This window comes from Paraburkholderia piptadeniae (genome assembly GCF_900007165.1).
Classification (GTDB): domain Bacteria; phylum Pseudomonadota; class Gammaproteobacteria; order Burkholderiales; family Burkholderiaceae; genus Paraburkholderia; species Paraburkholderia piptadeniae.
On record NZ_CYGY02000068.1, the window covers coordinates 1 to 57,671 of the forward strand.

The window sequence follows — 57,671 nt, forward strand, 5'->3', positions numbered from 1 at the left end:
GCGCCCGATATCGCGGGCAGGGGCATCGCCAATCCCATCGCGATGATCTGGTCGGCTGCAATGATGCTCGACTTTCTCGGCAACGGCCAGGGCAAGGAACGCGAGGCGCACGATGCGATTCTCGCAGCCATCGAAGGCGTGCTGAAGGACGGCCCGCGTACGGGCGATCTCGGCGGCAAAGCCAACACGGCGGAAGTGGGTGCCGCGATTGCACACCGGCTTGCGTGATTGCACCCGATTGAACTACATCCGCGCGCGAGTGCTCTTATGACAGAGGACGCGCGCCGGGAAAATCGATTCGCGGCGGCAAATTCATCGAAGCGCGCGATCGCTCGCCGCAGCAGCCAGCGGGCGCATCGCGACAGCGATTTCCAACTCGGTGGATCAGGCATTACATCAGCTCATGCCAAGCCTTCGCAAGAAACTGCCGAGTGCCAATGCGCTGTTCGTGTTCGAAGCGGCCGCCCGCTGCCGCAACTTCACGCACGCCGCGCAGGAACTAGATGTGAGTCAGCCGGCCGTGAGCCGCATGCTCGCGCGCATGGAGGACCATATCGGCGTGCGCCTGTTCGAACGCGTGCGCGGCGGCATCGAGTTGACGGAGAGCGGCAAGATTCTGTATCGCGCGATTTCGGAAGGCTTCGATGGCATCGAAAACGCAATACGCGAAATCGAGGCCCGCGCGATGGGTGTCGAGCCCGTCATGCTCTCCGTATCGACGGACTTCGCGACGCACTGGCTGATGCCGCGCATGGGCCGCGTTAAGCAGGCTTTCCCTCACATCGATTTGCGGTTTCAACTGATTGGCGGGCATAGCGACGCGCCGCTCAATGACGTGGATCTGGGCATGCGCTTTCTGCACGACAGCGAGATCGACGAGAACGCGGTGTTCGTGATGCCGGAAACGTTGCTGCCCGTCTGCAATCAGCGCTATCTCGACACGGTTCGTACGGACGCCGGCCGCGCACAAGGCGACACGCTGATCGTAACGGACAACGAACAGCACGGCTGGCACGAACACTTTAGCGCGTTCATCGGAAACGGACGACGTGTCGTGGGTATGCTGAGCTTCGCCGACTACGCGAGCGCCGTGCAAGCCGCGCTGCTTGGCCAGGGCATCGCGCTCGGCAGGCTCGATGTCGTGTCGCATTGGCTCGCGCAAGGCGCACTACTGCCCGCCGAGCACGAAGTGATCGTGACGGATTGGCGTTGCTGTCTTCTCACGCCGGCCAACAAACCGTTGCGGCAGATCGTTGCCAACCTGCGCGACTGGCTCGTTGAAGAGACACGCAACGATATGCGCATCGTCGCGAAGAAGTACCCGAAGCTCGGCTTGCAGGAAGCGATGAAGCAGACGGGGCTGAAGTTTGGCTAGGTGATGGCGCCTATGGCGCGGATGCGAGCTAGCGCGTGTTTGAGCCAAACCCGAAATGCCCGCAAGTGGTCCAATCGAAAATCGCGCGCTTGCGGACATTCAGAAGATCACTTCAACTGCACTCGCTTGATTTCACCCACGATCAGCAGATAACTCACGATCGCAACCAGCGCATTGCAAGCAACGAACACGAGTGCGCCACTAAACGACCCCGTCAGCTTGACGATGTAGCCAATGATGATCGGCGTGGTGATCGCGGCGATGTTGCCGAACGTATTGAACATGCCGCCGCTCAGACCGGCGATCTGCTTCGGCGACGTATCCGCGACAACGGCCCATCCGAGCGCGCCCAGCCCCTTGCCGAAGAATGCGAACGCCATGATAGCCACGACGACAGCCGACGAATCGACGTAGTTGCACGCGATCATGCTCGTCGACAGCAACATGCCCACCACGATCGGCACCTTGCGCGCGACGGTCAGCGAACATCCCTTGCGAATCAGGAAATCGGAGAAGATTCCGCCAAGCACGCCGCCGATGAATCCGCACACGGCAGGCAAAGCGGCGACGAAACCCGCATTGAGAATCGACATGCCGCGCTCTTTGACGAGATACACGGGGAACCAGGTCAGGAAGAAATACGTGAGCGTCGTAATGCAGTACTGGCCGATATAAACGCCGAGCAGCATCCGGTTGCGCAGCAACTGCTTGACGTACGACCACTTCGGCGCTTCGTCCGTGGATTGGGCAGCGACGTTCGATTCGCGCGTCGCCGCTTCGTCGGCGACATTGCGCTTCTTCGGTCCATCCATGTCGACGAGCGCGCCGCCCTCCTTGATGTGGTCGAGTTCGGCGCGGCTGATGCGCGGATGATCTTTGGGACCGTAAACCGTCTTCATCCACGCGATGCTCACGACAATGCCCACTGCGCCCATGAAATAGAAGACATACGGCCAGCCGAAGCGATGCGTAACCCAGCCCATGATCGGCGCGAACATCACTGTCGCAAAGTACTGCGCGGAATTGAAGATCGCAGAAGCCGTGCCGCGCTCGGCAGCGGGAAACCATGCGGCCACGATGCGGCCATTGGCGGGAAACGACGGCGCTTCACTCAAGCCGACAAGAAAGCGCAGCGCAAACAGCGTGCTGATCGCGAGCGAAATGCTCAGGTAAGTGACCGTGCCCTGCAATACAGTGAACAGCGACCAGATGAAAATGCTCGCCGCGTAAACGCGTTTCGATCCGAAGCGGTCGAGCAGCCAGCCGCCCGGCAATTGACCGATCACATACGACCAGCCGAATGCGGAAAAGATGAAGCCCATGGCCACCGCGTCGAGACCGAGATCTTTGGACATCGCAGTGCCCGCCATCGAAAGCGTCGCGCGGTCCGCATAGTTGACGGCCGTGACAAGGAACAGCATCGCAACGATCCCGTAGCGGATTCGCGTCTTCTGTCCCACGGATACGCCTTGCACAACGTTGGCCATGAATCGTCTCCTCCTGACGCGCCGACGTTCTGCCGGCAAGATTCGCAAACGCAGCATGAAGGCTCGCGCTCATAGGTTGTCTGATAACAGAATGAAACGGCACAATGATTTTTGCAACGACGCGTTTACCCTGAGCATCTTTCCCTAAAGCGCTCGCCATGGACAAGTCACACATGTTTAGCATGCCATCAAGTGCGTGATCAAGGGATTTGAGAAGTGGTTGCAGACATGTGTTATACGATGACGTATATCGCCAAATTTCGGCGTGCATTCGCGGCTGATCAGCAGGTCCATGCCTTAAAATCGCGCGATGAACCGAGTTCGCCCTCACATTCGCCCCCTGTGTGCGAGCGATGCAGTCGCTTACGCGTCGCTGCGGCTGTGCGCCATTGACGAAGCGCCTCACGCGTTCGCGTCCACGCGCGAAGATGAGGGAAAACGCTCTCTCGATGAAATCGAGGCGCGTATCTGTTCGACGGCGAACCAGATTGTGTTCGGCGCCTTCGACGGCGACGCGCTCATCGCCGTGGCGGGACTCAAGCGCTATCCGTTGCGTCCCGTGCAGCAAAAGGGCTTTCTGTGGGGCTTGTTCGTCGTGCAGGCGCATCGCAGGAGCGGCATCGCGCGGCAACTGATTGCCGTCGCCGTCGATCACGCGCGCGCAATGGGCCTGACCCATATCGCGCTGAATACGGACGCCGAAAACGCCGGTGCACTCGCGCTCTACAGATCGACGGGATTCGAAGCCGTCGACAACGAGCCTTGCGTCGACGGAATCGACGACGATACGGATCGCGAAGTCGAGATGATGCTGCGGCTCAAATGAGCGAGCCTCGTGCGGCTATCAATAGCCGATAAATGAACTGAGCATCCGGTTGAACGCAGCCGGACTGGCGACGTTCATGCCATGCGATGCGCCCGCAATCGTTCCTCGGTCCGCGAGATAGATCCACTCTTGAAGACTGTCGACGTTATTGCGGAACATGCGCGGGCTCTTTTGCCCATCGACGAGCAGCGTCCGACACTTCACTTGCGCCGCCGCGTCGCGTGAATAGGCAGGCAGCGGATCGCGAAACTGCTTGGGCAGCGTGCTCGCGTTGTCGAGCGCCATCGTGCGAAAAGTGGTCGTGCTCTTTCTCCATGCGCCGGGTGTGCTGACGGAATCGACGAATAGTTCGAGTCCCGGCTCGACGATACCCTCTTCGATCATGCCCGCGACTTTCGCGCGCAAAGCGTTCGTGGTGGCGGGCAGCGACGCTTCGCGCACGCCGTCCTTTTGCAGCGGCCCACCGGGATCGGCGAGCGTCAGTGTTTTGACGAGACGCGGATATTCGCACGCCAGGTGAAACGCGATGCACCCGCCTCGCGAATGGCCCACCACATGCACGGGCGCGAGATCCAGCGCGTCGATGAACTCCGCCAGTTCGGCGACATGAGCGTGCCAGCTAAAGTCGTCCTGAATGCACGCGTCGGCAGCCGGCCAATAGTGGCTGAGGCTCGGAGCGATGCAGCGAAAACGCGCGGAGAGCGGCGCGATCTGCGCGTCCCAGTAACGGTAGTCGCACAGCGATCCGTGGACGAATACCACGGGCTCACCCACACCGCGTTCGATGTACGGAATGCAGATGCCCGATGCGACGTTCGCGAAGGTCAGTTGAGGATTGGCCAGTAACGCGTGGTCGGTTCGCATGTTCATGGCAGTCACAATCTCGGGTAGGTCGTCGTGTGACTACTATGCCGCAATCGCGGGCGTAAGAAAAACGCGTAATCCGCATCGGATTGTTCAGCTTTTCTGATACCTGCTGAACGCACTGTTATGGCGCGCTGGACGGATCGTAGGGCACCACTTGCTCATGCTCTTCAGGATGATTGCGCGCCACGATCGCGCGAGCCGGCGTCGTCGTACTGAGATTGAAAGGCTGATGCGGCACGCCGGGCGGTATGAAGAGAAAGTCCCCCGCTTCCGTCACAACTGACTGACGCAAGCCCGGCCCATAACGGGTCTCTACACGCCCTTCCAGAACATAGATTCCCGTTTCGTAGCCGCTGTGAATGTGCGGTTCGGCGTGTCCGCCGGGCGGGACCACGACGAGGTACATCGACAACGCCTGCGCGCCCGTCGTCGTGGCCGAAATGCCCACGAAATACGGCAGGCGCTGACTCGTTGCGATCTCCCTGTCGGGATGCACCACGACGAGCGGCGCCAGTTCGCCTTGCGATTCGTCTTTCATGCGCGATCCTCCCCGGTTCCGTGGAATGGGCGCGGATTGAATGAAAAGCCGCATTCAATGTAATTTGATTCTACGCTGACGCGTTGCTGCTTCAGCATCGGTGAAAGGTTTAGTGACTGCAGGTTTAACGTTGCGCGTGTAAAAACCGCAGAGCATCATGAAACGCGCACACGCGAGCGCAGACCTTCGCGTCGACTGGCAATCGCCTGAAAACAGGCTCATCAGCGGAGCAAATGAACATGAACAAACGTCAGTTCCTGACCAGCGCCGCTGCATTCGGCGCAGCCGTGACGCCTGCGTTCGCCGCAACGAACACCAAGCATCCCGCTTGCGCGGCGGCGTCCGCGATCCTGACCGTCTCGGGTGCGATCAAGCGCACGAATCGCGGCGCACTCGATCCGGCATTCGATCAGTTGATGGCGAAGCAACTGGTCAAATTCCCGGAGGCTTATACGTTCGATTACCCGTCCGTCGCCGGCCTGCCCGCCGTGACGATCAAGCCGACAATCGAATACGACGCGAAGCAGCACACTCTGAGCGGCCCGTTGCTGACGAACGTGCTCGAACAGGCCGGTGCGCCCAATTCCGGCGACACCAAGATTGCATTGCGCGCAGTCGATGGCTATACGGTGCTGACGACGCTCGACAACGTGCGCGCCTGGAAATTCGTCGTCGCGACTCACATGGACGGCAAGCCGATGCCATTGGGCGGACTCGGTCCTTTATGGGCGATCTACGACGCCGACAACATTCCGCAACTCGCGGCAAAGCCATTGAAAGACCGCTTCGTACTATGTCCGTGGGGGCTTTATCACATACAGGTGAGCGAGGCGTAGAGAAATCACGCCCCTTGCATAAGTTGCGCTTCGCAACTATAGTAGTTGCGAAGCGCAACTCCAGGAGCCGTGATGGACATCATCGATAAACCTTCCCAATCACGCGACAAGACCATCCTCGAATTGCGCGAGTTCTCGCGCAAGCTCGTTCGCGAACTCGGTTTCATGCGATCCACGCTCGCGGAAAGCGATCTTGCACCATCGGCCGTCCACGCGATCCTCGAAATCGGCGCGACGCCCGGCATGCAGGCGCGCGATCTCGCCCATCTACTGCGCCTCGACAAGTCGAACGCCAGCAGGCAGATCGCAAAGCTGGAATCGGCGGGGCTCGTCGAGCGCACGGCATCGAACCAGGATGCGCGTTCGTCGGAGCTTTATCTGACGAGAGCAGGCCAGCAGCTGCGCAAGAAAATCGACAAGTTCGCAACCGATCAGGTGTCGAGCGCTTTGCGCAAGCTCGCGCCGTCCGATCAACAGGCGTTGGTGCGTGCGTTGTCGCTGTATGCGAGCGCGCTCGCGCAGGACAACGATGCCAAGGAGAATCAGACGCCATCGGCGCCGCACGTGCAAATCGTCGAGGGCTACTACCCCGGCTGCATCGGCGACGTCGCGAGCCTTCACGGTCGCTATTACTCGCAGCACTCGGGCTTCGGCGTGTTCTTCGAAAAGCGCGTCGCGACAGAGCTCGCGGCGTTCGCAGAATCGTTGCCGGACCCTGGCAAGGGGCTGTGGCTCGTCGTCGACAACGCGCGCACGCTTGCGTCGGTCGCCATCGACTCGGACGCATCGACGCGCATCGCACACCTGCGCTGGTTCATCGTCGACGATTCGCTGCGCGGCTCGGGTCTGGGCCGGCAATTGATGGCACGCGCGATGGCCTTCGTCGACGAACGTTTCGACGAGACCTACCTGTGGACGTTCAAGGGCCTCGACGCCGCGCGTCATCTGTATGAGGCGTTCGGCTTCACGCTGGCCGAAGAAGCGGACGGCACGCAGTGGGGAAAGACGGTCGTCGAACAGCGTTTCATCCGGCGCACGAAGCCGCCTCGATAGAAGCGCTACAGCAGATCGAATCGTGCAAGCTCTCGCGAGAGCGCATCCGCATCGACGAACTGATACGCGTGCAAACCGGCATCGATTGCGCCTGTGACGTTGGCCTCCGAGTCGTCGATGAAAAGCGTTTCGCGCGCATCGACGCCGAGATGGCCGACACAGCCGAGATACGCTTGGGCCGCGGGCTTCGCCGCGCCGAATGCAGCCGACGGATAGACATGCGAGCCGAAAAGTTGCGCAACGGGCGGGTTGAGATAACCGATGTGATCCGTGACGAGGCGGCAGTTGTTGGTCAGCACGGCAATCTTGCGACGCATGGCAATCCGCGCTGCGACGGCGAGCGATTCGGCGTTAGGCGTGATCGACGCGTGGCGCGCAACGAGCCAGTCGTCGCGGCTGACGCGACAGCCCAGCAAATTGCCGAGTTCGAGCAGATACTCGTCATCGGTGATCTCTCCGGCATCGGCGCGCGCTTCGAGCCCTGAGTCCCAGATCGCGTGGCGCACGGCCTCGGGCGGCTTGCCCGTGATCGACGACATGCGATCGGTCCGCGCGGCGCGGTCGTAATGTGACAACACGCCCTCCATGTCGAAGAGCACGAGTTTGATCGATGACGTCATGGTGCCGCCTCCGCATCGAACGCATCCACGCGACGCTAGTACCCGCCCTTTGCCGTCGTATCCGCGCGCCTCTGATCTGCGATATACGAAGCCGCAAGATCGGCGGCCGCGCGGCTGAGCAGCCCCGCATCGGTGCCTACGGCGACGAAGGTCGCGCCTGCCTCCAGATATTCGGCCGCGAACGCGCGATCGGGCGCGAGCACGCCCGCCGCCTTGCCCGCCGCGCGCACCGTTCGAATGCCCTCGCGAATCGCCTCGCGCACGACGGGTTCACCAGGCTTGCCGAGAAAGCCCATCGACGCGCTCAGATCCGCCGGCCCGAAGAACACGCCGTCCACGCCATCGACTTTCGCAATCGCATCCAGATTCGATAACCCTTGCACCGTCTCCACCTGCACCAGCACGCACAACTCGTCGGAAGCAGTGGCCAGATAATCGGGCACACGGTTCCAGCGCGACGCCCTCGCAAGCGCGCTGCCGACACCGCGCACGCCTAGCGGCGGATAGCGCGTCGCCGCGACGGCCGCTTGCGCCTGTTCCTCGGTATCGATCATCGGCAGCAGCAAGGTCTGCGCACCAATATCGAGCAACTGCTTGGTCAGCGCCGCATCGCTCTTGACCGGCCGCACGACGGGATGCGAGCGATACGCCGACACTGCCTGCAATTGCGCGAGCGTGCTGCGCACATCGTTTGGCGCGTGCTCGTTGTCGATGAGCAGCCAGTCGAATCCCGCCGTCGCAAGCAGCTCGACGACGTAAGCATCGGCAAGCGCCGTCCACAATCCGAATTGCGGCTCGCCTTGCGCCAATCCGCGCTTGAAGCGATTCTGGACACATTCCATAGCAAGCCCTCAGACAAAGTTGAGCGCAATACCGCCTAACGGGCCGTAATCGACATGAAACGTATCGCCGGCGCGCGCGGAAATCGGACTCGTGAACGAGCCGCTGAGTATTACGTCGTTTGCATTGAGGCGCTCGTCATACGGCGCGATCTTGTTCGCGAGCCACGCAACGCCTGTCGCCGGGTGATTGAGCACCGCCGCGGCGAGTCCGCTCTCTTCGACGGCACCGTTCTTGTACAGCAACGCGCCGACCCAGCGCAGATCGACATCCATCGGGCGCACGGGTCGGCCGCCCATCACGATGCCCGCGTTCGCGGCGAAGTCGGAGATCGTATCGAAGACCTTGCGCGGCGCGCGCGTGTCGCGGTCGAACTGCTCGATGCGCGCATCGATGATCTCGACAGCGGGCGTCACGTATGCCGTCGCGTCGAGCACATCGAACAGCGTCACGCCGGGGCCCTTGAGCGGTTTCGCGAGAATGAACGCCAGTTCCACTTCGACACGTGGCGCAATGAAGCGGTCCGCGCGAATGTCCTGTCCGCTTTCGATAAACATGCTGTCGAGGAGCGGCGCATAGTCCGGCTCGTCGATCTGCGACGAACGTTGCATTGCGCGCGACGTCAGGCCGATCTTGCGCCCTTTGATCACGTGGCCCTCGGCCAGTTTCATCTTCACCCATTCGCGCTGGATCGCATAACCATCTTCGATCGTCATCTCCGGATAGGCAGAGGAAAAATGCCGCAATTGCGTGCGCGTTTTCTCGGCGTGGTCTAGCTTCGCGGCGAGTTCGCGAATAGTCGTCTGGTCTAGCATGATGAACTCCGGTCCCATGCAAAGCGGTCGATAGCAGTTGGCGCTTTAGCGCATTACTGATCCCATGCAAGGCTGTCGCGTTCAGCTCTTCAGGCGCGCATGCAGATTGTTGTGCTTCCACGTGCCCGATTCGCTGAATTCGCTGATTTGAAGCGATAGCGCAAGGCCCTGCTTGTCGAAAACTTCGGCGAAGTGCTGCTTGATGACATCGAATAGCGCATCGCCTGTCGCTTTCTTTACGGCTTCCGAGCGGCCCGCGCCGATCTTCAGGTTCGCATGCAGAAAGGCGGCATCTTGTCTGCCGTCTGCAATGCAATACTGCTCGCAACGCAACGCGCGCACGCGTATGCCGCCGATCGGATAAACGCGCTGGTCGTTCTCGCGTTGCGCGTCCAGGCTTTGCGCGAGCTTCCCGCACAGCGCGCCGATGCTGTCGTCGTTCGCCAGATTGGCGCTGTATTCGAGCGTGAGATGTGGCACGTTGAACTCCTTCGAGCAATCAAGCCGGCAATGGCGTCACGGGAAAAATCGCGTTGATCTGCCCGGTGCCCGAACTGCCGAAATAAGGCGTCACCACTTCGGCCTTGCCTTCGTAGCGGTCCCAACCGAGTGCGCCGAGCAGCATCGCCGTGTCGTGCATGCCGCCCTCGCCCCAGCATTTCTCGTTGTAGAGCGGCAGCATGCCGCAAAAGGTCTTCCAGTCGCCCTTCTCCCAAAGCGACACCACGTGCCGGTCCGTCTGTTCGAGAAACGGGTCCCACACCTTATGCATGAATTGCTCGGCTGTGCCGTTGTTCGCGAAGTGATGGCTGAGCGAGCCGCTCGCAAGAATCGCAACCGTACCGTCGTAGCGTTCCTCGATGGCCTTGCGCACCGCGAGTCCGAAGCGCGCGCTCGTCGGCAGGTCGTGCCACATGCACCATCCCGCGATCGATACCGTCTTGAAGCGCTGATCCGAATTCATATAACGCATCGGCACGAGCGTGCCGTATTCGAGGTCGAGCGACGTCTCGCTATGCGCGCGCGTTTTCACGCCCATTTCATTCGCGACTTCCGCGATTAGCTGGCCGAGCCTCACATTGCCCGGATACGCATACGCCATGTTGTTGATGAAATGCGGCAGTTCGTTGCTCGTATAGATGCCTTCGAATTTCGGCGCGCAATTGATGTGGTACTCGCTATTCACGAGCCAGTGCACATCGAACACGACAATCGTATCGACACCCAGTTCGCGACAGCGCCGGCCGATCTCATGATGCCCGTCGATGGCCGCCTGACGGCAGCCTTTGTGCGGTCCATCGAGTTCGGATAGATACAACGAAGGCACATGTGTGACTTTGGCGGCCAGTGCAAGCTTGCCCATCGCGGTCTCCTTTGTTTAGTGCTTACTCCAGTCCCATGCAAAGCCGAATCGCTACCTGCAAAAACACTGGCGCGCAAAAATTCAAACGCCCCAGCGCGGAATATGATGCGATCCGAGCGACACGCACACGTTCTTCGGTTCGAGGAACACTTCATAGCTCCACGTGCCGCCTTCGCGCCCAACACCCGAAGCCTTCGTGCCGCCAAACGGCTGGCGAAGATCGCGCACGTTCTGGCTGTTCACGAAGCACATGCCCGCTTCGATCGCTGCGGCCACGCGATGCGCGCGCCCCGTGTTCCCGGTCCATACATAGCTCGACAGACCGTACGAGATATCGTTGGCGAGGCGAATGGCATGCGCTTCGTCGTCGAACGGAATCAGGCACGCGACCGGCCCGAAGATCTCTTCCTGCGCGATACGCATGCGGTTATCGACATCGACGAATACCGTCGGCGCGACGAAGTTGCCTTTCTTCAGCGCGTCGGGCAACGATGGCGCATCGAGACCACCGCACGCGAGCGTCGCGCCTTCCTTCGGCCCCAGTTCGATATAGCTGCGCACTTTCGCGAGATGCCCCTGGCTGATCATCGGGCCGATGATCGTGTTCTCGCTGAGCGGATCGCCAACCGAGAGACGCTTTGCGCGCTCGACAAAGCGCTCCGCGAACTTCGCGTAAATCGATTTCTGCACGAGAATCCGCGAGCCTGCCGTGCAGCGCTCGCCATTGTTCGAGAAGATCATGAACACGGCGGCATCGAGCGCGCGCTCGAAATCGGCATCGTCGAAGATCACGAACGGCGACTTGCCGCCCAGCTCCATCGAGAACTTCTTCAGGCCCGCCGTCTGCACGATGCGATTGCCCGTCGCGGTCGAACCCGTGAACGAAATGGCGTGCACATCGGGATGAGCGACGAGCGATTCACCCGCTTCCTTGCCATAGCCGTGCACGACGTTCAGCACGCCCGCGGGAATGCCCGCTTCGAGCGCGAGCGCGCCGAGCATCGAGGCCGTGAGCGGAGACAACTCGCTCATCTTCAGCACAGCCGTATTGCCGAACGCGAGACACGGCGCGACCTTCCACGTGGCCGTCATGAACGGCACATTCCACGGCGAAATCAGCGCGCACACGCCGACGGGATGAAACAGCGTGTAGTTCAGATGCGAATCGGTCGGGTACGTATGGCCGTCGACGCGCGTGCACATCTCCGCGAAATACGAAAAGTTGTCGGCGGCACGCGGCACCAGTTGCTTGCGCGTTTGCGAAATCGTTTGGCCCGTGTCGCGCGTTTCCGTGTCGGAGATTTCGGGCACGTGTTTCGAGATCAGTTCGCCGAGCTTGCGCGCGAGTTTCGCGCGCTCGGCTGCGGGCGTGGCGGCCCATGCGGGAAACGCGTCTTTCGCTGCGCGCACAGCCGCGTCGATATCTTCGCCGGTGCCGCGCGCGACTTCGGCCAGTACTTCTTGCGTCGCCGGATTCACGGTCTCGAAGTAGTCACGAGCGGCCGTCGATTGGCCGTTGATCAGATGTTCGATTCGCATTGGCATGTCCCAGACAGTCAGTCGCGGTTGAAGTCCGCGTCGGAAGCGATCACGTTGACGAGACGGCCGAGGCCATCGATCTCGCAGACGACCTCGTCGCCCGCATTCACATTGACGACGCCCTCGGGCGTGCCCGTCAGAATCACGTCGCCGGGCGCGAGCGTCATGAAGCTGCTCAGATATTCGATCAGCGAGGGAATGTCGGTGACGAGATCGCGCGTATTGCCCTTTTGTTGCAGTGTGCCGTTCACGTAGGTGCGCAACTCGAGCTGCGCAACATCGGCAATATCGGCGGCATCGACGAACCACGGTCCGAGTACCGTTCCGCCATCGCGATTCTTCACGCGCAGATTGGGCCGGTAGTAGTTCTCCAGATAGTCGCGGATCGCATAGTCGTTCGCGATCGTGTAGCCCGCGACGTACTGCATTGCCTCGTCGCGTTTCACTTCTTTCGCGGGCCGGCCGATCACCACGGCGAGTTCGCACTCGTAGTGCATGAACGCCGCATCGTTGGGACGGCGCGTCACCCCTCGATGACCGATCACGCTGCCTGGCCCCTTCAGAAACACGAGCGGCTCTTCCTGCTTCGAGAATTGCAGCTCCTTCGCGTGCTCCGCGTAATTCAGACCGAGCGCGAAGATCGTGCCGGGTTCGATGGGCGCTAGCCATACGACTTCTTCTTCGCGACAGACGCGGCCATCGGCAAGCCTCACGCCGCGCTCGTGCGGATACGCCTCGTGAATGGCGCCTGCATACGCAACACGGCCGCGCATCATCGTTCGCCTCCTTCTTTCGACGTCGTCGAGAAGCGCAACGGCGTCCATGCGCCGATCGCGATGCTCACCTTGTCGCCCGCGTGCGCGATGGGCGCGCCATGCGGGACACCCAGCGTCAGCACATCGCCGGGGGAAAGCGTCATGAAGTCCGTCACATCGGCGATCAATTGGGCGACGTTGCGAATCGAAGTAGAAGTGCTCGCATCGAATGCGCGCTTTCCTTCGATGCTGATCGCAATACAGAGCGCATCCGCATCGGCCACGTGCCGTCGCGCGACCACGGCAGGACCGATCACACAGAAGCCATCGCGCGCGCGAAACCGCACCGACGGCCGATAAACGCTTGCATGCGGCACGCAAAGATCGGCAACGATGGTGTATCCCGCGACGAACTCCAGCGCCTGCTCGACGCTCACGCGACACGCCGTGCGTCCGATCACGATGCCGAGCGATCCGCCGACTTGCACGCCATGCTCATCGTCAGGCACGACGACTTGCGCGCCGTGCCCTGCCAGCGTGTTACGCGGCTTCACGTACACAACGGGCGCTTTCGGCGGCGCCTTGTACGGCGGAGCATGGACGGCGTCGCCCAACGCATCGAGCGCGGCACGATCGTTCAACAACGTGCCATAGACCGTGCCGCATACGGGCGGACGACAGGTCTTTCCATGCGCGAGCAGCGCGCTCACGGCGGGCGCATCGACATCGCGTGCGAGCGGCTCGCCTTCGAGATGAATCCGGTGATCGTGGATTACGAACATGGCCTGGCTACATCCGTCAATTCACTAATATCTTAGTAGTATTCGCGCAGCTCAACCGATGGTCAAGCGCATCGGTGGTCAGCGCGGGTTTTCCCTGGCGCGGCACTTGCATGCCATTGCTCTGTGATGACGAGACCTTACATGGGGACAGAAAAAACTGGTACGACCAGTGTTCCACCGGGTCGACAAGCAGCGCAGAACACGGAACAATGGACCCCAAGTCATATATAAGACTGGACCTCGCTCGCGCGTAAATCGTGCGTGTGTGCGCCGCCTGTCATGTCGATCCGCGACTCGCGACCGGTCTGTAGATGGAAGTCACCTCAATCGTTTCAGGAAACGCAACATGCAGACAAAATCCGTTCTGACGGTCGCCGAGTCGACGACCATCATCGAAGCGGCGCGCGCCGAAGCCGAACGCAACCAGTGGGCCGTCGCCATTGCCGTCGTCGACGACGGCGGCCATCAACTGGCGCTGCTGCGCCTCGACAACTGCGCGCCCATCGGCGCCTACATCGCGACCGAAAAGGCCCGCACGGCCGCGCTGGGCCGCCGCGAATCGAAGCAGTATGAAGACATGATCAACGGCGGCCGCACCGCATTCCTGAGCGCGCCGCTCTCGGGTACGCTGGAAGGCGGCGTGCCCGTTGTGGTAAATGGTCAGGTGGTCGGCGCCGTCGGTGTTTCCGGCGTGAAGGCCGATCAGGATGCGCAAGTGGCAAAGGCCGGTGCCGCGGCCGTTGCCACCCGTGCGAATGGTTGAACGCCGCCCCGAAGCTAGTCGAAATCTCGCCCCTCTTGGAACAGCCCATGACCCAAATGACTCAACGCGGCGGATTGCAGGTCGCCGCGAACCTCGAACAGTTCATCGAAAAGGAAACCCTGCCTGGAACCGGTGTCGATAGCGCCGCATTCTGGGCCGGTTTCGATGCCATCGTGCACGACCTCGCGCCGAAGAACCGCGCGCTGCTCGCCGAACGCGACCGCCTGCAGGTCGAACTCGACAAATGGTATCGCGCCAACCCCGGCCCGGTGCGCGACCTGCGCGCGTATCGCAGCTTCCTCGAAAGCATCGGCTATATCGTGCCCGCGCCTGCGAGCGTGAAGGCCACCACGGAGAACGTCGACCGCGAAATCGCCGAACAGGCGGGCCCGCAGCTCGTCGTGCCGCTGTCGAACCAGCGTTACGCGCTGAACGCAGCGAATGCGCGCTGGGGCAGCCTGTACGACGCGCTCTACGGCACCGATGCGATCGACGAAACCGACGGCGCCGAGCGCACCGCGAAGTACAACCCGGTGCGCGGCGCGCGCGTGATCGCGTACGCGCGCAAGTTCCTCGACAATGCCGCCCCGCTCGCGAACGGTTCGCACGCGGATGCGACCGGCTACCGCGTCGAGAACGGCAAGCTCAGCGTCGCACTGACGAACGGCGCGACCACGCTGGAAGACCCGGCGCAGTTCGTCGGCTATCAGGGCGACGCGAATGCGCCGTCGGCCGTGCTGCTCAAGCACAACGGTCTGCACTTCGAAATCCAGATCGACGCAAACGATTCGATTGGCAAGACCGACCCCGCGCACATCAAGGACGTGCTGATGGAAGCGGCTGTCAGCACGATCATCGACTGCGAGGACTCGGTTGCCGCCGTCGATGCCGACGACAAGGTGCAGCTGTATCGCAACTGGCTCGGCCTGATGGTCGGCACGCTGACGGAAGAAGTCACGAAGAACGGCAAGACGTTCACGCGCCGCCTGAACGCGGACCGCGAGTACACGGGCGCAAATGGGCAAGCCCAGGCCGTCAGGCTGCATGGACGCTCGCTGCTGTTCATCCGCAACGTCGGCCATCTGATGACGAACCCGGCCGTGCTCGATCGCGACGGTCATGAGATCCCCGAAGGGATTCTCGATGCCGTCGTCACGACGCTGTGCGCGCTGCACGACCGCACGCACAAGTTCAATTCGCGCACGGGCTCCATCTACATCGTCAAGCCGAAGATGCACGGCCCCGCCGAAGTTGCGTTCGCGAGCGAGGTGTTCGCGCGCGTCGAAGATCTGCTCGGGCTCGCGCGCAACACGATCAAGATGGGCATCATGGATGAAGAGCGCCGCACGAGCGTGAACCTTTCCGCGTGTATCGGCGAGGCATCGGCGCGTGTCGCGTTCATCAACACGGGCTTCCTCGATCGCACGGGCGATGAGATGCACAGCTCGATGGAAGCCGGCCCGATGATGCGCAAGGGCGATATGAAGTCGAGCAAGTGGATTGCCGCGTACGAGCGCAGCAACGTGCTGGTCGGTCTCGCTGCGGGCCTGCGCGGCCGCGCGCAGATCGGCAAGGGCATGTGGGCGATGCCCGACCTGATGAAGGCGATGCTCGAACAGAAGATCGGTCATCCGAAAGCGGGCGCGAACACGGCATGGGTGCCCTCGCCCACGGCCGCGACGCTGCATGCGCTGCACTATCATCAGGTCGACGTGCAGGCCGTGCAGAAGGAACTGGAGCGCACGGACTTCGCGAGCGCGCGCGACGAACTGCTCGACGGGCTGCTGACCATCCCCGTCGTCGAACGCGCGCGGTGGAGCGACGACGAGATCCGCCAGGAAGTCGAGAACAACGCACAGGGCATCCTCGGCTATGTGGTGCGCTGGATCGATCAGGGCGTCGGCTGCTCGAAGGTGCCCGACATCCACAACGTCGGCCTGATGGAAGACCGCGCGACGCTGCGCATTTCGAGCCAGCACATCGCGAACTGGCTGCGTCACGGCGTCGTCAAGCCGGAGTTCGTGAAGGAAACCTTGCAGCGCATGGCGAAGGTCGTCGATCAGCAAAACGCAGGCGACCCGAACTACAAGCCGATGGCACCGAACTTCGATGCTTCGATTGCGTTCAAGGCGGCGTGCGCGCTGGTGTTCGAAGGCTGCGCGCAGCCGAGCGGCTATACGGAACCGTTGCTGCACAAGTTCCGTTTGCAACTGAAGGCAGGCAAAGCGTAATTTCCTGCGCTTAGCCGTTGCATGACGACAAAAACGCCGGCCGGATCGCCAAAGACCCGGCCGGCGTTCCTGTTTTTAGCGATTAGCGCGATCTCAATGGCAAAGCTCTTCGAGCCGGACGCCATTCGTTTTCGGCCCGAATCCGCCGATCGAAATCATCACGACGATCATACACGCGGTGATGCCGACGAACACCCCCGCAACGCCGAACTCACGCAACAGGTGAGCGATGACGAAGCCCGACATCATTGCGCCGATGCGACTCGCCGAATAGACGATCCCGTTTGCGCGGCAACGGATGCGCGTCGGGAATAGCTCGGCCTGATACGCGTGATAGCAAACGGAGATGGTCTGTCCCGCGAGACTGATGAGCACGCCGAGCACGATCAGCGGCACGACGGCTTTCATCTGCCCGAACATGAGCCCGAACACGACCACTGCAAACGCGGAGCCTACGATCAGCCATTTGCGCTGAAGCCTGTCGGCGAACAGCATCGCGAGCAACGGACCCGAAGGCAATGCAATGGCGATGATGAACGAGTAAAGCAGGCTCTTCGTCACCGTGATGCCTTGACCGATCAGCAACGTCGGCACCCAGTTCGCGAATCCGTAATAGCCGATCGCCTGGCAGAAGTTGAAGACGATCAACATGATGAGCCTCGAGCGATACGGCGGCTGCCACAATTCCGCGAGCGACGCGCGTCGATGCGCGGGCACTTCGACGGCAGGCAGCGGCTCCGGCAACGCTCGACCCGTTTGACGCGCGGCCATCGCTTCCATCTTTCTGACCACGCGGTCGCCCTTTTCGACATGCCCGTGGCTCGCGAGCCAGCGCGGGCTTTCCGGCACGACGAGACGAATGAACCATACGATCACCGCGCCCGCCGAGCCGATCAGCACGACCCAACGCCAGCCGTCGATGCCGGCGAACGTGGTCGGCACGAGCCAGTACGAAAGGATCGCCGCGGCAGGCGCGGCCGCGAACATCACCGCCTGGTTGAACGCCATCGCGCGGCCCCGCATGTGCTGCGGCACAAGCTCGGTGACGTAGCTGTCGATCGTCACGATTTCGATGCCCACACCGATGCCCGTGATGAAGCGCCACAAGATCAGCCCTTCAGGCGTGTGCTGAAAGGCCAGTATCGCGGAGCCGACCGAATACCACAGCAGCGACACCGTGAACACCTTGCGGCGCCCGAAACGGTCCGGCAGCCAGCCGAAGCAGAACGTGCCGACGAACAGCCCCGCGAACGTCGACGCAATAAAGCCCGCGATGCCCTGAAGTACGAAGAACGAGTCCGTCGTCGTCTTGAGCAGACCGCTCTTCGCCATCCCCGGCGCGATGTAGCCGGTGAAGATCAGATCGTAGACCTCGAAGAATCCGCCGAGCGAAATCAGCAGGACGAGCATCCACAGATAACGCGTGACGGGCAAGCGGTCCATTCGCGCCGACAATGCCGCCGCCGCGCGCAAATTGGTCTGCGCTTCGGAGGGCGCAAACGGGGGATTGTCCGCTGTCGCGGGTATCGTGCGCTGCATAGTTGTCTGTCTCCTGAAATGCGCCATCAGTTGTCGGGTTGGTCTGGATGCCTGATGGTCGGTGCTTCGTTGGTGTCAGTCGGTATCGGTCGGTCTCCGTTTCGCGGCCATCGACGCGGTCACGCAGTGGCGCGCCCCGTCAGCCGCGAAAGAATCTCCTGCGTGTGCTCGCCGACTTTCGCCAGCGCCTGACGCACGCCCGGCCGCCGCCCGCCCATCGTCAGCGGCAGCAGGACCACTTCTGTCGTGCCGCCGTCGTCGGTTTGCATCGGCACGAGTCCGCCGCTTTGCTTCAGATGCGGATCGTCGAACAGTTGATCGGGGCGCACGATGTGCGCGTAAGGAATGCCCGCTGCTTCGAGCTTTGCCGCGAGGTCGTCGGCGCGATGGTGCTTCACTATGTCGCCCAGACGCGCGAGCAGTTCGGGACGCACGGCCACGCGCATCGCGTTGTCCGCGAATTGCGGCTCGCTCGCGAGATCCGGCCGGCCAATCACATCGCACAGCGTGACGAACTGCCTGTCGCTGACGGCGCCGATGAACAGTTGCTCATCATTCGCGAGCGTAAACACGTCGTACACGCTCCATGCGGAGACACGCGACGGCATCGGCGGCGGCGCTTCATGCGTCATCGCGTACTGCTGCATGTGCTGGGCGGCGAGGAACACGCAGTTCTCGAACAGCGCGCTTTGCACTTCCTGTCCTTGCCCCGTGAAGTCGCGTTCGCGCAGCGCGGCGAGCACGCCGATCGCGCCGAACATGCCGCCCATGATGTCGTTGACCGACGTGCCCGCGCGCAGCGGACGCCCTGCCGGCCCCGTCATATACGACAGACCGCCCATCATCTGCACGACTTCGTCGAGCGCGAGCCGCTTTTCATAGGGCCCCGGCAAAAAACCCTTGTGCGATACGTAGATCAGGCGCGGAAACTTCTTCGATAGCGTGTCGTAGTCGAGGCCCAGCTTCTGCATCAACCCCGGCCGGAAGTTTTCGAGCATCACGTCGCACTGGCCGATCAGCTCTTCAGCGGCGGCGTGACCGTCGGGCGTGTTGATATCGAGCACGACGCTCTTCTTGTTGCGGTTGAACGTGCGAAAGAAGCCGATGCCGAGGCCCGGCAGCTTGCGCGTCTTGTCGCCGCCGGGCGGCTCGATCTTGATGACTTCGGCGCCGAGATCCGCGAGGATCATCCCGCATGTCGGCCCCATGACCATGTGAGTGAATTCGATGACGCGCACGCCTTCGAGAGGCAGCCGGCTGGATGTGCTCATGTTGAACCTCAGGCGGTAACGATGGGATTCGCGGTGCGCTTCGCACCGCCGTTGAATGTCTTCGGCAAGCCCGCGCGCCATAGCGTGCCGTGCAGCGTTTCGTTCGACAGCCACTGCGCGACCTTCGCGCGCAGCGCCAGCAGCCGTTCGATGTCGATGCCCGTTTCGATGCCCATGTCCGCGAGCATGTACGCGAGGTCTTCGCTCGACGCGTTGCCGCTCGCGCCCGGCGCATGCGGACAGCCGCCGATGCCGGCGAGCGTCGCATCGAAGCGCGTGACGCCCGTTTCGAGCGCGGCATACACGTTCGCGAGCGCGAGGCCGCGCGTGTCGTGGAAGTGTCCGCACCAGAAACGCTCGCCCGCCATGCGCCGCGCTTTCTCGAACAGATCGCGCACGTCGGCGGGATTCGCATAGCCAACGGTATCCGCGATGCTCACGCGGTCCGCGCCCGCATCGAGCAACGCCTGCATGCAGCGCAGTACTTCGTCCTGGTCGACGGCGCCTTGAATCGTGCAGCCAAACGCAGTGCCGATGCCGCCTTCGATCAGCGTCTTCGAGCCCGCTGCGTCGCGTGCGGCACGGATGCGCGCGACTTCGGCGACCACTTCGTCGGGCGTCTTGCGCAGATTCGCAAGGCTATGCTCGCGACTCGCGGACAACGGCACGAGCATCAGATCCGCTTGCGTGTCGATCGCGCGCTCGGCGCCTTTCAGGTTCGGCACGAGCACCGAGACGAACAGACCGGGCAGCGTCTTCGCATACGCGACGAGTTCCGCCGTGTCCGCGAGTTGTGGCAACAGGCGCGCGGGCACGAACGAGCCGGCTTCGATTTCGCGCTGACCGGCCGCATACGCGCCGGCGATCCATTGGATCTTCTTTTCCGTGGGAAGAACGGTCTGAATGCTTTGCAGCCCGTCGCGCAAGCCGACTTCGCGGATCACGACGCGGGAGGGGAATGAGGGCATCGAGGGTGTCTCCAATGTTGCATGCCGGTCGTTGCACACGCCGGCATTGTGCTAACTTTAGAGATTCCATTCGATACATAAAGCGGTATTTTGGAAGCGCCAGATTTCCGAAACGGAAACGCAGCGCGACCATCTGGCATGGACCGGAGCAAGTGCTCTACATGGGGCTGGGGTAAGTGCTGAAGCACTAACTCCAGCCACAGCTAAAGCACCAATTCAGCGCAGACAGGAGACAACCGTTGCGCGACATCGACCTGAAAACATTGCGGCTCGTGGTGGCCGTCTGCGAGCACAAGAACATGGCGCGCGCCGCGCACGAACAACATATCGAGCCTTCCGCCGTCAGCAAGCGGATCGCGCAGCTCGAAAGCGATCTGGGCGTGCCGCTCTTCACGCGCTCGCGACGCGGCGTGCTGCCGACGCCCGCCGGCGTCGCGCTGCTCGAACACGCGCGCAACGTACTGTTCACGATGGACCGGATCGCAAGCGATATCGCCGCATTCGGCAGCGGCCTGCGCGGCAGTGTGAGCGTGTGCGCGTCGGCGTCGGCGATTGCCGAAAGCCTGCTCGACGATGTCGCGTCGTTCATGAGCATGCCCGCGCACGAGAACATCCGCGTGCATGTCGAGGAGTGGCTATCGCACGATCTCGTGCGGCGGCTGCGCGAAGGCGCGGCGTCCGTCGGCGTGTGCTGGGACAACGTGGATCTCGAAGGGCTCGAGCATCGGCCGTATCGCGAGGACCGGCTCGCGCTCGCCGTGCATCCTGACCATCCGCTCGCGAAGCGCTCGACGCTGCGCTTCGCGGAGACGCTCGGCTACGAGCACGTGGGCCTGCCGCCATCGACGGCCGTGCACATGATGATGCAACGCGCCGCCGCGCGCGCAGGCGGCACCGTGTCGTACAGAGCGGTCGTGTCGAACTTCGATGCGGCGTTTCGCGTGGTCGCCGCGAAGCTCGGCATCAGCGTGATTCCGCAGGTGGTCGGCGATACGTATGCGCGCATTCTCGATGTGCGCGTGATTCCGTTGACGGACGAATGGGCGAAGCGGAGGTTCGTCGTGTGCTTTCGCGATTTCGAATCGCTACAGCCCGCGGCGCAGCGGATGGTCGATCATCTCGTCGAGCGGGCGCGGCATACGCACAACGCCCATTGATGCCCAGCGGCGCACGATCAGCGCGCCGTGCGTGCCGGCGCCGCGACGGCAGGCTGCGCGGGCGGCACGTCGAGCCGACGGAACACGAGCGCCGACAGCAGCGTGATCAGGCCGACGCACACGAAGCTGAGCATGAAGCCCGTCGACGCCGAGCCCCATTGCGCGGAAAACAAGTTGACGAGCCCGCCGCCGATCGACACGCCAAGTCCGATCGCCAGCATCTGCACCATCGAGAAGAGGCTGTTGCCGCTGCCCGCATCCGCGTGCGACAAGCCTTTGAGCGTCACGCTGTTCATTGCGGCGAACTGCATCGAGTTCGCCGCGCCGAACACGGCAAGCAGCACGATTTCCAGCAACGGCGCCGAGTGCTTCGACACCAGCGCGAACGCCACGATCGTCGAGCCGACGATCACCGTGTTGACGGCGAGAAACGCCGAGTAGCCGAAGCGCTTGATCAGCGGCGCGATCCATCGCTTCGAGACGGTGCCCGCGATCGCGGCGGGCAGCATCATCAGACCCGAACGCAACGGCGAATAGCCGAGCTGCACCTGCATCAACAGCGGCAGCATGAACGGCACTGCGCTCGATCCGATCCGGCACAGCAGATTGCCGACGAGACCGACGCTGAAGTTGGGTTCGCTGAACAGCGCGAGCCTGAAGAGCGGCCGCTTGAACGAGCGGGCGTGAGGAATGTACGCGAGCGCCGCAACGACTCCGGCCGCCGCGAGACCCGCCGACCATTCGATGCGATGCGCGCTCATCGGCGGATCGATCGCGAGCGACAGCAGGATCATCGCGAGCGAGAGCAGTCCGCAGCCGATGAAATCGAATGGCGGCGGATGCGTCGCGTGATCGTGCGGCAGATAGCGTTGTACGGTGAAGAGCCCGATCACGCCGACGGGAACGTTGACGAGGAAAATCCAGTGCCACGAAATGGACTGCGTGAGCCAGCCGCCCAGCGTCGGCCCGACGATCGGCCCGACCTGTCCCGCGACCGACACGAACGCCAGCGCCGACACGTATTGCTCGCCGGGCACGCGGCGCAGCACGGCAAGCCGTCCGATGGGCAGCAGCATCGAGCCGCCGATGCCTTGCAGCACGCGCGCAATGACAAGTTGATCGAGGGTATGCGCGCCGGCGCAGCACAGCGAGCCGAGCACGAAAACGAGAATCGCGGCGAAATAGACGCGCCGCGTGCCGAAGCGATCCGCGAACCAGCCGGATGCGGGCGTCAGCAGCGCCATTGTCAGCGTGTACGCGACGACGACGGGCTGCATCGCGAGCGGCGATGCGTGCAGGCTTTGCGCGATCGAAGGCAGCGCGGTGTTGACGATCGTCGTATCCAGCGTCTGCATGAAGAATGCGGCGGCGACGATCCAGAGTAGCGCGGTGTGTGAGGAATCCCGGGTCATGATGGAGTTCGGAGAGGCACGACCGTATTTTCGGCGTCGCGATGGTTGCACCTCGGAAACAGGCGTCTCGCCGAATCAGGCCCGCTGTATTTCTAGTGGCCGATTCGTCCACATCAGCCGTCATGGTATCGATTTCAATGGCAATCGGGAAGCCGCCTGAAGGCGTTGACTGTCATCGCAAAAGCCGATGACAATGCGTCATGCTCAATCCACTCTGGCTCAAGACATTCGCGACCGTCAAGTCCGTGGAACTAAATCTCATCCGTTTTGGGCCTTCCCAGGCCGAATTTAACATTCGGCAACAGGGGATGACTTTCGTCGCTCATTCGCATTCCGCGAATAGCCGGCGGCGGTCGTCGGCGCGAGCGCCTTATGTACAGGGCCATGGACGCGTCCACTAACCTCTGGCCGGCCGCTGGCGTTGCGCGCGCATCTGGATAGAGATTTGCGGATTGGAACTAAAGTTTACCCACACTTGCGGGTGAGCACCTGAAGTTTACACACTCTTGCCGCTGAGCACCGGAAGTATACCCAGGTCTGCCTGGGCGCGATTCAACGCTACGCGGCTAGCCTCTTTGGCCGCAGAGCGCGCCTTTCGCGACGGCCCTCGCATAAGGCCTTCTGGGCTCCAGTACCGGAATTTGGTGCACTCTCGGCAATACTGAACGGCGGACTACGCAATGTACGTCGAGTGCATGCGCCTGGCTGCATTAAGCACAGTTTCATGCCGGTCGAGAGCATCCATCGGAGCGACGGGCTGATCCTCACAGTCCCCGGTACCCCGGATCCATCCATTCTTGAAATGGAACCAGGCCGCGATCTTCCACGAGTCGGCTTTAGGGCCGAGCGCGTCCAGGATTTCCTTGATGACCGGCAGCGGCTGGCACATGGTGTCGAACTGGTAGCCGGCAAAATACTCCTTGCCGCCAATGGACACACTGAAGATGCGGCCACGGCGTTTCCAGTCTGCGGCCGGCTGTGCGTTGTTGGGTGGCGGCGCTATCTGGAGCGCATTGATCTGCTCGACTGTTAACCATTCACCTCGTGCAAGGACTGAGCGGATCGTCTCCTGACGCCTGATGCGCTCCTCGATTAGCGGCGCGACGGGAGCCGACAGCTTCGTGATCGCGTCGGCAAGCTCGTCTGCCCGCTCGATAACAACCTCTCCGAACGGCGTCTTCGTCAGCACAACCGCCACCAGATCCTCCAGCTCACGCTTGAGAGACGACACGACGGCTGGATCGGTACCAGCCGGCAGCCGCAAGCTGAGCACGGGTCCCCCAGGCGGGTCATCCGTGACCTGCTCTTCATTGACTCGGGTCATGGTTGCCTCATTGGATTACATACACCGCAGGCGTTGAGGGAATACCGTCATGTAGCCGTTCTTTCTGCCATCAGCTTGCGAACCTGCGTCATGATCCAGGCCATCTCGGCCGATGAAATGTGCCATTGTCCCGACGACACCTTCCTGGTTACCTCGGCTTCGATCCGGGAAAGCGTATCGGATAGCGACTGCCGTGGGTTTTCCGCAAGCTTCCGGCGAGCGTACGTGGCGAGCTGTCGGACAAGGTCTTCGCATGCATCGTATCTCGCAAGAAGTTCTTCATCGGTCGGCCCCGAGACAAGCTGCTCGCCGGTTCGCCGGAGCAGAATTTTCGGACGGTACCCGCCGATGGCGCCCTGAGGGTGCTCTCGAGGAAAGTCATCCGGAACGGGTCCAGCCCCTTCGCAGGCGCGGGTGTTCATGACGGTCATGCCTCTCCTTCTGGATGCGACACGTACCCGACGCACCGGTCAAAGACCAGTTCGCTAACAAGTTCGAATCGACTTTCAGGTGGAAACTGCAGACGGGAACAGGGCTTCAGTTCGCCCGTGTCAGTTGCATACCAGAATCCGACTGCACCATCCTTCTGCCCGCGTTCGCGCCAGATCGCTGTGACCCGACGCAGGCCCGCCGCCCTGTCATCGTCACTGTAGTCAAGTACGTAGACCGCAAAGGTGCCGATCTGAAGCTCGCCCGCGGCTTCCAGCAACGCCTCAGGTCCCCCGACCAGCCAGCCATCGGGCTTGTTGCTATCGTCACGCACTGCACGCGACCCAATGACCCAGAAGTTGAGCGTTTCCCCTGTCCAGGCCACGTATCGCCACGCGCGATAATCGTCCGCCAGATCGTGCATGACCGGATCCGGATCTGCCCAACCCGTGTTCGTCACTAACATCATGCCCCTTCCGCGCATTCCGGTTCGCTCGCGTACCTCGCGCCGCTCCGGCAGTCGCGCCCGCCATATCTCGTTCGATATCTCCCTGATCATCCATCGACCGGTCACGCGCCGGCCTTGCCACGTCTTTCGCGGGCGTCCTCGACATTGTCGGAGGGAAAACTGACGGGGGGAAAATTCTTCATACCCAGGCCAGACAGCGCTTTGCGCCCAACGCACCGCATCTAATTCCCAGTGTACTGGGAAGACAAATTATAGCGGGAAATAGAGAGTGCTCCCATTTCACTGGGAGCGGGATTTGGAAGCGGTGCAGGCAGTCTTTGGTGTCATGCTTCGCGAGCGGCGACTTGCGGCCGGATTAACGCAGGAGCAGTTGGCCTTCGAGGCGTCCATCCGCCGCAACTACGTGAGCATGCTGGAACTTGGACAGCACCAACCGACGCTGACCATGCTGTTCGCGCTCGCCACAGCCCTGGACTGCACGCCGAGCGATCTGCTCGCCGACCTGGAAACGCGGCTTGCCCAGTCCGGAGGCCGAAAACACCGGCTGAAACGGCAACGTGCCACTACAACCGTTGCCGAACTCCCACCGAAAACGCCGGCGCGCGGCCGGACGCGTTGACGGCGGGGGGCACATCTGGTACCCGAAACACGGCCTGCCCCGTTGCCCCGCGTTATCGAGAGACCGTACGTAAAACGGAGGCTTCGATTGCAGGTTCATTGTCGGCGGCGTAACACGGCCATGTGAACTAACTCGGCCATGTGAGCGCAATATGGCAGTCGCGGGAACGGGCGGCACGCAAGCAGTTTAACGGGCGATAAACCGGTCACGGATCAACCTTGCTGTTTCCACGTTACAAGAGTCGCCGCTCGCGATAAGGTCCGAATATTCCTGAACCGGTGGGCAGCTGCCCGGCCGTCGCGTTAGAAGATGCCGAATCTGAACGCGTAATCGACCTCTTCACGAAGTGCCACGCATCCCTTGATTACGGTCAACGCTGAAGTAACCAGCAACACATCCCTGTCGCGATCGCCGCCACGTTCGGGCGACCAGACCTTCGCCCCGTGAAAAAGGTTGTTCCTGACACGCCGGACCATCAGCAAGACCTGCTGGGCCTTTTTCAGGTTCCCGTCGGGAACCGATTCCTGCCAATGGATACGTCCTTCCCTGAGTACCTGCTTGCGAGGTGGATGCCTCAGCAAATAGTCGACGCTTTGCTCAAACTGTTCGTCCTTCACACGCCTGAAATGCCAGTCGATATCGATCGCAAACCCGTCCCAATCGGCTTCGACAGATTTCTGGCTACCCTTTGAAGCCAGAACACTTCAAGGCGTATTCACAACGCGCAAACGTGCCCAAAAACTCATACGTCAATTGCTCCGGAAGTGGCACCTGAGGAAACAGGATTTCATCGGCTTTTCCGGTGTGCGATCCGTTAGCCGCCTCGCGCGTAGCTGAGTGTCTGATTGACATATTCTGATCGCCTCCCGTTCACTTTCAGTAATTCACCAATACGGAACGCCGATGACCTGATTCATCACGTTAGCAAATGTGCCCGTTCCGATTCCCACCAGGATCGCCCCTGCGACCGCCCCCGTCGCCCATGCCTCCCCGGGGCCCCATTTGCCGCTCCAGCGTCGCATAACGTGGCCTGTGCCATGAGCCCACCAGCATTTTCTGGAGCCGCCATGCGATGAAAATTGCAATGAGGATCGCGACTGGCGCAGCCCAACGCCGGTAGTCCTAGCGAATCTTCGTCGCGGGCCCGTCGAACGACGAGCCCCAAGGCGAGGGCAATGGACGCCGCAAAAACCAGCGAAAAGACACCATAGGAACTGCGACCCGCTGTTGGCACAAGACTCTCCGTTTTCATCGAAGCCGGATCGTCGCTGGCGTTTCGCGATGTGTCGCGCACCACGGCATACAGCGCAACCTCAAGCCGGGTAGAAACACTCAGGAGCCGATGAAATCATTCGAGCCCAACTTCCTTGAACCATGCCTGACTTCGTATGCGCTTCCAAGTTCGCGCTGCACGCCCTCGGCTTCGTCCCTGGTCAAGAACATCCCGGCGAGATCCCAGGGGCTATTGCGAATAACGGCCCATCCAACGATCCATCCTTCGTTGTCGCTGTCCAATGCATAAGACTTCTTTTGCTCTTCGGTCACCTCTGTTTTCCTCCGTTCCTCAGCATCCCCATGTGGGATAGTTCTCCGACTAGGTCAATCTAGCCAGCAACATGACGGGCTTTCAGCAACGAGCATGCGACGCCCAGAACGACCTGTTCGTCCGGCTCTCTCGAGAAAGAGACCGCGACTTTCGGGGCTTCGGATTGCGACGCGACCTGCTTGCCCGCCTTATCGTACAGACGTGAAGCCAGAATCCATGTTGAATCGCCACCGCACGTGCCGACGCGCTGGTATTCGACTGCAGCAACACTGCTCCCCGGCGCTGTTTCGGTGCGCCGCTCCCAGTATGTCACACGCCCATCGTTTCGAAGCGCAATAGAACTCGCATCGACATAGAGCCCATTCACCTGGTTGGGGTGCCACTGGACTGCCTTCCAGGCGGACCCGGAATCCAGGGGAAGTTCCGCTTTGGCCACCATTGCGACGGTGACCAGGCCAGCAGCAAAAATCAGTTTTTTCATCAGTTTCATTCCGGTTTGACGATATGTCCCGCCCGTATCGAATACGTTAAACGACCTTCATCCTGTTCCGCCCGTCTGCGCTAAAGTCTTGACACAAGTCGAGCGTTCCCGCTGCAAGATTTCGGGCAGGTGAGTGCCGATAAAAGTCAAAAGCGAGAAAGCCTTCAGACTGTTTATCTCCGTCCCGTAGTCCGAGACCTCCCCGTGCATGACCTGATGCCGGTTCAACACGGTAAAGCGCCCTCCCTCCTTCTGAGCGGCTTGCTTCCTGGCGTTGGCGCTTTTCATGAAGTCGAGATCGTGCAAGGTCAGCAGCGGGTGTATCAAATCCAGCAGCGCCGGGTCTGCCGCAAGTTGCTCGCGCAGGGCGACGGAGGCTTGCAACTCTGGCTGTCCGCGCATGTCCTTCACGCGCGTGTCCTTCATGAACGCAGATTTAACATCCGCGATCTCTGTCAACAGGCCGTCTGCCTGAGCAATGAAAACCGGAATCGCCAGGCAGTAACCGTCGGTTCCGAGCGCCTTGTGCGCGTTCACCGCCGCCTGGATGACGGGTGCTCGGGCCGGGTGTTTTTTAAAAAGCTCATCAGCAAAAAAATCAAGATTGTCGCGATAGTACTGCGTAAGCACCTGATCAATTTCGTCGGGCAGCGCCCCGTTGAGCTTATCGATCAGTTCAATCACACCCTGCAGCGAATCGCTCCAGCCAAAAAACCAACCGTTACCCGCAGCGAGTGTCATCGCAGCTTTGGACTGCGCTGGCAACGCTTGCATCCTGCGAATTGCTTCGGACCAGTCGATCCGTTCCAATGCGTGCAGGTGCAGCGCGATCCGGGGAAAGATTTCCTGGGCGACAGCCTGAATGCCGAGGCTCATTGAATTGAACATCGCAAGGCCGCGCGCAATGACTGGCGCGTATTGCTCGAGTTCGCTCTGCCACTTCTGCGCGACTGCGAGGATGTGCAAGTCTGCCGGAGTTTCTTGCGCCATTCTTATTCCGCTTTTTGAGGTGAATTCTCGTGATGACGTCCGGGCAATGCGGCGTCGCCGAGCATGTGACGCCGGCCCGCGATCGCATCAGTTTGACACGCGCGAAGCGTCTGGACGGCTGCCTGAACTGTCGTGCACGGCCACCACTCGCTGACGTCGGGCGGCAGAAGAACTCATATGCGAACCCTTGGGTGAATAACGGCATCTGCCACGCTTCCTTTAGTCCCGTCCATCGTCGTCCCGACTACGGCGAAGGCTGCCCGCAGGGAGCTATCCAAACAGGGCGTCGGGATAAGAACCGCGTTGAGTCGACCCAAGGGCTGAGGTGGCCATCGAGGTCGGGCTTATTGCCGTTGCGCGAAATTACGGAAGGCGATGGACCCACCGCGTTTCCGCGCAGCGCCGCCCGAGTGTTAAGCTCTGACGGTCGCGATAATCATTCTTGTCCGTGTCCAGTCTAAAGCCTTCGGCAGTTAAATTTATCAAGCTTGGCTATGGTGGCGAATGGGAGGCCCAGTGCCTGTCATCGGGAACGCTGAGGTTTGGATATCACGAAACACCGGACGATCTCTGCGTCCGGGGCGACTGGGAGGCAGTGCGTGAGCTATGGATCGGCTTGCGCAATGGCAATGGCGGGACTGCCACCCGTGACACAGATCAGATCAGGGCGTTTTATACAACCGGTCCCGACTCAGTCTTCATTACCTTCTCCGGTGGCTACCTCTACTGGTGTCAGCCGGTTGGGCAGGTCGAAGTCCTGGATGATGGCAGCCGCCTGCGAAGGACGCTGTGCGGCTGGCACAACCGCAGCCTCGCGGGCGTGCCGCTAACGATGGATCGGCTTAGCGGCCACCTGCTGAAAGTCCAGGGGTTCCGGGGCACGATTTGCAATGTCGATGCGCGTGACTACCTGGTCCGCAAGATCAACGACGAACCGTTACCCGAAGTCTCGGCTGCGATCGCCGCGGAGGCAGCTCACAAGCTTGCAATTGTCGACTTGTGCCGGTTACTGACGTGGCAGGACTTTGAGCTGCTTGTGGATCTTCTGTTTTCGACAAGCGGTTGGCGCCGCACAGGCGCGGTGGGTCGTACGCAGAAAACCGTCGATCTTGAACTGGAGTTGCCGACCACAGGAGAGAAGGCATTCGTACAGGTCAAGTCAGACGCGACCGTCGCGTCGCTGTCGGAGTATGTCGAACAGTTCGGATCGAGTGCTGCGTACGCCAGAATGTTCTTTGTATGGCACACAGGGGCCCTGCCGGAACACACCGCGATCGAGGGTGTCACGCTGCTGGGACCCACACGGCTGGCTCAGCTCATTCTCGACAGTGGGCTGTCAAGGTGGCTTCGTGAAAAGGTTTCATAGCATGGAACACAATAAGTAGAACGAACCGAACCGCATTTCGTCGAACCTCCGATGTTTCTCCGCGTTGCGCCATGGTGCCCTGTCATCCGGTGTCACATGGCACAGCGCCGTAAGGGTCCGGTGAAGTCAGGTTGAGGTTCGTGGTCTGCGCATAGGAGCATCGTGTCCATCAAAAGCTTGATGGAGACGTGTACACCATGGCGGACGACGATCGGATTGATGAGGGAGTGGTACCGGCAATAGAGCGTCGCAAACACAGCCGGGAATTCAAGGAGATGGCGGTGCGCGCGGCGATGCAACCGCACGTGTCGATCGCGGCGGTGGCGCTGCATTACCGCCTGAACGCAAACCTGCTGCGCCGATGGGTGGTGGCAGCGCGACAGCGTGCGGGCGACCATCCGGCGCCGGATGAAGCGCAGCCGCCACCGACGGCGACATTCGTGCCACTACAACTACAAGCACCGGTTGCTGCAACTGATCGGGGCGAGATCCGCATCGAGATTCGCCGCGGTGCTGCCACGATTACGCTCTACTGGCCGGTGTCGGCGGCCGATGATTGCGCGGCCTGGCTACAGGGGTGGTTGCGATGATCCGCATCGACGCGATCTGGCTGGCAACTGAGCCCGTGGACATGCGGGCGGGCGCCGATACGCTGCTCGCACGCGTGGTCAAGGTATTCGGCGCGGCGCGCCCGCACCATGCTTACCTGTTTGCCAACCGGCATTCGACGCGAATGAAGGTGTTGGTCTACGACGGCCTGGGGATCTGGCTGGCCACGCGGCGCCTGAATCGCGGGCGGTTCGTCTGGAGCAACGGCGAGCAGTCCGTTGCACTGCCGCTGAATCAGGAACAGTTACGGGCACTGGTGACGGGACTGCCGTGGCGCACACTGGCAAGCGATCACGCCATTACTGTGGTGTGAGGCCAACGCGCACGTAAACAGTTTCGCTTCCTGATGCGTGGCGTGTCTGTCAGACTCGCTGTCATGGACCAGCCCGTCGATCTCGCCACGCTCAGCGCTGACCAGTTGCGAACACTGGCTACGGAGCTGGTCGCCCAGCTCGCAGACAGGCAACGCGAAGTTGGTGAGAAGGAACGGGAGCTGCAGTATCGGCAAACCCGCATCGACCAGCTCACGCATGAGCTCTCGGTCATCAAACGGCAACAGTTTGGCAAGCGCAGCGAGCAGTTCAATACGGAACAGATGAGCCTGCTCGACGAGGCGATCGATACGGATCTGGCCGCGATTGAAGCCGAGCTCGAACAGCTTCAGCCGGATACGCCGGAGCGCAGATCACGGCAGCTGCAACGTCCGCGACGCGCGCCGTTGCCTGCGCATCTGCCGCGAAGCGACATTCATCACGATCCGGATACCACGACGTGCCACTGCGGCTGCGAGCTTGAGCGCATTGGCGAAGACATTAGCGAGAAGCTTGACTACACGCCAGGCGCGTTCACAGTCGAGCGACATATCCGCGGCAAGTGGGTGTGCCGTCAATGCGAGACGCTGACGCAGACACCCGTGCCCGCGCACATCATCGACAAGGGCATCCCTACTGCCGCGCTGTTGGCCTGGGTGCTGGTATCGAAGTTCGCCGATCATCTGCCGCTGTACCGGCTTGAGCGCGTCTGCGTCCGCGCAGGGCTGGCGATCCCTCAGTCGACGCTGGGCGACTGGGTGGGTGTATGCGGCGTGCGATTGCGGCCGCTGGTCGATGCATTGCGCGAACAGATCCTGCGTCAGGGTGTGTTGCATGCTGATGAAACGCCTGTGCAGATGCTCAGTCCGGGCAAAGGCAAGACACATCGTGCGTATCTTTGGGCGTATGCCACGACGCAATACGCGTCGATCAAGGCAGTCGTGTATGACTTCGCCGACAGCCGCGCTGGCGAGCATGCGCGCGCCTTCCTGGGCGACTGGCATGGCAAGCTGGTGTGCGACGACTATAGCGGCTACAAGAACAGTTTTACCCGGGGCATCACGGAGATCGGCTGTGCCGCGCATGCGCGACGCAAGTTCTTCGAGCTGCATGCAAACCATCAGAGTGAGATCGCCGGGCAGGCATTGAAATACTTCGGCACGCTATACGAAATCGAACGGGAAGCCGCGGTGCTTGATCCCGATGCACGGCGTGCGCTGCGGCATAGCCGTTCGCGACCGGTGATGGATGCGTTGCATGCGTGGATGAGCGCGCAGCGGTGCCTGGTTCCAGAAGCCTCAGGAATTGCGAAAGCCCTGGACTACAACCTCAATCGCTGGGCGGCGCTCACGCGCTATCTCGACGATGGGCACGTGCCCATTGATAACAACTGGATTGAGAACCAGATCCGTCCCTGGGCGACTGGGAGGAAAAACTGGTTGTTCGCGGGCTCACTTCGCGCCGGCGAACGTGCCGCTGCCATCATGAGCCTGATTCGCTCGGCACAATTGAACGGGCACGATCCGCTCTCCTATCTGAAGGACGTGCTCACGCGTCTGCCAACACATCGCGCTTCTGACATCGAACAGTTGCTTCCTCACTGCTGGGCTCCCGCGTTGCCCGATCTCAGCTAGCCAGCTCGCTCCCGTGCCTTCGCCGGGCGCTTACACAGCGCCACGCCTCCTCGGACCTTGCAATGCAATTACAACCTCGCGCTTCGCGAACCTTGCGAAAACCATACCGTGGCCTCCGGATGTATGTGGCTCGGGGCCCGGAGCCCCTGCTGAAAACGGTACGTACCCGGTTAATTTCTGTAACGGAGACGACGGATTAGGTAATAACCATGATGAGGGTAACCCCTTATACTGGGACCTGATGGAACTCACCAAAAGGTTCGACCATGAAACCGCTAACGCTCGCTGTTGTTCTCACCGCCCTCTGCGCTCCCGCGCTCTCCCACGCCCAGTCGTTTTCGGCGGATCAATCCAGTGCCCCGCTCACCCGCGCTCAGGTGCGCGAAGAATTTATCGCGCTCGAAAAGGCGGGATACGATCCTCAGGACAAGACAGACTATCCGTCTAACCTCGCTCAGGCGGAGTCGATCGTGGCGCAGCAGAACCACGCCAATACCGGTTATGCAGCGAATACCAACGGTGCAATCCAGGCTCCGAGGTGAAGCCGCGCGTGATCTGCACGCGCTTCGAAACGTGCCACCCCGCCAGGCGCGGGCAGACCTGTTTTGACTTGAGACATTCGGAACAACGACGTGGATTGCAGGTGCTAACAGTGCGATTTCCGAATGGCGCGAACCTGATCGCACGTTGACTAGTTCGCGACGCCCCGCGTCCGTGATCGCAGACTTGCAGCAATGCACGTCCTGTCAGCCGATGTGTCAGCGACATCGCAGGGCCGGTCGATTGGTAACCGGTCTTACAGACCGTCCCTGTCACTTTTCGCTGAACTCCTGCACCAGCTCGATAAAGCAGGAGCGCTGGAACGTGTTGCCCTCATCCGCCCTGAATACGAGATACAGGACACCCACCGCGTTGCTGTCCGTGACCAGTTCACGCCAGGCGACGCCAGCGATCGCAATCCCTTGTAGCGCTGCCGGCACGATCGTCACGCCGAGTCCTGCAGCGACAAGGCCGAGGATGGTTGCAGCTTCGTTCGCCTCCTGCTCTACGTGCGGAGTAAAGCCGGCGTCGTTGCAGATAGCGTAGACCTGCTCATAAAATCCGGCACCCACTCCGTCAGGCCGCAGGACAAATGACTCGTCGGCGAGATCCTGGATCGCCACAGGCTTGCCCGATTGCGCAAGCGGGTGGTCCACGTTCAGGGCGACCATCAGCCGGTCTCGCCGTACGGGGACGGCGGTTATGTTCTCGGGTAACGTCGTGTTTGCTGCGGGCCTGATCAGGCCGACATCAAGTTCAGACATCCGGAGCGCCTCAAGGATCGGCCCGGTCATCGAGGACTTCAGCGAGAGACGCACATTCGGCAGTTGACGCCGGTACGCATGGACGACGCTGGAGAACACGCGCGTAAATGGCACTGTCGCGGTGAAACCCACACGCAGCACCCCCACTTCCCCCCGCCCCGCCCGCTTGGCCACGTCAACGGCATGTGCGGCCTGGCTAAGCACCACCTTCGCTTCCGATAGAAAGAGACTGCCGGCTTCCGTCAGTGATACATGGCCGCGGTTGCGATCGAACAGCACGGCGCCGAGTTCGCGCTCCAGATCCTGTACATGCTGGCTGAGCGGGGGTTGGCTGATATGCAGTCGACGGGCGGCTTTCGTGAAGCTCAACTCTTCAGCGACTGCGACGAAATAGCGGAAGTGACGCAACTCCATGGTAGCTCCGGACAAGGGGCCTGTTTCAAGAGCCAGGACTGTGACGATGGATACGCTGCTGGCGCGCAGGATACACCCAACAAAAATTATCGGGGACACCGTTTGTTGTGCGACAGAACCCGCGCGACGGTCGGCAGTCACCGCGGCGTGTCTTATAGGAATTTCAGATAAGAGATGCATCGAATCGGTATTAGACGAAACTTTTTTTCCCGACGAAAGTTTCTCATTGCAATGGAATCTTAATCGCTGACAGGCCGTCTGAAAGCGAGGGCAAACACAATGAGTTCAGCAGACGCGAGCGGGGAACATGTTACGGACTACGGCTCACACCGGGGTGGAGCAATGGCGGCTGGCAGACATGAAAATAGGTATCAGATTGACGCTGGGCTTCGCGGTCGTCCTGCTGCTGATTGCGGTGATGACGGGGTTGGGCGTTGTCATGCTGGGGCTGCTGAAAGCGCAAGCCGACACTATTGCCGATACGAACCTCCCCCGGCTGTTGCACGCCGGGGCAGCCCGGGAAAACCTGGCTTCGATCGCCATCTCCGCCCGAAACATTCTCCTGAATGACGACCCTCAGGTACAGGACAGTGCCCTGGCGAAAATCAGGGTTTCGCAGAAGAAACTCCGCGAAGATCTTGCCTACCTGACGGGCACCATTGCACGGCCCGAGGTCCGCGACCGGCTCATGCAGCAGGCTAACGGTTACGAGCAGGGCGTGAATCAGGTGCTCGACCTCCATGCAAGTGGTAAGCAGGCCGAAGCGGTCAAGCTGTTACGCAGCGACCTGCTCCCCATCTTCATCGGTTACAAGGCGGCGCTTGATGACATTAACCAGTTTCAGATGGCACAAACCGGAAAGGCGACGCAGGACATCTACAGCATTTACGAAACCAGTCGTCAGATCCTCATAGGGCTCGCTCTTCTCACGATGATGTGCGGCGTTGTCCTGGGTCGACTGATCACGCGTAGCATTACCCGTCCCATATCCGAAGCCGTGCGCATAGCGCGTACTGTCGCAGCCGGCGACCTGACGCAACATATCGCATCGACCAGCAGGGATGAAACCGGACAGCTGTTAGCCGCGCTGAGCGATATGAACGGCAGCCTCAGACAGATTGTCGGCGACGTACGTCATGGCTCCGACACCATCGTGCTAGCATCAAGCGAAATTGCCGCTGGCAACAGCGACCTGAGCTCCCGCACCGAGGAGCAGGCAGCATCGCTCGAACAGACAGCCGCCAGCATGGAGCAATTGACGGCGACAGTCCGCCAGAACGCGGAGAGCGCAACGCAAGGTAGCGCGCTTGCCGCAGAAGCATCGAACGTGGCTGAGCGTAGCGGCGATATGGTGGGACGCGTCGTGAACACAATGCGGGAGATATCCGAGAGCTCCACCAAGGTTGCCGAGATCATCGGCGCCATCGAAGGCATTGCTTTCCAGACGAACATTCTTGCACTCAACGCGGCGGTAGAAGCGGCCCGCGCCGGTGAGCAGGGGCGTGGCTTCGCGGTGGTTGCGGGAGAAGTGCGGGCGCTTGCGCAGCGCTCGGCCATTTCAGCAAAAGAGATCAAGGATCTGATCGGGGATTCGGTGGATCGCGTGAAGGCAGGCGTTGCACAGGTTGACGAGGCGGGAACGACCATGGATGAAGTGGTGCAGGCTGTGCGGCGGGTGTCAAGCCTGATGACGGAGATTGCGGCGGCTTCGATTGAACAGCATCAGGGCATTGAGCAGGTGAACAAAGCTGCCTCGCAAATGGACGAGGTCACGCAGCAGAATGCTGCACTCGTCGAACAGGCTGCCGCCGCCGCGGCCTCACTTCACGATCAGGCATCGCAGATGGTGCAGCGGGTCGCCACCTTTCGCCTGTCGAACGACAACGCAGGCATCTGAGGATCTGCGCGCTATTGCAAAACGCTGCGCGAAAAGTTGCGGCGCTCCGGCTTCGGCCGGAGCGCCGCTCTCTATGCCGGATCTCTGCAGTCGAGACTCACGAGCGCACCTGCTGTCTGCAACTATTTATACATTCTCTTCGGCAAATGCATCCTGTGTGTTGACGTTGTGCGACAGGCGGTCTCGCGTTTGATCCAATCTAAAGCCTGGTATGAGACATGGAGCGTAGATTTGACTGCTACGTGTCCAGCTCAATTGGTTCGGCCGTTATGATTTTCGCTCGCAAGTGTTGTCGTTGAGCCTGACTGTACCTGTCGGAGAATCTCGCTTCTTTTTTCAGGGCTGCTAGCCGAAGCGCGTCGCGGGTTGGATCGCGCCTCCCCCCGCGCCGTCATCGGCATGCAGCCAACGGTTTCCGCGGCAGGCGACCGGGCTGCTTCATTACTTGCCGAAGCGCTCCATCTTTACGTTCAGAAGGTCGTTTGCGAAGCTCCGGACGAGCAAAGCCTCCAACTCGTTAATCAGCGCGTCGTCTACCTTATAAGCGGAAAAATACGTAGCGAGGTGACTCAAATGGCGTGTTGTCAGCCTGACCTGGCGGGCGTATTCATCCGAGGTCTTGAACTCGCCGCGTTCCGGATGCTGAACGCGGTACACGCGTTGCGTCGTGTCGCGGTCCCTATTGAAGGCAAGATTCATCTCCTTCCACAGACTCTGGCGTTGCGCCTTGCCTACATACAGGCCCCGCCCCCGGGAGTCGTAAAAGACATAGATTCCGTGACTTTCCTCCAGTGCGCTCTTGAGGCCCAGCAGCGCTTTGGTGGTGTCCGGCGCACGCGTCGGAAACAGTTCCGCAGTCCCGTTAGCTGATCTTCGAAAAGGCGAAAGCTGGAAATACTCGACGACCGGTGCAATCGCGCATTCATGCGCCGACTTGACTGCACGTTGCCTCGCCTTCAGCAGCCCGTCAGACAGCTTTCTGCCTGTCAGGCCGTACTTCAACCAGTTGTTTACCGTCCCGGCGGAGATACCGAGTTGATGACTGAATCGCCCGTTCGTCCCGACGTCGAACTTGTCGCGAAGGCTGGCAATCGCTTCTTTCGCTATCTTGACGCGCTCCTTCTGCTCGCTGGAGCGCATCGTTTTTACGATTGCGCGCGCTAGCTTTTCTTCGGTCAGTCCATTTGATTCCCAGTCGCGGAAATTTGCCTGACTAAGACCTAATAGATTCCCGAGTTCCTGAGTACTTTGAACGTCGAGTTTTCGCTTGAGCGCGCTAATAAGACGGTGGGCGTCTATCGAATTCCTGGTCACTTTCTGGATTCTCGTCCGGTCTGGGTTTTCTGGTGGATTCATCGTGCGTCAAGCCTTGTCATCGGCAAAATCACGAGAAAATTTAGATTCCCGCGTGTCCGGGCGCGGCTGTTCGGTCGGTTCTGAACTGGAACGAGATGGTCGCTCACAACCCGATCTGGCTGTGCCCGTCAGATGGTGTCCCCGCACGACATGCTTCCTCATTTCCGGGATCCGAACGCCCCCGACAACTGTCGCGCCCGGCGCACATCATCCCCGTGGAGATAGATTGATGTCGTCGCGACCGATGCGTGTCGCAGATTGTCGCGCACGGTGGTCAGCTCCGCGCCGTTCGCGAGCGCGTGCGTTGCATGCGAGTGCCGCATCCAGTGCGGACTCGCGCGGCGCAGCTTGCCGGCGAGCGCGGGATGGTCACCATCCACCTGCTCCGCCACCTGCCGGAAAAACCGTCTCGTCACCGCCCACAGGCGCATGCTGCTGATGGCGCCGACGTCCTCGGCGTCAAGACTGCCGACCAGCGGTGTGTCCGGGCGCCATCGGGCCGGAGAGACGGGCAATTGCCGCTCCACCAGGTAGCGTGTCAGTGCATCCCATGCGAGTGGGGGTAGCGCGACCCGGCCGGCCTTATGGCCCTTCCCGGTCACGCGCAGCCAGTGCTCGCCGCGGGCATCCGTGTCGATGTGGCCCAGCGCTGCACCTGAAAGTTCGCTGATGCGCAGGCCCGTTGCGAAGCCAAAGTCGAGCAGAAAGCGCAGTCGCCCGGCGGCTGCCGTCGACCAGCCATACGACCATTCAAGCCCATCGGCGATGGTGCGTACCAGCAGCCATTCGCCTTCCGTGAAGGCGCGGGACGCGTCCAGATCCGCGGCTTTTGCGCCACCCCTGACCTTGACGCCCGAGAACGGGTTCGCGAGCACGTAGCGTTGCTCGATCAGCCAGCGGAACAGCGCACTGAGAATCGACAGCGCGTGCGCCGCAGAGCGCGCTGACAGGCCCCCGGCAAACGGGCGCCAGTCCGGCGAGCTGCGCGGCCGCAACGGCCCGACCCAGCGTTCACGCGGGCTCGGGCGACGCAGGAACGAACGGTAGGCGACGGCGTCTTCGGTGGTGAGCGATGACAGTGCGCGCCCGCGTTCAACAATGGCCCACAGGATCAGGCGCTCGGCTTCCTTGCGGTACGTGCGCTGCGTCGCCGCCGATTCGTGCAGCGCCAGCCAGGCCTGCACGGCCTCGTAATCGTTGCCGGCGTCGAGCGTGCACGTCGCACGCGGCGCCCGGAACGCACCGGACGACCCGTCGACCTGCTCCGGCATGCGCAGACTCTCCCACGGGACGATGCTGCTACGTCTTTCCTCGGGGATGAGCGCGCGCGCCCGCTCGGTCAGCGCCGGCCAGGCGGCAAACAACGCCTCGATCCGCCTGGCGCTTGCCGCGCCGAGGTCGGGGACGGCCTTCCACCACTGCCGCCGGCGCGGGATGCGCACGGTCAGGTCAGCGAGGGTGACGATGCCCTGCGCGTGGAGCGCGCGCACGGCCCGCGACGAAAACCATTGCTCAACGGGATCCGCGATCTCCGGTTCGGGCGGGCGTGCATGCCGCAGCTGTTCGATCGCGTGGGCGACGGCCTGCGCATGTCGCGTACGTTCGGCGGCCGGATGGCCGAGCACCCCCACCAGATCGTCGCGATGCGCGCGCCGCGCCGCTGCGGTCAACGTGCGCCGGATCTGGCCGAGCACGCCGCGCGCCGAGCGCCCTTCCCCGACCCTGCCTGGCAGGTAACGTGCGACTGCTTCGCGCGACGGGAGCCCGGCGTACCACGCACGCAGCGCGGCGAGCGCATCGGCGTCGGGAAAGTCCGCTGGCCCGACGGTCACGGGTTTAGGGGAAGTGAGGTGCGTTTTCATGAGTGCCAGTTTCGCACAAAAATGCATCTAGCGAGATAACAAGGGTTATCTCAACAGACGCGTTTTCGTGCAACGTCCGCCGCAGCCGTCGCGACGCCAAACGGCCGATCGGGAGCGGCGGGGAAGCGCCCGGTACGGCCTGTTGTCGCCATCAAGCCCTCAAATGGCTGGGATCGGTAGAGTCGAGTTGTGGCGCGGTAGCATTAGGTTCGGTTTGTCTGTTTCCGCCCCTTTCGTTTGGCGGTGCCCGAGTATCCTTGCCTTAACCCCGTTTCCACAACCCGCTCATCGAACCGGACAGGCAGATCTCCCGCATCCGGCTCTCGGACAAGACATCACGCCTTCGTACACGGCTAGTCACTGCCAAGGCCCCTGTAGACGAACGAGACCAAAGTACCCGTAGAGGTGCGAGGGTGGATAGCTCCCGCCCGTGCGACGTCTTACTTTGTGCTTGGTACGTAACCACCGACGCAACCGCGCGCCGGTGTAGCTATCGAGCGCCCGATATGCGCGACTGACCGTCCCTTCTATGAGCAGCGGCTTGTCAAAGGAAAGGGGCCTCAGTTCAAGACCAACGCAATACGTGAAGTTGCTGCTCGGTTACCTGAAGGCATATGAGTCGGTCAGCCACGCACGACGCTCAATCGGCGATTACATCAATCTGTACAACCAGAGACGACCTCATTCGAGTCTGGAAGACCGCACGCCAGATGAGGCATACTTCGCGACGCTGCCAGCGATTAAATCGGCAGCATGAACGCCCCGGTGGTTCCACTTAAAAATCTCGCGACCCTGTCCGAACAAGCGGTGCCACCTCTCAGATCACTGAAGATATACCGGCCGGCGTGCGTGTGCGTGGCGAAGATCCAGTGTGTCTTCGCCACTGTCGCACTATCGTTCTATGCCGCGGTTTGTCTCGCCGAGCAATCCACTGTTCTCCCTGTCGAACAGGCGGACTTACCGGTCTATCACGTCGGCGACACCTGGTCCTTCGGGAGTCCCGAGAGCGCCTACCCGGCTAGCGTGACGCGACACACGGTTGTCGAAGTCACGCCGCAACAGACTCGCATGTCCGTACAGCACCCACACGGCGAGCCGCATGAACACAACTTCGACAGCACTGGTAATGTCACTGTAGACGGTTCGTACTCTTACCAACCGAATAGCGGTTTGATGCGGTTCCCGCTGAAGGTTGGGGAAAGTTGGAGTACGGACTATACCGTCACGCGCCGCGAGCGGAGCTCTCTGTGGATGACAAGTCACGTCTCTGTTGAGGGCTCAGAAGTTGTGCACGTGAAGGCGGGAGACTTCAGCCTTGAACCTGTGATCGGGCAATGCACATGTTTCGCATAACCTTGCGGTTTCGGCTCTCTCGTGCTGGATTTTGTCCGCTGTTGGCGCGAAAGCTGGCATCGGCTACTAGCTCACTGATCGGCCAAAGTGGGTCGAGTGCTGCCCGATGTGGGTCGATCAACGGCGGACCACGGCGCCGTGTTCGACGGTCGGACCGGGTCCGGCCATGAAGTGCCGTTCGCTTGCACCGTTGCGCGGCCATTGGAACGCCGGCTTGGACTCAAATAGCGGCCGTTAGCTGAAATATGCTTACCCGCCTACCGGAGCGACGGTTATCTGGGGGGCTAGCCTTCAGCGGTCGCGTTCGGGTCCGGTGCCATGATAGGCCAAGGCTTACCGGAAGCGAGATCGGGATGGCGTGGCTCGGACATGGGCATGCCACGCTCGTCCCTTATCGTGTCGATGGTGTTCAGGCAGCGCGCGGCAGCATCCGTTGGCCCGCCGTCCCTCGTCTCTGCAAGCAGTTTCTTTCTAAGTTCGGGGACAGGAATAGAGACGACGTTGTAAGCGCCGCTCCAATTCTCAACGGGAACGTGTTCGGTGACGACGTTCTCTATCGAGCGCCACCCTAACAAGGACTGGTTCCGTTTGTTCTCAATGTCGGTCAGGAGCAGAATTCCCTCAACATCGGGACTTTCCGCGACTGCCCGCGCCAGCAGCACAAGCGGCTGCGACATTGCCTCGTCTTTCAATAGTCCGTATACGTGCCTGCGGACTTCAGGGAATTTGGCAATCAACGCGGCGAGTTCACTGGACTGGCGCCAGTCGTCAAACGACTTGCCGTGAAGAGTGCCATTCGCCGTCAAGTCGATGAGACGGAGTGCGGCAGATGTGGTGCCGAACTTCAGGGCAGTTTCGCGCCATCGATAATTTTGATAAAAGCGCGGGTCTTCCTCGGCGAGCTTGAACAAGATTTCCTCCCCCTCCTCTGAGGCGGTTTCGGCGAGACAGCCAATCATTTCTTCAAAGAATCCGGGATGCCGTAGGGCCGCGGGCATTTCACGTACGACCTCAAGCGTGTCTGCTGGGCGATTCGTGAATGGCAATAACCGCAGCCATTCGCGCAGCTCGTAGCCGTCACCTTGCGTGAGTATCCACGGTTCCTTCTTCGCAGCCTCGAATGTTTCTGCGATGCCGTCAACGACAAGCTTGCTGTCGATCTCCTCGCCCGACAGGATACGGTTCAGGAGCAGTTTGCAGCGTTCGCGCCGGGAAGACAGGGTGAGAAGCGTTTCGATCGTTGTTTTGTGCTGGCCGTGTGGCAGGCGCGCTGCGACGATGCCGAGTGAAGCCGCAAGTTTCTTCTGCTCGTCGGTTGTGCCGTCCGCGATCAGCGACCCAATCGCAGTGAAAATAGCTTCCGATTCCACCGACGTCGCGGTGGGGTCGGCGGTGCGTGCCGCGCGCTTTTCCTTCACACAGCTGAAATCCACGCCGCCGAAGAATCCTTTGTCGCGCGGTGGCTCGTTTGCTGTTTCCCATTGCGAGGCAAGAACGCTAGCCGCGAGTTCTCCGAAGTGCGGGTCGGCGAGATATTCGCGCATGAGCGCGGCGGTCTCCGGCGCGTCGATCGCGAGAAACGCGCGCTGATACTCGTGCGTCATCGGCTGGCGTGCCTCATTGACAGCATTGCCCTGTCGCCAGCCTGCGGCTTCGGCCTCTTCTATGAAGGCGCCGTAGCGTCGAAGATTTTCATCCAGCAGCCGCTTCAGCAGCGGCAGCAGGCTCGCGTCGGGAGCGCAGCTGGCGAGCGTTGCGATCGCCGCCATTTGCCATCGTTCTGCGATGCCAGAGACCAACATACGGTCGCCCCAGTCTGCAATAAGCCCGCGGATCGCTACGAGGCCTTCCGCATTAAAGGGCCTGGAGCTATCGGTTTCGCCATTGGAATGACGTGACAGCCGCTCGGCCAACCGCGCCATCTGCTCGCTGTTTGCCTGCGCTGAGCGAGCTTGCACTGCGGCGACGAGGCTCGCACCCGGCACGTGGGCAATGCGGGCTTGAATTTGGTGATAACGGTCGGCCGCCCTTTTGTCGTACGTGCCGTCTGAGTGGCGTAACCGCGTCGCGACATCCAATAGTGCGTCAACCAGGCGGCCTGTAGCCTTCGGACCGAGGACAGATGCGGCCGCCTCCGCGCGGTCGTCGCGAACCGGGCCTTCCGCTAGCGCGAGCTGCAGCAGCGTGTCGTCCTCGAAGCTGCACCCCGCCGAAGCGAGAATATCGTCTGCACCATAGAACAACGTGCGGCCTGTCCGCACGCGCGCCAGCAGACCTTCGGCCACGGCACGGGGATACCGATTGCGCGCTTCATAGACGAGATGCACTACCGCATCCTGGCTGTTCTCGACTTCCATCTCGCTGATGATGGCTACGAGGTCTGCGCTCCTGTCCTGACCATCGCTGGCAAAGACGATCGTGCGCAGCCGATCGTAAGCCGACACGCATTCCTTGGCCTTCCGCTCACGAGCAGCTTCAATCCCTTGCCTTACGCGCTCGTCGCTTACGTCATCAATGAGGTCCTTTCGAACCAGTAAGTCGAAGGTCGATTCTTTCGCTTCTTTGAGCAGCGCGGCAAGGTGGTGATCAGCGCGACGAAACGCCAGTGCTTCGGCCACTGCAGCCTGCACTTCAGGGTCTGGATCATCCTTCGCGATCGCAGTCGCGAGATCGAGGCCATCCATCTCGCTGTGCGACGCCATTTCCGACAAGAGGAGCAACCGTGGCTGTGGCGGCAAAGTCCTGATGCGCTTCACCGCGTCCGGCCCAAGCAAGGGAGGACGGAAGCGCCTGCAATTGCGCAGCGCCTTGAGACTTACCTGATCGTTCTCATGCGTGATGAGCGGCCAGACGCGATCGAGGAATTCGGGGCGCCCCGAGTTCATCATGAAGCGCAATGCGCGGTCGCATTTTCCCGGCGCGTTCCAGTGTTCGACCCGCGCTTGGATCGTCGAGGCGATAGAAACCCAGACGTCGTCCGTCGCTCGATATATCATCTCGGCCGCAAGGAGCGGATCGACCTCGAAAGCGGCAAGAATGGTCACTCCGCAAGCAGCCTTTTCGGGCGCTTCGCCGCGCGCCATGCGTTCGACGGCGAAGAGAATCGCTTCTTCCCATACGGGGAAATTGAAGATTTCCGCTTTCAGAGTCTCGAGCCCCGCCGTGACTGAAGCGTTCGCGATGATCTGCCGTTCCACCCAGTGAGAGGCGTACCATTCCTGAAACTGCTGGTGCTGGAACGACACACCGTGCGTATCGCCCGCGCGCATGAGCACGTGGTTGTCGACCAGGACTTCAAGCACGGCGTCGGGTTCGGGCTTGGCCGCTATTTGCCCGTTCGCGACGAGTAGTGTTGCCGTTTCGGAAAGCGAGCGCCGCGCGCTGTAATCTGTGATGGCCGTGTTCGCTGTTTGCGTGGCGAAGATGGCCAGACCGTCCAGAAAGTCCTGCTGGAACCCCCTCGCCACGGCTCGCAACGCCTCTGCACGGCGCGCGTCTTTCTCGTGGGCCGCCACAAACCGTCGCAAGACCTCTTCCTTTGTTGTAGGAAACGGTGCGCCGTCTGGTAGAGAGAGCACGGCGATGAGATAGAGCGGAATTGAGACCAACTCGCGCACGCCCGCCGTGCGCCAAGCTTGATCGACAATCTTCGCGCCCGCATCGCCGCGCATCGCCTTGGCGATTTCCATCTGCTGCTCGTCGTTTAGCGACAGCAACTCGACGAGTTTTCCGGGAAACGGAACATCGAGGACTTGCTTGCGTGTCGAAACGACGAGGCCAAGTTGGGGCAATGCCGCTTTAAGTGCTTCCACCTGAACGCGCGCGCGCTCGCGCGCGACTGCGTCCAACTCGTTCCAGCCATCGAGCAACAGCACGACGCCGGGCAGGGCCGCAGCGACACGGAAATCGACTTCTGATATATCGCGAAACGCTGGGCGTTTCAGGATCGAGTCCAGTACCGCGATGTTCTCAGTCGCCCAATCGCCTAGAGGAATGACTACGGGTATGCCGCTGTCGCTGGCCAAAACGCCATCGGCAATCTGAAACAAAGTCGTTGTTTTGCCCATTCCGGGCGACGCGACGAGGATCAGGTCGTCAAGCGTCCTAACAGCGCTGGCGAGCGCGGTCGTCGTCGCGGGTGTCTCGTAGCCGTCTACCTTTACCGTCAGCGCAACGGATGTGCGCGGCCACTTTGCCGTCTTCCGAAATGTCGCAAGATCAGCCTCGGCGGCACGGCGGACTCGAGTATGCGAGTCGTCTTGCGGCGGAGACGCTAGCACTGGCGGCGCTTCGTTTCGCAGCACGCGTCGCCACGAGTCTTCTTCTGCCAGCTTCTTCCACTCGCGCAAACGTTCGGTGGTGAATTCCTTTACGTCGGAGTCAATGGCCTTGCCGTGATCGCGACACAGCCAGATGCCATTGTTCGCGGAACTGCGCTCGTCCGCTGACATCGAAGCGTCATAACGCGGGCCGCCAGGAGCGGCGGCGCAGATGTGTGCCGCTGTACCGATGTTGATCTCGCCCTTCCCATCCGCGGTTGCTCCGACCGTCGGCGTACGGCAAGTTGGAAAGGAGCAAAGCCAGCCCGCGCGCTTCGCGATCTGCAGCGCCGTCGTCTTTGAGAAATCGTCTCTGCGTCTGTTCGCCACGGGCTAGATACTCGAACGTTCCGCTAGCTTACCGGAGCGGCACGCTGGAAATATACCACTTCGGCGTTGCAGCCAGCCCTGATGCGGAACCTCTTCGGAAGCTTGCGTATCACCACGCCCCGCGAACAAGTCCGTTGATGGGAATAGGCTGTGTTATGCGGATGAACCAAGGATGCACACGCGGCGCGCCTACAGTTCACGTGCATACGACGTCTACGCCTCTCTTCGAGGCATTATTTCCTCGTCGGCGTACGTATGTCACGCTTGATCGGACGACCGCTGTGCACCCGAAAGTCGCCATTTACACAACCGCCCGACGAGCGGCAGAGAAGGGTCGACGGGCTCGGCCGACGACATCCGGCGGCAGTCCGCCGGCCACAAACGGCCGTTCACGTACGTGGTCGCTCGGGCGTTCAGACGACCGCTTTGCTGCGGCACCGGACAGAGTCTTTCAATGCCCCCGGCTAAGGGAGTTAAGGGAACATGCCACTTCGATACGGCTGACCGCCCCTGCAGTACTTCTCAGAGTTAGGCCGTTGCGGCATGGAATGAACAAGCGCTAGTGCTTCGGTTACGCGGGCCTCGCGGCAATACAATCCGCATAATCTATACGCAATGTCACTGTTTCCGACAGCTCACGTTGTAAGGTGTATTGCATTTGGTCGAATCTCTTTCGCTGCTTGGTATATGATGACGCGCACTTTGGGGAAACGCGGCGGTAGACGCCGCGTGGCGTTCTCATTTAACGACGCATCGGGGAAATATGCACATAATTTTGAAAAATCACGTCGAAGAATTGGCGCGTGATTTTGAATACGAAGATCTGGCCGTCTCAAAACAGTTCGAACGATTTTGTAATTATTGCGTAACCTCCAAGCATTATTTCGGCCGGTTCAGCCCTGCTGATGTCACCACGGACGAGGATGATGCATCCATAGATGGTTTGGCTGTGCTGATAGATGGTGACCTGATCACAACGGTCGATGACGCGATCGAAGTATTTAAGACCCACAAAACCAATTTGCCCGTCGACATAATCTTTACTCAAATAAAAAGTGGTGAGCAATTCAAGAAGGATGAAATTGCCAACTTCAAGATGGGGCTTGAAGATTTTCTCTCGCTTGATCCCAAGCTACCAAATGGGAAATTTAACACCGAATCACTCGAAATTTTCAAAATTGTTCTAAGCAATCTGAAAAAGGTCAGAAATCGACGTCCTAATTGTGTTGTCTACTACTGCACTTCAGGCGTCTATTCGGCAGAACGTGAAATCAAAGCCGCCTTCGGTATTATTGAACGTTATATAAAAGAGATTGAATTCTTCTATGCTGTTGACGTGGCACCCCTTGGTCGTAGTGAGCTGATCAGATATTACGCACAACTCTCTGAGAAGAATGAGGCAAAGCTCAAGCTCATAGACTACTTTGGAATGCCTGCAATGCCCGGTATTCCGCAATCTTACGTTGCAATTGTGAACGCTCGTAATTTGGTCGACGCATTGTTGGTGGATCCAGATGGAAATCTCCGCGAATCAGTATTTGAGGAGAATGTCAGATCGTTCCTTGGAAGTGGCAATGACGTTAATGCGGCTATAAAAAAGACCTTGCAAGATGGCGAAAAGAAATCTTTATTTTCTGTCTTAAATAATGGAATCACCGTTGTAGCACCGGAATTGACTTTAACGCCAAATACTAAAGAGTTGCAGCTTGTTAATTATCAAGTCATTAACGGTTGCCAAACAAGTAGTACGTTGCACGAAAATAAGTTGCTCTTGACTGATTCCGTGAATGTTGTAGTGAAATTCATTGAGTCACCCGAAAACGATGCATCCAGTGATATTATAGCTGCAACAAACAGCCAATCAGACATACCTAAAGAAGCATTCTTTGGGCTTCGCGAAAAAGCGAAATTGGTGCAGAAATATTTTAAAATTCAAAATCAAGAGAGGGCACCTGAAAATCATATTCATTTCGAGCGTCGGCAGGGCGAGTTTAAAAATGTGGGCTACCAGTCGACCCGCATTTTTGATGTTCGTGAAGTTGCACGGTGCTATGCTGCTATGTTTCTTGATCTGCCGCATAATGCAGCGAGATATGTGGCCACGATTTTTTCGGCAAGTGGCGATAATTTATTTCGTGAGGGCGATCATGAAGCCTATTACTATGCTGCGTGTTTGGTGCTATACAAATATCAGACATTGATTAATGGTCGGAAGATTGGCGCGCAAAACTACATTAAGGCACGCTGGCATGTAATTCAGCTTTTCAAATGGCTATGCATTGGCGAGATGGACACTCCGGCACCTAATTCAAAGAAGGCGGAGGCCTATGCGCTAAAATTGATCGAGGCATTGAATTCTGAGACAAAGTCTTACATTAAGACTTTTGAACGCTGCCAGAAGATCATCGATGATTTAGGTTTCCCGACAGATGATGAACTCAAGCGCGCTCGATTTGCTCAACAAACAATGACCGCAGTTCGCGAAGTGCTTGCGAAGAAGGGTAAAGCAGCTAGGAAACGAGGATAAGACAGCACGCCGCGGAGCGGAGTGACTGACGTTACTGCGAGACATCGCAGGATGTATGCGATTGGCTACCCACTCCCCATAAGAGCGGGCATTGTTTGTTCTCCGAGTAGGAACCGAAGGATGTCATCAGAGATCAGATGCTTGCTCAGGTCAAATTCACCATGCGATAACCTCGGTCATAGACGTCCCGGTCAAGTCCATTCGACGTTTCGTTCAGTGGGTCCGCTGTACCTCGGAAGCGGACTTGACTACAGTTGATGACCGAGTGGCCGGAGCGGGTCCGGCAACGGCCAACCGGCCTTCCACTTCGCAGCCCGGCTGAGCGGTTCCATCAATCCACTTGCATCGGCCGATTGAATCCGCAGTCGGCTGAGGTCATTGCCCTGAGTACCCAATTCGGCGAACAAGCACACGCTGCAAGGAGGGGGCCGGTAGAAACATTCTGGCCTTAGAGTTTGCATGTATTACGATGTATTGATACATACATCAGCAAAGCGCCCGGAACCCATTGCTTGCAAGGTCGTCAGCCACCAGCCGCTCAAAAATGTATCGTTAGCGTGTAAGACCCGCGGGCTTTTTCGTTTAAGGCCGCGGCCAACCAAGGAATTGCAACACCTCGCCACGTGCAGCCTCAATGCCACCTGCGGCCACCACCTCATCCGAGGCGCGTGCTGTCCAGCCTGCCCAGCGTTGGTCAAACGCAAAATCAGACAGGCACTCGAAGGTCTCGGACAGTAAGGTCGCGGCCTGATGATCCAGGCGGTCAAAATCCCTTTGCAGTTCATCCGCCCGGTTTGAAAAGGTACATCGCCCCCCCACGTTCTTTACCGCGTTACGGTAGATGCTTCTCGATATCCCTTCACGCGCGGCCGCAGCCCCGGAAAAACCGACGCCGTACCAGCCTTTACGGGAGATTATGGTATCTGCGGTGAACGCTATCTTGTGGAACAGAAAAAGAGCCGTGTGGTAGTTCACGATTACCCAGTAGCCGCGCCGGAAGAGCGCGTTATCGTTGTGCCGCGCAACCCGCGGCGCGACGTATCTACGAGCGTAGTGAGAGGACGCATTTACGTCACAATAGCTCTCTTCAATCGATTCATTAGAAGTACCATCTCCAAGGAGCCGCCTGCATATCTCTTCGATAATTTCCGTGCCCCCAAACCGGCGCTCTTGTTCGGTAAATCGAGCGACACTTTCAGGGCCGCAGCGCCGCGCGAGGTCGACCAGTTGACCAACCAGCGGCTTCAACTGTTCGGCCGCCACGTCATGTTGAAGCACGCCCAGATTGAAAGCGAGATGCGTGAACTCGTGCGATAGCGTCAGATGCTGCATACTGTCTTCGAAAAACCGTATGCAATCCTTATAAAGCCTCCGCAACTGGGCATCCGGGAATGGCGGTGGCGTCGTCAGAACTGCAGTCGCCGTCAGGCCTTTTGAAACTAACATTTTCTTGAGCGAAAGCGCCAGGCCTACTTCGCTCTCACCACGGAAACACAACTGTTCCATCAGGAACAAAGTCACGAGGTTTTCAAGATCAACGAACCCGTTCCAGCGAAACGGTCTATGTTTGGTCTCGTCAAGCAGGAAGCGCGGCAGGTTCAACCGGCAGAATGCAGTGACAAATTCCAGCCAGCGCGCGTCCCAGACAATGGCATGGCGGCCGCGCCATTCGCAAATCTCCATCCGGGCCACCGGCGAAGCGATCGACAGGAAACCGGCACCGCCGCTACGGAAGACCTCGTAGCCTTCCTTCAATACAGCCTGATCGAACGCGACGGATCCACCGACTGTATAAATATCGCGTTTGATGTGTAGCAGTTTCGCGTAGTTTTCATCGTGCTCAAGCTCAATCCGGTTCGTCATTGTGGAATTCCGTTATCCGGCTTTCCAGTACCTTATGCAGGTCCTCGCCCGACATTCCCCGAATTTCGAGTTTGATCGTCTTTGCACCTTTCTTGAGGACGACCCGGCGAAGGGCGTCTTTCTTTCCCCAGGCCACCAGTACCGCAGCCAATGAGCTGATGATTGCTGGCAAGTTATGAAACACATCGTATACGACGGCTGTTACGACCGGATCACCTAATAGGGCTGTCGATTTCACCACATCCAGATCTTCGCTGGGAACGTCGCTGAATTCATGAACAACGTCAGCCTGGTCAACACCCGCCACATCAATGATCAAATCCATGGGATTCTCCGATTGCGTACGTCGCCGTAGTACACGCACACACCCCCAGCTTCAGCGCAATGCCGAAAGCCGGCACCGAGCTCAGACGTGCAATGCAATCAATGATAGGTCAGCGAGCCGCATTTTCCATGTCTGCCGCCCGGATGGCCGTTCGTGCAGGACGATGCGGCTCAGTCGAAACGGTTAGACGATATCTTGAGCGCGGAGTGGAATGGGCGCATCAACGAAATCCAGATCGCCAAGCGAGCGATGGAGTTCGCCGTCAGCCTGAAGCTGACTACGACAGTTCACGCCGGACTGAGCCACGCATTCGCCGATGTGCGTGAAGTGGCGTTCAGGTCCCGTGTCAACGATGAGAACGGGCATTTGCTGCAGGACTTGCTTGGTTTCCCATCGGACAGCAGTAGCCGTTTGCGAAAGGCTCTGATCGAATGCCTGGAAGTTCGCGCTTTTCGTCGGCTGCGCTGCCCGCTGTGCGCGTTTTCAATCGAGACTTCGTAGATCAGGTTGTATCTCCCGAAATCCGGCATCCCGTCCCAACTGAAATCCCGAAAGACCCTGTAGCCCTGGAGTTTTTGAATTCTTGAAATAGTCACGTTGGCCCCTCTCACCCAGCAATTTGCAGCCCCTGCCTCTTCACTACCGCCGATCCGCTGCGGATCGTCATTATCGGCGATTGCCTGCGGCATCGTACAGCGTCGCCTCCACGGCTCCGCCTGACCCGCACGCTCGAGTCGACAGAGAGGTGAGCCTTTCCGGGAGCCGGCGACTGCCTGCGTCCGACAGGATACGATTAGCGGCTGAAAGCGTCGCGAAATTCGCGGCCGCCGTCGACAATGCAAAGCGCAAAGTCGTACGCCTTAACCCGGCCGTGCAACCGGAACTCGCGCGCCAGGCTGGGAGTATGCGCCGCGTGCTTTCGCGCGCATCTGGCAACGGGAAAACGCGCCTGCTGCGAGGACGGTGAGTCTCGGGACCGCCCTGTCGTCACGCACTCGTCCAGTGGCGTCGCCTCTCGTTAACTTCGGTAAACGGACTGACCTTTTTCCGTCATCGTCATGATAAGGGTAACCCCTTATACTGAAATCGATCGAACTCGTTGAACAGGTCTGCAAATGAGGCACTTTACGTTCGCCGTGATAATCACCGCCCTCTCTTCTCCCGCATTTTCACAGGTCCAATCCGATCGGCCGCTCACCCATGCGGAGGTACTCGATCAGATCATCACGCTTGAGAAAGCCGGATACCAGCCGCAAGACAAGACGGACTATCCGAGCGACCTCCAGCGCGCGAAGTCGATCGTTGCGCACCAGGACCATTCCGCTGGCGAAAATGTCAGGGATACGGAAGGCCCGACGCAAGCCCGCAAGTGAACGGATCCGACACGCGACGACATGTACCGCCGCGTGCGACGCGCGGGTGCGTATTACCTGTGCACCGACGGGATAACGAACTTTCTGTGCGCCTGGAAATGTGGCGCGATGTCCGCGCCATCCGGCGGCAGCTTCGGTCCGTCAGAAAACGTTCACCCTTTGAGTGCACGTTCGAACTGCTGCCTCACCCACGCGCGATCGAGACGACCGCCCTCGGCGAGCGTGCGCAGTGACGCGGCCTCCCTCGCGGCCTGTATCCGGGCACCTTCGATGACCGCTTCAACGTCCTGGGGCGAAATGGTCAGCACACCATCTGCGTCTCCCACGACAATGTCTCCGGGATGCACGACCGCTCCACCGACCGTGACCGGAACGTTGATTTCGCCAGGCCCGTTTTTATAGGGGCCGCGATGCGTGACGCCTCGCGCGAACACGGGAAAGTCGCGCTCGCGGATCTCGCCGACGTCACGGATTGCGCCATCGATCACAAGCCCTTGCACGCCAAGACTTGCCGCATAGCTTGACATGACGTCACCCATCAGCGCCTGGGTGATGTCACCGCCGCCATCAATCACGAGCACGTCGCCAGGCCGGCAGAAATCGTCCAGCGCACGGTGAATTGCGAGGTTGTCGCCCGCGCGGGTGCGCACGGTAACGGCGGTGCCGGCCATCATCCCGGGCTGGTGGTGGTACGGATGCAAGCCCACGATGCCGCTGAAGCGTGCCATGTTGTCGCTCAACAGCGCGACCGCGAGCTGACGCAACGCCTCGAGCGTCGCAACACTGGCCTGGGTTGCAGATTCGAATTCTCTCCATCCGATTGGACTCATGTCGTCGCTCCTTCGAAAGCGAAGCATTTCAGGTTGCAGGACAGGCCTCATGGACCGCGATGTGCTCATTTGCTGGTGTACGCATCAGGGCCGACGCCGCCGCCGGGCCGGTCAGTCCCATCGATATAACGCCAGCTGGCGATGCAGGGAACCTTCGTTCGCTGCATCGCCCCCTGAAAATCAGAACTTGTGCAACATCGCAATGCGCGCGTCGAGCTGGTTGTTCGAAGTCGACGGCGCAAAGTGACCGCCGATAACAGGATTGACTCCGCTCGATGCCCGCAGATAGTCGAAACCGCCGTAAACAAAGGTGGTTTTGGAGAGGTTGTAGGTCAGGCCGGCCGCAAACTGGTTCCAGTGCTGGTGCTCAAACGTCGTGTACTGGTAACCGACCACGCCTTGCAATGCAGGTGTCAGGTTGTAGATTGTCCCCACCTCACCGGTACGCAGGTTCGACGACACACCATTGTGCTTGAGCGTTGTCTGCGTCACGTTGGCCATGATTCTCGCCTTACCCAGCTCATAGACGCCGCCGAGCACGAGCGCGCCCGAGTAGTCGAGACGAAAGTTGCCGCTCGAGTACGGGTCGGTGACAACGCCCGTTACGGGGTTGACCGTCGCCACCGGCACGCCAAGGAAATTCTTTACGCCAAGTTTCGCGTAGGGATCCGTGGTCGGACCGTTAAGGCGCGTATACGCGAGACCGATCGTCAGCGGTTTGTTCGAGTAGCGAATACCGGCACTCCATCCACTGCCATCATAGAAGTTACCCGTCACGTTGCTGAACGAGTACATGCCGCCGAACGTGATGCCATAAAAGGTCGGGCTGACGTACTTGACGGCGTTGGGCAACCGGTCTGTGCCCATCCGGTCGTAATCACCCTGATGGGAGCCATAACCGGTGACATCACCGCTCACGTTGTACATCGCGACGAAGTCGTTGATGAAGTCGTACTGCAATCCCATCGTCACAGCACCCAGACGACTGTCACTCAGACCGACGTATGCGCGCCGGCTGAAAGCCGCGCCACCGCCCAGCGCCTTGCCCGTACCGAGGGTAAATCCGCTTTCGAGGTTGAAGACAGCTTTCAGCCCGCCGCCCAGATCCTCCGACCCGATCATGCCCCAACGATTGCCCGTGTAGACGCCATCGGCAAACGAATACTGATGCTGGCCACCCGTATTGTTGACATAGCTTATGCCCGCGTCCAGAAGGCCATACAGTGTCACCGAACTTTGTGCCCGCGCAGACGTATAGGTGAGTACACTTGCTGCGATAATTAGTTGTACTGATGTACTTGCATAAATTAATCTTTTTTCCACCGTCTCCTCCATCTTCTTTGAATCAATATTTAAAACGGGCAGTCAAGCGATAGTCATCGCTTCGCCCGGTGGGGACCGTCTTTTTTTAAGCTACACACTGCATCAACTGCTCGCCAGAGCAGCGATTTCCTGCAACTTCCGCCGGGGATCCCGAAGCGCCTCTAGGTCGACCTTTTCGCGTCTTGCGATCATCTGGCGCAGAAAGCGCATATCACGTCCGTTGTTGATCGCGATTGCTCCGACGGGCACGTCGTCGGCGACGAAAACATGCACGTAACCCGGCGAATAGGGGTTACCGCGGGCGACCACGCTGTCCCACTGAATCGGGGAACCCGCGAGTTGTATGTTGAGATCGTATTGGTCCGTCCAGAACCAGGGGACTTCAGAGTAGGGTTCCGTGCCCCCCATCATTGCGCGGGCAACGGCGACGGGCTGGTTCTGTGCGTTTTGCCAGCTTTCGAGGCGCACGTGCCGACCTAGAAAGGGACTAAAGTGCCGGCTCACATCGCCCACGGCGAATATCCGGTCATCGCTGCTGCGCCCCCACTGGTCCACGACGATTCCATCGTCCACAGCAAGGTTCGCTCTTGCGGCCAGCTCGGTGTTTGGCACAGCGCCCACGCCGATTACGGCGATGTCTGCGGTCGTGGTGACACCGTCATCGGTATAGAGTCGAACACCCGATGCGTCACTGTCGATCGAACTGACCATCACGCCGGTCCGTACCTCGACCCCTTCGTTCCGGTGGAGGTCCGCAAAAAAATAACCTATGTCGCTCGACACCATTCTTGCGAGAGGGTGCAGGGCCGCTTCGATCACAATCACTTCCATGCCGTGCCGGCGCGCGGTGGCGGCAATTTCCAGGCCGATGAACCCCGCGCCCACTACCGCGAGACGGCCGCCGGCTACCAGTCTGCTTCTGACCGCGAGCGCATCATCGATCCCGCGCAACGTGAAAATATTCGGACCATCAACACCCGGCACGTTGAGACGACGGGCACGCGCCCCGGTCGCCATGACCATCAGGTCATAGGGCAGCGCGTCGCCGTTCGCCAGATGGACCATCTGCTGCTGGCGGTCAAGCTCGACCGCGACGCTCCCCGTGCGCAATGCGATGGATGAACTGGCGTACCATTCGCGCGGGTGAAGATAGGTAGACTCAACGGTGCTCTCTCCGCCCAGCATTTCTTTGGACAGCGGCGGCCGTTCGTACGGCGGGTGACTCTCACCCCCGACGAGGGAAAGCGGGCCGACGTGCCCAGCCTCGCGCAGTGCTTCGGCCATCTTGCCGCCAGCATGACCGGCGCCGACGATGACGATGCGTGCGTCGTTAGTCCGCTCTTTCATGATTGAAGATCTCCCGTTCCTGGCCGCTATGAGCGAAATAGAATTTCAGACTGACTAGTTTGCCGCGACGTTGGGTTTGCTCGCGGGATGGTATGGACCCAGCTTCTTGGCGGCTTCGTTGGCAAATGAATCGTCGACGACGTCCTCGACCTTGATGTCGCCATGCACGAGGCCCTGTTGCTTGAAAAATGCGAGGTCGTTGCGCAGCGCCGTCATATGTACGTGCCCATCGGGATCGGCGGCGTTGGGCGTGATGGCCCGATAGACGGCCGGATCCTTGATCTTGGTGTATCGCGTCAGGATAGAAATTACGTCGTCGGCCGTGGGGCCCGCCAGCTTGCCGTTCGATAACGCGTCGTTGTAGTAGCGAAGCGCTCGAACATAGGCGTTCATGAGTTTCTGTGCCTGCTCGCGATGGTCGTTGATGAAATTCTGGGAGTACAGCACCACGGCAGTCTGCTGCCCGGGATAGATCGCCTTGTCGCTCGCCCGCACAGCGACACCCTTCTGTACTGCGAGCGTCACGGTCGGCTCGTTCGTGATGCTCGCGTCGATCTTCTGATTCTGGAGCGCAACGAAATGCTCGGGGAAGCCCAGATAGATCAGATTGACGTCACTGATCTTCAGCCCGCCTTTTTTCAGTGCCTCATTGAGCGCGGACTCGGAGCCCGATCCTTTTGCGGCCACCGCTATGCGCATGCCCTTCAGGTCGGCGAACGACTTGTAGCGCCCGCTGTCCACCAGGTCTTTTCTCACCAGCAACGTGGAATAGTCATATCCCTCGGCAATGGACCCTTTGTCGGCGACGATCTTCATATTGATGTCGCGCAGGCTGGCGTTGTAAAGACCGGCGGACACCGTCCCGCCGCCAACCTGCAGCTGGCCGCTGGCGAGTGGCGCGATCATCCCGGCTGCAGATCCAAACGGAATCAGATTGACCTTGAGACCTTCGGCCGCAAAGTATCCCTTGGCATCGGCGATGAAGAACCCTGCGTCCGAACTTGTATTGGCGATACCGATACTGATAACGGGAAGATCGTCAGCACGCGCGTTGGCGCCGAACATCAGCAAGGTGGTGAGAGCAACCAGAAAGTAACGCCATAGTTTTGTGTACATTTTGAGACTCCTGTTATGGGGACTTCGTGTCACACAATCAAAGTTCTGCGCATCGGACCGATCTACCAGGCGTTTGTACGGTGCGCCTTCATACATTCAGATCACGGGAGTAAGCACCGGTCTTCCGGCAAACCATGCGCGCAGATTGTTCACTACAAGTTCTCCCATCGCGGCGCGTGTCTCCAGGGTTGCGCTGGCGATGTGCGGGAGGAGCACAACGTTTTCGAGTGCGCACAGTTCTTCCGGTATGTGCGGCTCGTTCGCATAGACGTCGAGCCCGGCAGCGCCGAGCGTGCCGTTGACCAGCGCAGCAACCAGTGCCGGCTCGTCGACGATGGATCCCCGGCCAACGTTTATCAGCGCCCCGTTCGGCCCCAGGTCAGCAAGCACAGCCCCATCGATCATCCGGTCGGTTTGGGGTCCACCAGGCGCTGTGATAACCAGATAGTCAACGTCACGCGCCAGCGCACGCAGATTGTCGTAGTACCGGTAGCCGACATCCGGTTTGCGTCGCGGTCCGTAATAGCTGACCCGCATATCGAATGCCGCGGCGCGACGTGCGAACGCGAGACCGATGCGCCCGAGCCCGACCACGCCGACGTGTGAGCCACTGACGCTGCGCACCGGAGGCAAGACGCGACGGGACCATTCCCCGGTACGCACGAAACGATCAGCGACGACTATCTGGCGCGCGACAGACAACACTAATGCCATAGCCAGGTCTGCCACTGCCTCGGTCAGCACGTCAGGCGTATGCGTGACCTGTATGCCGCGTTTACGTGCTGCCTCGAGATCGATGTGATCCACACCGACCGTCATGGTCGCGATGATCTTCACGTTGGGTAGCGCCGCCATCAGTGCCGCATCCACGGGACCATTTGCAAAAGTCACTAACGCCTGCGCCTCGTCAGCCCAGCGCACAAGTGCGGCGTCTCGATCGGTCTCTTCCCACAGTCGATGTACCGTGAATTCCGTCTCCAGCACATCCATGGCTGTCGGGAAGATCGGCACCACCAGCACCACGGCCGGCCTGCCAGTTTCGGGCTGCGTCAGTTTTCGCACAGCCGCTCCTCGCACGGATCGACGGTCACCATTCCGTCGATGATGCGCACGGGCCAGGTGCGGACGGGCTCCGTGCATGGCGCCGAGACTGCGCACCCGGTACGGATGTCAAAGCGCCCCTGGTGAAACGGGCACTCAATTTCACAACCCTCGACGTAGCCTTCTGACAGTGACCCGGGGCCATGCGAACAGCGGTCATCAATAACGAAGTACTCCCCGCTGACCTTGAAGATCGCATAGACGTTTGAACCGGCT

The 57,671-nt window shown here is 60.2% G+C and carries 54 protein-coding genes (1 of these 54 running past the window's edge); 19 read left to right on the forward strand and 35 right to left on the reverse strand.

The window, feature by feature from the left end; genetic code table 11:
- On the forward strand, positions 1–228 hold a 228-nt coding region (locus BN2476_RS32580; RefSeq protein ID WP_235851063.1), incomplete at its 5' end, for an isocitrate/isopropylmalate family dehydrogenase.
- Positions 229–403: 175 nt separating this feature from the next.
- On the forward strand, positions 404–1,375 hold the full coding sequence (locus BN2476_RS32585) for a LysR family transcriptional regulator (RefSeq protein WP_087738473.1): 972 nt from the start codon (positions 404–406) through the stop codon (positions 1,373–1,375).
- Between the two features lie 107 nt (positions 1,376–1,482).
- On the opposite strand, the gene BN2476_RS32590 is transcribed toward BN2476_RS32585, so the two are convergent.
- Positions 1,483–2,862 carry an MFS transporter gene (locus tag BN2476_RS32590; protein WP_087738323.1) on the reverse strand — a complete coding sequence of 460 codons (1,380 nt, stop codon included), beginning with the start codon at positions 2,860–2,862 and terminating at the stop codon, positions 1,483–1,485.
- A gap of 310 nt (positions 2,863–3,172) precedes the next feature.
- Here BN2476_RS32590 and BN2476_RS32595 point away from each other — a divergent pair, with 310 nt between their 5' ends.
- A complete protein-coding gene (locus BN2476_RS32595; protein ID WP_087738324.1) occupies positions 3,173–3,688 on the forward strand; it encodes a GNAT family N-acetyltransferase in 516 nt (171 codons plus the stop codon).
- An 18-nt stretch (positions 3,689–3,706) separates the two neighbouring features.
- On the opposite strand, the gene BN2476_RS32600 is transcribed toward BN2476_RS32595, so the two are convergent.
- Together BN2476_RS32600 and BN2476_RS32605 are read right to left on the reverse strand one after the other, a co-directional pair.
- The gene (locus tag BN2476_RS32600; protein ID WP_087738325.1) at positions 3,707–4,558 is read right to left on the reverse strand and encodes an alpha/beta fold hydrolase; all 852 of its coding nucleotides are present in this window, start codon (positions 4,556–4,558) and stop codon (positions 3,707–3,709) included.
- 118 nt (positions 4,559–4,676) lie between these two features.
- Entirely contained in the window at positions 4,677–5,093 is a 417-nt protein-coding gene (locus tag BN2476_RS32605; protein ID WP_087738326.1) for a cupin domain-containing protein, read from the reverse strand.
- 239 nt (positions 5,094–5,332) lie between these two features.
- Here BN2476_RS32605 and BN2476_RS32610 point away from each other — a divergent pair, with 239 nt between their 5' ends.
- Both BN2476_RS32610 and BN2476_RS32615 read left to right on the forward strand, forming a co-directional pair.
- Positions 5,333–5,929, forward strand: a complete 597-nt coding sequence (locus tag BN2476_RS32610; RefSeq protein ID WP_087738474.1) for a putative pterin-binding protein — start codon at positions 5,333–5,335, stop codon at positions 5,927–5,929.
- A 72-nt stretch (positions 5,930–6,001) separates the two neighbouring features.
- On the forward strand, positions 6,002–6,982 hold the full coding sequence (locus BN2476_RS32615; protein ID WP_087738327.1) for a bifunctional helix-turn-helix transcriptional regulator/GNAT family N-acetyltransferase: 981 nt from the start codon (positions 6,002–6,004) through the stop codon (positions 6,980–6,982).
- Between the two features lie 5 nt (positions 6,983–6,987).
- On the opposite strand, the gene BN2476_RS32620 is transcribed toward BN2476_RS32615, so the two are convergent.
- The 8 genes from BN2476_RS32620 to BN2476_RS32655 all read right to left on the reverse strand — a co-directional run bounded on the left by BN2476_RS32620 (position 6,988) and on the right by BN2476_RS32655 (position 13,696).
- Positions 6,988–7,602 (reverse strand): HAD family hydrolase, encoded by a 615-nt coding sequence (locus BN2476_RS32620; RefSeq protein WP_087738328.1) that lies wholly within the window; start codon positions 7,600–7,602, stop codon positions 6,988–6,990.
- A 35-nt stretch (positions 7,603–7,637) separates the two neighbouring features.
- On the reverse strand, positions 7,638–8,444 hold the full coding sequence (hpaI, locus tag BN2476_RS32625; RefSeq protein ID WP_087738329.1) for a 4-hydroxy-2-oxoheptanedioate aldolase: 807 nt from the start codon (positions 8,442–8,444) through the stop codon (positions 7,638–7,640).
- 9 nt (positions 8,445–8,453) lie between these two features.
- Positions 8,454–9,257, reverse strand: coding sequence for a 2-oxo-hept-4-ene-1,7-dioate hydratase (gene hpaH, locus BN2476_RS32630; RefSeq protein WP_087738475.1), 804 nt, complete (start codon positions 9,255–9,257; stop codon positions 8,454–8,456).
- Positions 9,258–9,338: 81 nt separating this feature from the next.
- Positions 9,339–9,737, reverse strand: coding sequence for a 5-carboxymethyl-2-hydroxymuconate Delta-isomerase (locus BN2476_RS32635; protein ID WP_087738330.1), 399 nt, complete (start codon positions 9,735–9,737; stop codon positions 9,339–9,341).
- A gap of 19 nt (positions 9,738–9,756) precedes the next feature.
- Positions 9,757–10,620, reverse strand: coding sequence for a 3,4-dihydroxyphenylacetate 2,3-dioxygenase (hpaD, locus tag BN2476_RS32640; protein ID WP_087738331.1), 864 nt, complete (start codon positions 10,618–10,620; stop codon positions 9,757–9,759).
- Between the two features lie 81 nt (positions 10,621–10,701).
- Positions 10,702–12,159 (reverse strand): 5-carboxymethyl-2-hydroxymuconate semialdehyde dehydrogenase, encoded by a 1,458-nt coding sequence (gene hpaE, locus BN2476_RS32645; RefSeq protein ID WP_087738332.1) that lies wholly within the window; start codon positions 12,157–12,159, stop codon positions 10,702–10,704.
- A 17-nt stretch (positions 12,160–12,176) separates the two neighbouring features.
- Positions 12,177–12,935 (reverse strand): fumarylacetoacetate hydrolase family protein, encoded by a 759-nt coding sequence (locus tag BN2476_RS32650; RefSeq protein ID WP_087738333.1) that lies wholly within the window; start codon positions 12,933–12,935, stop codon positions 12,177–12,179.
- On the reverse strand, positions 12,932–13,696 hold the full coding sequence (locus BN2476_RS32655; RefSeq protein WP_087738334.1) for a fumarylacetoacetate hydrolase family protein: 765 nt from the start codon (positions 13,694–13,696) through the stop codon (positions 12,932–12,934). Before BN2476_RS32655 ends, BN2476_RS32650 begins: the two co-directional genes overlap by 4 nt.
- A 346-nt stretch (positions 13,697–14,042) precedes the next feature.
- On the opposite strand from BN2476_RS32655, the gene BN2476_RS32660 reads away from it, so the two are divergent.
- Both BN2476_RS32660 and BN2476_RS32665 read left to right on the forward strand, forming a co-directional pair.
- Positions 14,043–14,459 carry a heme-binding protein gene (locus BN2476_RS32660; RefSeq protein ID WP_087738335.1) on the forward strand — a complete coding sequence of 139 codons (417 nt, stop codon included), beginning with the start codon at positions 14,043–14,045 and terminating at the stop codon, positions 14,457–14,459.
- A 47-nt stretch (positions 14,460–14,506) separates the two neighbouring features.
- The gene (locus tag BN2476_RS32665; RefSeq protein WP_087738336.1) at positions 14,507–16,690 is read left to right on the forward strand and encodes a malate synthase G; all 2,184 of its coding nucleotides are present in this window, start codon (positions 14,507–14,509) and stop codon (positions 16,688–16,690) included.
- A gap of 93 nt (positions 16,691–16,783) precedes the next feature.
- Here the strand turns inward: BN2476_RS32665 and BN2476_RS32670 are convergent, their stop codons facing one another.
- From BN2476_RS32670 to BN2476_RS32680, 3 genes are all read right to left on the reverse strand, one after another.
- The gene (locus tag BN2476_RS32670; protein WP_087738337.1) at positions 16,784–18,229 is read right to left on the reverse strand and encodes an MFS transporter; all 1,446 of its coding nucleotides are present in this window, start codon (positions 18,227–18,229) and stop codon (positions 16,784–16,786) included.
- Positions 18,230–18,348: 119 nt separating this feature from the next.
- Positions 18,349–19,500 (reverse strand): CaiB/BaiF CoA transferase family protein, encoded by a 1,152-nt coding sequence (locus BN2476_RS32675; RefSeq protein ID WP_087738338.1) that lies wholly within the window; start codon positions 19,498–19,500, stop codon positions 18,349–18,351.
- Between the two features lie 8 nt (positions 19,501–19,508).
- Positions 19,509–20,468, reverse strand: a complete 960-nt coding sequence (locus BN2476_RS32680; protein WP_087738339.1) for a hydroxymethylglutaryl-CoA lyase — start codon at positions 20,466–20,468, stop codon at positions 19,509–19,511.
- Positions 20,469–20,707: 239 nt separating this feature from the next.
- On the opposite strand from BN2476_RS32680, the gene BN2476_RS32685 reads away from it, so the two are divergent.
- Positions 20,708–21,625, forward strand: coding sequence for a LysR family transcriptional regulator (locus tag BN2476_RS32685; protein ID WP_087738340.1), 918 nt, complete (start codon positions 20,708–20,710; stop codon positions 21,623–21,625).
- A 17-nt stretch (positions 21,626–21,642) separates the two neighbouring features.
- Here the strand turns inward: BN2476_RS32685 and mdtD are convergent, their stop codons facing one another.
- From mdtD to BN2476_RS32705, 4 genes are all read right to left on the reverse strand, one after another.
- Complete coding sequence (mdtD, locus tag BN2476_RS32690) at positions 21,643–23,088, reverse strand: multidrug transporter subunit MdtD (RefSeq protein WP_268957971.1); 1,446 nt, start codon at positions 23,086–23,088, stop codon at positions 21,643–21,645.
- Between the two features lie 622 nt (positions 23,089–23,710).
- On the reverse strand, positions 23,711–24,361 hold the full coding sequence (locus BN2476_RS32695) for a hypothetical protein (RefSeq protein WP_087738342.1): 651 nt from the start codon (positions 24,359–24,361) through the stop codon (positions 23,711–23,713).
- Positions 24,362–24,408: 47 nt separating this feature from the next.
- A complete protein-coding gene (locus BN2476_RS32700) occupies positions 24,409–24,792 on the reverse strand; it encodes a hypothetical protein (RefSeq protein ID WP_235851064.1) in 384 nt (127 codons plus the stop codon).
- On the reverse strand, positions 24,789–25,259 hold the full coding sequence (locus BN2476_RS32705; protein ID WP_143811096.1) for a hypothetical protein: 471 nt from the start codon (positions 25,257–25,259) through the stop codon (positions 24,789–24,791). The genes BN2476_RS32700 and BN2476_RS32705 overlap by 4 nt, the downstream gene beginning before the upstream one ends.
- 304 nt (positions 25,260–25,563) lie before the next feature.
- Here BN2476_RS32705 and BN2476_RS32710 point away from each other — a divergent pair, with 304 nt between their 5' ends.
- Positions 25,564–25,878 carry a helix-turn-helix domain-containing protein gene (locus BN2476_RS32710; protein ID WP_235851072.1) on the forward strand — a complete coding sequence of 105 codons (315 nt, stop codon included), beginning with the start codon at positions 25,564–25,566 and terminating at the stop codon, positions 25,876–25,878.
- Positions 25,879–26,064: 186 nt separating this feature from the next.
- Here BN2476_RS32710 and BN2476_RS49775 read toward each other — a convergent pair whose 3' ends face one another.
- The 5 genes from BN2476_RS49775 to BN2476_RS32735 all read right to left on the reverse strand — a co-directional run bounded on the left by BN2476_RS49775 (position 26,065) and on the right by BN2476_RS32735 (position 28,895).
- Positions 26,065–26,196, reverse strand: a complete 132-nt coding sequence (locus BN2476_RS49775) for a type IV toxin-antitoxin system AbiEi family antitoxin (RefSeq protein ID WP_087738478.1) — start codon at positions 26,194–26,196, stop codon at positions 26,065–26,067.
- Complete coding sequence (locus tag BN2476_RS32720; RefSeq protein WP_087738344.1) at positions 26,181–26,495, reverse strand: hypothetical protein; 315 nt, start codon at positions 26,493–26,495, stop codon at positions 26,181–26,183. Before BN2476_RS32720 ends, BN2476_RS49775 begins: the two co-directional genes overlap by 16 nt.
- Before the next feature lie 715 nt (positions 26,496–27,210).
- Complete coding sequence (locus tag BN2476_RS32725) at positions 27,211–27,423, reverse strand: hypothetical protein (protein ID WP_087738345.1); 213 nt, start codon at positions 27,421–27,423, stop codon at positions 27,211–27,213.
- A 59-nt stretch (positions 27,424–27,482) separates the two neighbouring features.
- Positions 27,483–27,905, reverse strand: a complete 423-nt coding sequence (locus tag BN2476_RS32730; protein ID WP_143811097.1) for a hypothetical protein — start codon at positions 27,903–27,905, stop codon at positions 27,483–27,485.
- Between the two features lie 57 nt (positions 27,906–27,962).
- Positions 27,963–28,895, reverse strand: a complete 933-nt coding sequence (locus BN2476_RS32735) for a hypothetical protein (RefSeq protein ID WP_087738347.1) — start codon at positions 28,893–28,895, stop codon at positions 27,963–27,965.
- A 448-nt stretch (positions 28,896–29,343) separates the two neighbouring features.
- Here BN2476_RS32735 and BN2476_RS32740 point away from each other — a divergent pair, with 448 nt between their 5' ends.
- From BN2476_RS32740 to BN2476_RS32760, 5 genes are all read left to right on the forward strand, one after another.
- Positions 29,344–30,261: a restriction endonuclease gene (locus BN2476_RS32740; protein WP_087738479.1), complete on the forward strand. Its 918-nt coding sequence runs from the start codon at positions 29,344–29,346 to the stop codon at positions 30,259–30,261.
- Between the two features lie 197 nt (positions 30,262–30,458).
- Positions 30,459–30,851: a transposase gene (locus tag BN2476_RS32745; protein ID WP_087738348.1), complete on the forward strand. Its 393-nt coding sequence runs from the start codon at positions 30,459–30,461 to the stop codon at positions 30,849–30,851.
- On the forward strand, positions 30,848–31,183 hold the full coding sequence (gene tnpB / locus BN2476_RS32750; protein WP_143811098.1) for an IS66 family insertion sequence element accessory protein TnpB: 336 nt from the start codon (positions 30,848–30,850) through the stop codon (positions 31,181–31,183). Before BN2476_RS32745 ends, tnpB begins: the two co-directional genes overlap by 4 nt.
- A gap of 63 nt (positions 31,184–31,246) precedes the next feature.
- Positions 31,247–32,815 carry an IS66 family transposase gene (gene tnpC / locus BN2476_RS32755; RefSeq protein ID WP_087738480.1) on the forward strand — a complete coding sequence of 523 codons (1,569 nt, stop codon included), beginning with the start codon at positions 31,247–31,249 and terminating at the stop codon, positions 32,813–32,815.
- Positions 32,816–33,081: 266 nt separating this feature from the next.
- Positions 33,082–33,357, forward strand: a complete 276-nt coding sequence (locus BN2476_RS32760) for a DUF4148 domain-containing protein (protein WP_087738349.1) — start codon at positions 33,082–33,084, stop codon at positions 33,355–33,357.
- A gap of 270 nt (positions 33,358–33,627) precedes the next feature.
- On the opposite strand, the gene BN2476_RS32765 is transcribed toward BN2476_RS32760, so the two are convergent.
- Positions 33,628–34,533, reverse strand: coding sequence for a LysR substrate-binding domain-containing protein (locus BN2476_RS32765; RefSeq protein WP_087738481.1), 906 nt, complete (start codon positions 34,531–34,533; stop codon positions 33,628–33,630).
- Positions 34,534–34,891: 358 nt separating this feature from the next.
- On the opposite strand from BN2476_RS32765, the gene BN2476_RS49385 reads away from it, so the two are divergent.
- Positions 34,892–36,430, forward strand: a complete 1,539-nt coding sequence (locus BN2476_RS49385) for a methyl-accepting chemotaxis protein (protein WP_268957973.1) — start codon at positions 34,892–34,894, stop codon at positions 36,428–36,430.
- Between the two features lie 441 nt (positions 36,431–36,871).
- Here the strand turns inward: BN2476_RS49385 and BN2476_RS32775 are convergent, their stop codons facing one another.
- A complete protein-coding gene (locus tag BN2476_RS32775) occupies positions 36,872–37,786 on the reverse strand; it encodes a GIY-YIG nuclease family protein (protein ID WP_087738350.1) in 915 nt (304 codons plus the stop codon).
- Between the two features lie 158 nt (positions 37,787–37,944).
- Entirely contained in the window at positions 37,945–39,648 is a 1,704-nt protein-coding gene (locus tag BN2476_RS32780) for a site-specific integrase (RefSeq protein ID WP_087738351.1), read from the reverse strand.
- A gap of 529 nt (positions 39,649–40,177) precedes the next feature.
- On the opposite strand from BN2476_RS32780, the gene BN2476_RS32790 reads away from it, so the two are divergent.
- The gene (locus tag BN2476_RS32790) at positions 40,178–40,405 is read left to right on the forward strand and encodes an integrase core domain-containing protein (RefSeq protein WP_143811099.1); all 228 of its coding nucleotides are present in this window, start codon (positions 40,178–40,180) and stop codon (positions 40,403–40,405) included.
- Positions 40,406–41,285: 880 nt separating this feature from the next.
- Here the strand turns inward: BN2476_RS32790 and BN2476_RS32800 are convergent.
- A complete protein-coding gene (locus BN2476_RS32800) occupies positions 41,286–45,452 on the reverse strand; it encodes an NACHT domain-containing protein (RefSeq protein ID WP_218274563.1) in 4,167 nt (1,388 codons plus the stop codon).
- A gap of 973 nt (positions 45,453–46,425) precedes the next feature.
- Between BN2476_RS32800 and BN2476_RS32805 the strand changes: the two genes are divergently transcribed.
- Positions 46,426–48,177 carry an AIPR family protein gene (locus tag BN2476_RS32805; protein WP_218274564.1) on the forward strand — a complete coding sequence of 584 codons (1,752 nt, stop codon included), beginning with the start codon at positions 46,426–46,428 and terminating at the stop codon, positions 48,175–48,177.
- 582 nt (positions 48,178–48,759) lie between these two features.
- Here the strand turns inward: BN2476_RS32805 and BN2476_RS32810 are convergent.
- Positions 48,760–50,040, reverse strand: a complete 1,281-nt coding sequence (locus BN2476_RS32810) for a hypothetical protein (protein WP_087738355.1) — start codon at positions 50,038–50,040, stop codon at positions 48,760–48,762.
- Complete coding sequence (locus BN2476_RS32815; protein ID WP_087738356.1) at positions 50,024–50,365, reverse strand: hypothetical protein; 342 nt, start codon at positions 50,363–50,365, stop codon at positions 50,024–50,026. Before BN2476_RS32815 ends, BN2476_RS32810 begins: the two co-directional genes overlap by 17 nt.
- 153 nt (positions 50,366–50,518) lie before the next feature.
- Between BN2476_RS32815 and BN2476_RS32820 the strand changes: the two genes are divergently transcribed.
- Both BN2476_RS32820 and BN2476_RS32825 read left to right on the forward strand, forming a co-directional pair.
- The gene (locus BN2476_RS32820) at positions 50,519–50,866 is read left to right on the forward strand and encodes a hypothetical protein (protein WP_087738357.1); all 348 of its coding nucleotides are present in this window, start codon (positions 50,519–50,521) and stop codon (positions 50,864–50,866) included.
- Between the two features lie 614 nt (positions 50,867–51,480).
- Positions 51,481–51,738, forward strand: coding sequence for a DUF4148 domain-containing protein (locus tag BN2476_RS32825; RefSeq protein ID WP_087738358.1), 258 nt, complete (start codon positions 51,481–51,483; stop codon positions 51,736–51,738).
- A gap of 152 nt (positions 51,739–51,890) precedes the next feature.
- Here the strand turns inward: BN2476_RS32825 and BN2476_RS32830 are convergent, their stop codons facing one another.
- From BN2476_RS32830 to BN2476_RS32855, 6 genes are all read right to left on the reverse strand, one after another.
- Positions 51,891–52,568: an RraA family protein gene (locus BN2476_RS32830; RefSeq protein WP_087738359.1), complete on the reverse strand. Its 678-nt coding sequence runs from the start codon at positions 52,566–52,568 to the stop codon at positions 51,891–51,893.
- A 180-nt stretch (positions 52,569–52,748) separates the two neighbouring features.
- Positions 52,749–53,891, reverse strand: coding sequence for a porin (locus BN2476_RS32835; protein WP_235851065.1), 1,143 nt, complete (start codon positions 53,889–53,891; stop codon positions 52,749–52,751).
- Positions 53,892–53,993: 102 nt separating this feature from the next.
- Positions 53,994–55,238, reverse strand: a complete 1,245-nt coding sequence (locus BN2476_RS32840; RefSeq protein WP_087738361.1) for an NAD(P)/FAD-dependent oxidoreductase — start codon at positions 55,236–55,238, stop codon at positions 53,994–53,996.
- Positions 55,239–55,292: 54 nt separating this feature from the next.
- A complete protein-coding gene (locus tag BN2476_RS32845) occupies positions 55,293–56,354 on the reverse strand; it encodes an ABC transporter substrate-binding protein (RefSeq protein WP_087738362.1) in 1,062 nt (353 codons plus the stop codon).
- A 96-nt stretch (positions 56,355–56,450) separates the two neighbouring features.
- Positions 56,451–57,416: a 2-hydroxyacid dehydrogenase gene (locus tag BN2476_RS32850; protein WP_235851066.1), complete on the reverse strand. Its 966-nt coding sequence runs from the start codon at positions 57,414–57,416 to the stop codon at positions 56,451–56,453.
- Positions 57,404–57,671: the 3' portion of a non-heme iron oxygenase ferredoxin subunit gene (locus BN2476_RS32855; RefSeq protein ID WP_087738364.1), read on the reverse strand. 74 nt of this gene lie beyond the right edge of the window; only the last 268 of its 342 coding nucleotides appear in the window; its start codon lies off the right edge, out of view — the gene reads right to left on this strand; its stop codon occupies positions 57,404–57,406. Before BN2476_RS32855 ends, BN2476_RS32850 begins: the two co-directional genes overlap by 13 nt.

Coding starts and splice junctions, on each gene's coding strand:
- BN2476_RS32585 (WP_087738473.1), top strand. CDS start 404: ATGCCAAGCCTTCGCAAGAAACTGCCGAGTGCCAATGCGCTGTTCGTG.
- BN2476_RS32590 (WP_087738323.1), bottom strand. CDS start 2,862: ATGGCCAACGTTGTGCAAGGCGTATCCGTGGGACAGAAGACGCGAATC.
- BN2476_RS32595 (WP_087738324.1), top strand. CDS start 3,173: ATGAACCGAGTTCGCCCTCACATTCGCCCCCTGTGTGCGAGCGATGCA.
- BN2476_RS32600 (WP_087738325.1), bottom strand. CDS start 4,558: ATGAACATGCGAACCGACCACGCGTTACTGGCCAATCCTCAACTGACC.
- BN2476_RS32605 (WP_087738326.1), bottom strand. CDS start 5,093: ATGAAAGACGAATCGCAAGGCGAACTGGCGCCGCTCGTCGTGGTGCAT.
- BN2476_RS32610 (WP_087738474.1), top strand. CDS start 5,333: ATGAACAAACGTCAGTTCCTGACCAGCGCCGCTGCATTCGGCGCAGCC.
- BN2476_RS32615 (WP_087738327.1), top strand. CDS start 6,002: ATGGACATCATCGATAAACCTTCCCAATCACGCGACAAGACCATCCTC.
- BN2476_RS32620 (WP_087738328.1), bottom strand. CDS start 7,602: ATGACGTCATCGATCAAACTCGTGCTCTTCGACATGGAGGGCGTGTTG.
- hpaI (WP_087738329.1), bottom strand. CDS start 8,444: ATGGAATGTGTCCAGAATCGCTTCAAGCGCGGATTGGCGCAAGGCGAG.
- hpaH (WP_087738475.1), bottom strand. CDS start 9,257: ATGCTAGACCAGACGACTATTCGCGAACTCGCCGCGAAGCTAGACCAC.
- hpaD (WP_087738331.1), bottom strand. CDS start 10,620: ATGGGCAAGCTTGCACTGGCCGCCAAAGTCACACATGTGCCTTCGTTG.
- hpaE (WP_087738332.1), bottom strand. CDS start 12,159: ATGCGAATCGAACATCTGATCAACGGCCAATCGACGGCCGCTCGTGAC.
- BN2476_RS32650 (WP_087738333.1), bottom strand. CDS start 12,935: ATGATGCGCGGCCGTGTTGCGTATGCAGGCGCCATTCACGAGGCGTAT.
- BN2476_RS32655 (WP_087738334.1), bottom strand. CDS start 13,696: ATGTTCGTAATCCACGATCACCGGATTCATCTCGAAGGCGAGCCGCTC.
- BN2476_RS32660 (WP_087738335.1), top strand. CDS start 14,043: ATGCAGACAAAATCCGTTCTGACGGTCGCCGAGTCGACGACCATCATC.
- BN2476_RS32665 (WP_087738336.1), top strand. CDS start 14,507: ATGACCCAAATGACTCAACGCGGCGGATTGCAGGTCGCCGCGAACCTC.
- BN2476_RS32670 (WP_087738337.1), bottom strand. CDS start 18,229: ATGCAGCGCACGATACCCGCGACAGCGGACAATCCCCCGTTTGCGCCC.
- BN2476_RS32675 (WP_087738338.1), bottom strand. CDS start 19,500: ATGAGCACATCCAGCCGGCTGCCTCTCGAAGGCGTGCGCGTCATCGAA.
- BN2476_RS32680 (WP_087738339.1), bottom strand. CDS start 20,468: ATGCCCTCATTCCCCTCCCGCGTCGTGATCCGCGAAGTCGGCTTGCGC.
- BN2476_RS32695 (WP_087738342.1), bottom strand. CDS start 24,361: ATGACCCGAGTCAATGAAGAGCAGGTCACGGATGACCCGCCTGGGGGA.
- BN2476_RS32700 (WP_235851064.1), bottom strand. CDS start 24,792: ATGACCGTCATGAACACCCGCGCCTGCGAAGGGGCTGGACCCGTTCCG.
- BN2476_RS32705 (WP_143811096.1), bottom strand. CDS start 25,259: ATGATGTTAGTGACGAACACGGGTTGGGCAGATCCGGATCCGGTCATG.
- BN2476_RS32730 (WP_143811097.1), bottom strand. CDS start 27,905: ATGAAAAAACTGATTTTTGCTGCTGGCCTGGTCACCGTCGCAATGGTG.
- BN2476_RS32735 (WP_087738347.1), bottom strand. CDS start 28,895: ATGGCGCAAGAAACTCCGGCAGACTTGCACATCCTCGCAGTCGCGCAG.
- BN2476_RS32745 (WP_087738348.1), top strand. CDS start 30,459: ATGGCGGACGACGATCGGATTGATGAGGGAGTGGTACCGGCAATAGAG.
- tnpB (WP_143811098.1), top strand. CDS start 30,848: ATGATCCGCATCGACGCGATCTGGCTGGCAACTGAGCCCGTGGACATG.
- tnpC (WP_087738480.1), top strand. CDS start 31,247: ATGGACCAGCCCGTCGATCTCGCCACGCTCAGCGCTGACCAGTTGCGA.
- BN2476_RS32760 (WP_087738349.1), top strand. CDS start 33,082: ATGAAACCGCTAACGCTCGCTGTTGTTCTCACCGCCCTCTGCGCTCCC.
- BN2476_RS32765 (WP_087738481.1), bottom strand. CDS start 34,533: ATGGAGTTGCGTCACTTCCGCTATTTCGTCGCAGTCGCTGAAGAGTTG.
- BN2476_RS49385 (WP_268957973.1), top strand. CDS start 34,892: ATGAAAATAGGTATCAGATTGACGCTGGGCTTCGCGGTCGTCCTGCTG.
- BN2476_RS32775 (WP_087738350.1), bottom strand. CDS start 37,786: ATGAATCCACCAGAAAACCCAGACCGGACGAGAATCCAGAAAGTGACC.
- BN2476_RS32780 (WP_087738351.1), bottom strand. CDS start 39,648: ATGAAAACGCACCTCACTTCCCCTAAACCCGTGACCGTCGGGCCAGCG.
- BN2476_RS32790 (WP_143811099.1), top strand. CDS start 40,178: ATGAGCAGCGGCTTGTCAAAGGAAAGGGGCCTCAGTTCAAGACCAACG.
- BN2476_RS32800 (WP_218274563.1), bottom strand. CDS start 45,452: ATGTCAGCGGACGAGCGCAGTTCCGCGAACAATGGCATCTGGCTGTGT.
- BN2476_RS32810 (WP_087738355.1), bottom strand. CDS start 50,040: ATGACGAACCGGATTGAGCTTGAGCACGATGAAAACTACGCGAAACTG.
- BN2476_RS32815 (WP_087738356.1), bottom strand. CDS start 50,365: ATGGATTTGATCATTGATGTGGCGGGTGTTGACCAGGCTGACGTTGTT.
- BN2476_RS32825 (WP_087738358.1), top strand. CDS start 51,481: ATGAGGCACTTTACGTTCGCCGTGATAATCACCGCCCTCTCTTCTCCC.
- BN2476_RS32830 (WP_087738359.1), bottom strand. CDS start 52,568: ATGAGTCCAATCGGATGGAGAGAATTCGAATCTGCAACCCAGGCCAGT.
- BN2476_RS32840 (WP_087738361.1), bottom strand. CDS start 55,238: ATGAAAGAGCGGACTAACGACGCACGCATCGTCATCGTCGGCGCCGGT.
- BN2476_RS32845 (WP_087738362.1), bottom strand. CDS start 56,354: ATGTACACAAAACTATGGCGTTACTTTCTGGTTGCTCTCACCACCTTG.